Source organism: Archangium sp., assembly GCF_036277355.1.
Classification (GTDB): domain Bacteria; phylum Myxococcota; class Myxococcia; order Myxococcales; family Myxococcaceae; genus Archangium.
Genome location: NZ_DASUNC010000081.1, coordinates 1 through 57671, shown reverse-complemented (window position 1 = coordinate 57671; position 57671 = coordinate 1). Strand labels below are relative to the sequence as shown.

The following is a 57671-nucleotide window of genomic DNA, read 5'->3' as shown; positions in this document are numbered from 1 at the left end:
CAGCGCCGCTTCCACCTCGCCCAGCTCGATCCGGTGGCCTCGCAGCTTCACCTGGAAGTCCACCCGCCCGAGGAACTCCACCGTTCCGTTCGACAGCCAGCGCGCTCGATCTCCCGTCCGGTACAGCCTCGCGCCGGGCTCCTCGCTGAAAGCATCTGGCACGAAGCGCTCGGCCGTCGCGTCCGGCCGCCCGAGGTACCCGCGCGCCAGTCCCGCTCCGCCGATGTACAGCTCGCCCGGGACTCCCACGCCCACCGGTTGTCCGTCGCGATCCAGCACGTACAGCCGCACGTTCTCGATGGGCCGGCCGAGCACGGGGCGTCCGTACTCCGCCGTCACGGGGCACACCGTCGCGTCCACCGTGCACTCGGTGGGGCCGTACACGTTGAACGTCCGCACCGTGCGCGAGGCCGCCAACCGCCGCCACAGCGTCTCGGGGATGGCCTCGCCACCCACCAGCAGCGTGATGGGACGCGGGGTCTCCTCCAACCAGCCCGTCTCCAGCAACACCTGGAGCTGCGAGGGCGTGCAGTCGAAAACGTCCACCTCCTGCCGCTCCAGCCAGGCGCGCAGCGCCTCACCGTCGAAGCGCACGGACTCCGGTGTCACGACCAGCGTGTGCCCGCGCAGCACCTGGAAGAGCTGCTTCACCGAGGTGTCGAAGGACACCGAGCCGTTGACACTCACCCGCCGCCCCGGCTCCAGCCCCGCGTACACCGCACCGTGCAGTGCCTCGACGAGGTTCGCCACCGCCCCCTGCCGCACCATCACCGCCTTCGGCCGGCCCGTGCTGCCCGAGGTGTAGATGGCGTACGCCAGATGCTCCGGCCCCGCGCCTCCCGGCACCGGGGTCTCCGGCTCCCCGTGCAGGGACTCCGCCTCGGCGTCCAGCCGCAGCAGCCGCTGCCCGGGTCCCGTCAGCCCATCCACCGCCGCTCCCGCCGTCACCACCACGCCCGCTCCCGAGTCCTCCAGCATGTAGCGCAGCCGCTCGGCCGGGTACCCCGGATCCAACGGCACGTACGCACCACCGGCCTTCAGGATGCCCCACAGCCCCACCACCAGCTCCACCGAGCGCTCCACGCACAGCCCCACCCGCACGTCCGGGCCCACGCCCATCCGCCGCAGCCGGTGCGCCACCTGGTTGGCCCGCGCGTCCAGCTCGCGGAAGGTGAGCCCCACTGGCCCCATCACCACCGCCGGTGCCTCCGGCGTGCGCGCAACCTGCGCCTCCAGCAGCGCCGCCAGCCCGGTCGTGCCCTCGCGCGCCACCGCCGTGGCGTTCCACTCGCGGAGCACCCGCTGGCGCTCCTCCTCGCCCAGCGGCGACAGTTCCTCCACCGGGCGCTCCGCCGACTCCACCAGCTGGCCCAGCAGACGCTGGAAATGCTCCAACAACCGCTGCGCGTCCGCCCCGTCGATGCGGCTCTCGTCGTGGTAGAGGTGCAGCTCCAGCCCCTGGTGGGGATTCGCGATCAGCACCAGCGGGAAGCTGTCGAGCTCGAAGCTGCGCACCTCACGGACCTCCAGCCCCGTCCCCTTCCCGAACCCGCCCTCCAGCGCCTCGTCCACCCGCAGGTTCTCCACCACCACCAGCGACTCGAAGAGCGGCGTCCCGGACGGCACCTCGCTCCAGCGCCGCACCTCCACCAGCGGGCTGTAGTCGTGCTGACGCATCTCCAGCAGCCAGCCCTGCAGCTCCCGCAGCCACTCGCCCACGGGCTTGCCTCGGACAACACGCGCGCGCACCGGCAGCGTGTTGATGAACATCCCGATCGTCTCCTCCACACCCGGCAGCGTCGCCGGACGGCCCGAGACCGTGTTGCCGAACACCACGTCGTCCTCGCCCGCGTGGTGGCGCAGCAGCAGCGCCCAGGCCCCCATGAGGCACGTGCTCAGGGTCACCTTCTGGCGGCGCGAGAGTTCCTGGAGCGCGGCGACCTGCTCGGACGTCAGGCGGACCCTCCGCTCCCGGCGCACGGGGACTCCGCCCGGCACGGGGCCGCGATCCACTCCCACCTGCGTGGGCGATGTGAAGCCCGCGAGTGACTCACGCCAGAACTCCCGGGCGGCATCCAGCTCCTGACGCTGCAACCAGGCGATGAAGTCGCGATACGCGGGCGCCTCGGGCCAGCTCCGCGTGCCGCCGAGCGCCAGCGCCCCGTAGCGGGTGAAGACCTCGCCCAGCAGCAGCGGCATGGACCAGCCATCCAGCACCAGATGCGAGTAGCTGAAGACGATCCTCCAGGCCCGCTCGCCAACTCGCAGCAGCGCGAGCCTCAGCAGCGGGGCCCGCTCCAGCTCGAAGCCCTGACGCCGATCCTCGGCGATCCACGCCGTGAACCGCGCCTCGAACTCCGAGGGCGGCACCTCACACCAGTCCTCCGTGCGGAGGGGCAGTTGCGCATGCCGCATCACCACCTGTAGCGGCTCCTCCAGGCCCTCCCAGAGGAAACCCGTGCGCAGGCTGGCATGGCGGTCCACCGTCTCCTGCCATGCGCGAGCCACCGCTTTGACATCCAGCGGGCCCTCCAGCTCCCAGGAGAGCTGGTTGAGGTACATGTCCGCGCTGGACGCGTGCAGCACGTGGAAGAGCAACCCCTTCTGCAGCGGAGAGAGGGGGTACAGATCCTCGATGTTCCGGCGGCGCGACGCATCGCCCCGCGACACCCGCTCCACCAGCGCATCCAGCTCCTGCTCGCCGAGCTTCACGAGCGGGAAGTCGGACGGAGTGAAATGGTCCCTGCCCTCCGGGGCACGCGCTCGCGCCACCGGCTCCGGGGACTGGCTGGACGCCGGGCCCGACAGTGCGGCGAGTCGGGCGATCGTCGGGTGGGAGAAGAGCTGCTTCGCGGTGATGTGGACTCCCGCCTGCGCCGCCCGGGAGATGATCCGGATGGCGAGGACGGAGTCGCCCCCCAGCTCGAAGAAGTCATCGTGGATGCCCACCCGCTCGTGCCCGAGCACCTGCGCCCAGGCCTCCGCCAACACGCGCTCCTCCGGCGTGCGCGGCGGTTCGTGGGTGGTGGGATTCTCTCGCGCCTCCGGCGCGGGGAGTGCCTTGCGGTCCACCTTGCCGCTCGTGGTGCGCGGCAGTGCATGGAGTGGCACGAAGACCGCGGGCACCATGTACTCGGGCAGGCGTTGACGGAGTTGGGCTCGCAGATGGGAGGGATCCAACCCGGGATCCGTGGCACCCTCACCCCGTCCCTCTCCCGGAGGGCGAGGGGTATTTGGCACGACGTAGGCCACGAGCCACGGATCTCCCCCGGCTCGCTTGCGGAGGACCACCACTGCCTCGCTCACCGAGGGCTCCTCGCCCAGAGCGGCTTCGATTTCTCCCAGTTCGATGCGGAACCCTCGCAGCTTCACCTGCTCGTCGGCACGCCCGAGGAACTCGAGCTGCCCGTCCGGCAGCCACCGGACGACGTCTCCCGTCCGGTACATGCGCGCACCGGGAGCGCCATGGAACGGGTCCGGAATGAAGCGCTCGGCCGTCAGCTCCGGGCGCCCGAGGTAACCCCGCGTCACGCCCTCCCCGCCCACGTACAGCTCTCCCCGCACGCCCACCGCCACCGGGTGCAGCTCCGCGTCGAGCACGTAGGCACTCGCCCCCGCGAGCGGCCCTCCAATCGGCACCACCGCCGCGTCCGGCGAGCACTTCGCCAGCGTCGCGTAGATGGAGACCTCCGTGGGGCCGTACGCGTTGACGAAGAGCCGCCCCGCGCCCCAGCGCCTCGGCAACCTCGGGCCACAGGCCTCGCCCGCCACCATCACCGACTCCAGGGCGGGCAGCGCCTCGACGGGCGTGGCCTCCAGCACCGAGGGCGTGAGCACGGCCGTGGTCACCCGCTCCTCGCGCAACACGCGCAACAGCTCCGCGCCCGGCATCAACGCCTCGCGCGAAGCCATGACCAGCGCCGCGCCATCGCTCAGCGCGCCGAAGATCTCGAACACGGACACGTCGAAGCTCGCCGAGGCGAACTGCAATACCCGCTTGCCCGGCCCGATGGCCCACGCCTCTCGCGAGGCCCTCACGGTGTTGCTCGCGCCCCGATGCTCCACCAGCACGCCCTTCGGCCTGCCCGTCGAGCCCGACGTATAGATGACATAGGCGAGCTGCTCCGGACGCACCTCCACCCCGGGAGACGTCCTCGGCGCGCGTGCGAGCGTCTCACGCTCCGCCTCCGCGTCCAGCAGCACCCGCCACGCGCCCTGCCCCTCCAGCCACGAGGCCGTGCGCTCCTGGGCAATCACCCCGGATGCGCCACTGTCCTCCAGCAGGGAGCGGAGCCGCGCCGCCGGCCACGCCGGATCCACCGGCACGTACGCCCCGCCCGCCTTGAGCACGCCCAGCATGGCGATGATCAGCTCCGGAGAGCGCTCCAGGCACAGCACCACCCGGAACTCCGCCCTCACGCCGAGCCCACGCAGGTGGTGCGCGAGTTGGTTGGCCCGCGCGTCCAGCTCTCCGTAGGTGAGCCGCTCCTTCCCGAAGACGATCGCCTCCGCCTCCGGGGCCGCCGCCGCCCGCTCCTCGAAGCGCCGGTGCAGCAGGCCGGTCTCCGCCGCGGGCACGCCCACCCCACTCCACTCCCGCAGCAGCCGGTGCCGCTCGGACGCGTCCACTGGAGACAACTCGCCCAGCCGCTGACCGGGCCGGGCCACCATGGACTCCAACAGGTGGCGCAGCTGCTCCAGGATCCGTCCGGCATGCGCCGCGTCGAATCGCGCCGCGTCGTAGGCCAGGTGAAGCGGCATCTCCCGCGCGGGCGATGCGATGAGCGTCAACGGGTGGTGATCCGACTCCAGCGAGCGGACATCGCGCACCTCCAGCGAGGGCAGCGACGCCGTGAGCGCCGCGTCCACCGGATAGTTCTCGAAGATCACCAGGCTCTCGAAGAGCGGCGTCCCCGCGGGCACCTCGCTCCAGCGCTGCACCTTCACCAGCGGCGAGTGCTCGTGCTGCCGCATCTCCAGCAGCCACGCCTGGAGCCGCTGGAGCCAAGGGATGAGCGGCTCGTCCCGCGTCAGGCGCACGCGCACCGGCAGCGTGTTGATGAAGAGGCCCACCATGCCCTCCACTCCGGGCAGCTCCGGCGGGCGGCCGGACACGGTGGTGCCGAAGACGACGTCCTTCGTCCCCGCATGGTGGCCGAGCAGCAGCGCCCACGCGCCCTGCACCACGGTGTTGAGCGTGAGGCCCTGCTGGCGCGCGAATGCGTTCAGCGCCTCGGTGGTGGCGGCGGACAGGTGGAGCTGCCGCGTGGCCCGGACGGCTCCGGGCACTTCCTGGCTCGCGGTGCCCCGGCCTGGCTCGGTGGGCTCGGAGAAGCCCGCGAGCGAGCGGCGCCAGAAGCGCTCGGACTCCTCCAGGTTCCGCGACTGGATCCAGGCGATGTAATCGCCGTAGGGCCGCGTCTGCTCCAGCCTCGGCGCCTGCCCCCGGGAGAGCTGCTCGTAGAGGCCGAAGACCTGCTTGATCAGCAGGGGAACGGACCACCCATCCAGCAACAGGTGGTGGTGACTGAAGACGAAACGGTACACCGCGTCCCCGGTGCGCAGCAGGGCCAGGCGGCTCAAGGGCGGCGAGGACAGCTCGAAGCTCCGGCGGCGATCCGCCTCCAGCCACGTGGCGAAGCGTGACTCCTGCTCGGAGACCGGCACCTCACGCCAGTCCTCCTGGACGAGCGGCAGTTCCGCCTCGCGGAGCACCACCTGCAGGGGCTCGTCGACTCCCTCCCAGACGATGGCCGTCCGGAGGATGGAGTGCGCCTCCCCCACCTGCCGCCAGGCTCGCGTGAAGGCGGAGAGGTCCAACACGCCGCGCAGCTCGCAGACGAGCTGGTTGAAGTACAGGCCACCACCCTGCTCGCGCAGGACGTGGAAGAGCATGCCCTGCTGCAACGGGGAGAGCGGGTACAGGTCCTCGAGATTCCGGCCACGCGCGCCGCCCCGGGCCACACGCTCCACCAGCCCATCCAGCTGCGTCTGCCCGAGCCGCGCCAGCGGGAAGTCGGCCGGCGTGAGGAGGCTCGCCTCGTCCCCGGTGGTGCAGCGCGCGAGGAGGGTGCGCAGGGCGTCCAGGAAACCACGCGCCAGGGACTCCAGTGTCTCCTTCCGGTAGAGGTGCTCGCCGTAGGCCCAGGACACCTGGAGGCGGCCTCCGGACACGAGGGCATTCACGCCGATCCGGTGCGAGCGGCGGTCCCTCGGGTCCTGCGTGGGTCCCACGGACTCGGAGGTCAGCGCGAGCGGCGACTCCGGCGGCAGCACGTGGTCGAGCTGCCCCAGGTAGTTGAAGGACACCTCCGCGGCCGGGAGCGCACGCAGGCGGGCGGCCAGCGCCTCGTCCTTCGACAGGTAGCGCAGCACGCCGAAGCCCAGGCCCCGGCGCGGAATGCGGCGGAGGGTCTCCTTGACGGCTCGCAGCCCCGACTCGAGCGTCTGGCCCTCCCCCGCCTCGAGCAGCACCGGGTACAGGCTGGTGAACCAGCCCACCGTGCGTGACAGGTCCACGCCCTCGAGCACGTCCTCGCGCCCGTGTCCCTCCAGGTCCACCTGCAGGCACGGCACGCCCGTCCAGCGCCGGAAGGACTCCACCAGCGCCGCCAGCAGCACCTCCTCCACGCGCGCACGCGACGCCCGCGGCACTTCCTGGAGGAGCAACCGCGTCTCCTCCGCCTCCAGCTCCACCCGCACCATGCGCGCGGAGCCCTCGGTGTCCTCACCGCCGGGCAGCGCTCCGGGAAACTCCATCGGCAGGCGCGAGACACGCTCCCAGGGCAGGCCCAACCAGTACTCCGCCTCCTCGCGCATGGCCGGCGTCTGGGCATACGCCTCCAGCCGCTCCGCCCATTGCTGGAAGGACGTGGTCTTCGGCGGCAGCCGCACCGGCCCGCCCGCCTGGAGCTGGGCACCCGCCGTGACGAGGTCCGTCAGCAGCACCCGCCACGAGACGCCGTCCACCACGAGGTGGTGGATGACGAGCAACAACCGCCTCGGCTCCCCCGCGCCGAGGTCGTACAGCACCGCGCGCGCGAGCGTCCCCTCCTGGAGATTCAGAGCGGCCTGCGTCCTCGCGGCATGGGCCTCCAGGGCTTCCCGGCGTCCGCCTGGCGCCACGCCGGAGAGGTCCACGCGCTCCAGCGGGAAGCGCCCTACGGAGCCCACGTGCTCCTGGCTCCACCCCTCGCCATTCCGGGAGAAGCGCAGGCGCAGCACGTCGTGGTGCTGGCTCAGGTGCTGGAGCGCCTGCTCGAGCAGCGCCACGTCCCACGGCTCGCGCAACGCGAAGAGCAGTGCCTGGTTGTAGTGGTGCGGATTCACCCGCTCCTGCTCGAAGAACCAGCGCTGGATGGGCGTGGACACCACCGGCCCCGTCACCAGCGACTGCTCGGCGGTGACTCCGGGCGCCGAGCCGGCCACCGCCGCGAGCCGGGCGATCGTCTTGTGCGAGAAGAGCTGCTTCGCGGTGATGTGGACTCCCGCCTGCGCGGCCCGGGAGATGATCTGGATGGCGAGGATGGAGTCACCGCCCAGCTCGAAGAAGTCATCGTGGATGCCCACCCGCTCGTGCCCGAGCACCTGCGCCCAGAGCTCCGCCAGCTTCCGCTCCACCTCGCCGCGAGGGGCGACGAAGGCCCGGGCCTGCTCCGCGGGCGTGGCGTCCGGGGCCGGCAGCGCCTTGCGATCCACCTTGCCGTTGGGCGAGAGCGGCAGGGCCTCCAGCGCCACGAAGGCCGCGGGGACCATGTGCGCGGGCAGCTCCCGCTCGAGGAAGGCACGCAGCGCGTCCGCGCCTGGCGCTCGAGGCTCGCCCGTCACGTACGCCACCAGCCGCCGGACGCCGGGGTTGTCCTCGCGGACCACCACCACCGCCTCGCGCACCGCCGGGTGCTTCGCCAGCGCCGCTTCCACCTCGCCCAGCTCCACACGGAAGCCGCGCACCTTCACCTGCGCGTCCCGCCGCCCCAGGAACTCCACGCTCCCGTCCGGCAGGTAGCGGGCCAGGTCCCCCGTCCGGTACAGCCGCGCGCCGGGCGAGCCACTGAAGGGATGGGGAATGAAGCGCTCCGCCGTCAGCTCCGGCCGGCGCAGATAGCCGCGCGCCAGCCCCTCGCCGCCGAGGAACAGCTCGCCCGGCACGCCCACCGGCACCGGCTGGAGCGATGCGTCCAGCAGGTACAGCTGCGTGTTGGCGATGGGGCGGCCGATAGGGACCGTCGGCCCCGAGCCGGGGGACGGGCAACGCGCGAAGGTGGCGTCGATGGTGGCCTCGGTGGGGCCGTACAGGTTGACCAGGGTGGCCGAGGGCAGTTGCGCGCGCAGCCGGTGCTCCAGCTCGACGGGCAGCGCCTCGCCGCCGCAGAAGAGCCAGCGCAGGCTCGTGGCCCGCGACAGCCCCTCCGCCTCCAGCAGCACCCGCAGCAGCGACGGAACGAGCTGGAGCACCGTCACCTGCCCGCGCGTCACCGCCTCCAGGAGCGCGACGCCGTCCCGGTGTGCGTCGGGAGCGGCGATGACCAGCCGTCCGCCGGACATGAGCGGGGCCCAGCACTCCCAGACGGAGGCATCGAAGCTGAGCGGCGTCTTCTGCAGCACCCGATCCGCCGGCCCGAGACCGAACGCGGAGAGGATCCACGCCATGTGGTTGCCCAGCGCGCGGTGCGTGATGACGGCACCCTTGGGCTGGCCGGTGGAGCCGGAGGTGTAGATGACGTAGGCCGCGTTGCCGGGGTGCACGCCCGCGTCCGGCGCGTCCGCGCTCAGGCGCGAGAGCTGCGGCCCCTCCGAGTCCAGACAGAGCACCGGCGTGCCCTTCGGCTCGAGCCGCTCCACCAGGTACCGCTGGGTGAGCAGCACCGCGGGCGCGGAGTCCTCCAGCATGAAGGCCAGCCGCGCGGGGGGATAGCCGGGATCCAACGGCACGTAGGCACCGCCGGCCTTGAGGATGCCGAGCAGCCCCACCGCCATCTCCAGCGAGCGCTCCACGCACAGGCCCACCCGCGTCTCGGGGCCCACGCCGCGCTCGCGCAGCGCATGGGCGAGCTGGTTGGCGCGCCGGTCCAGCTCCCGGTACGTGAGCCGCTGTCCCTCGAACTCCACCGCCACCGCGTCCGGCGTCCGCTCGACCTGGGCCTCGACGAGTTGGTGGATGCAGCGCCCGCGAGGGTAGTCGGCCCGCGTGTCGTTCCACTCCACCAGGAGCTGGTGCCGCTCCCGCTCGGAGAGCAGCGGGAGCCCGGCCAGGGGCCGCTCGGGCCAGGTGGCCATGGACTCGAGCAGGTGACGGAGCTGCCCCAGCATCCGCTCGATGTGGGCCGCGTCGAAGCGCGCGCACTCGTGAGCGAGCTCCAGCCGCAGCTCACGCCCCGGCACGGCGGTGAGCGTCAGCGGATGGTGGTCCGCCTCGACGGCGCGCACGTCCCGCACCTCCAGCGAGGGCAACGACGCGGTGAGCGCCGCGTCCACCGGGTAGTTCTCGAAGACGAGCAGGCTCTCGAAGAGCGGTGTGCCCGGTGGGACGTCACTCCAGCGCTGCACCTTCACCAGCGGCGAGTGCTCGTGCTGCCGCATCTCCAGCAGCCACGCCTGGAGATTCTTCAACCAGGTGACGACCGGCTCGTCCGCGGGCAGGCGCACGCGCACCGGAAGCGTGTTGATGAAGAGGCCCACCATGCCCTCCACGCCGGACAGCTCCGGCGGGCGGCCCGAGACGGTGGTGCCGAAGACGACGTCCTTGGTCCCCGCATGGTGGCCGAGCAGCAACGCCCACGCGCCCTGCACCACGGTGTTGAGCGTGAGCCCCTGCTGGCGCGCCAGCGCATTCAGCGCCTCGGTGGTGGCGGCGGAGAGGTGGATCCTCCGGGAGGCGCGGCCGGACACCGGCGAGCCGTCCAGGCCCGGGAAGCCCCGCCCCAGTGCGGTGGGCTCGGAGAAGCCCGCGAGCGAGCGGCGCCAGAAGCGCTCGGACTCCTCCAGCCCGCGCTCCTGAATCCACTCGATGTAATCGCCGTAGGGCCGCGACTGCTCCACGCGCGGCGTGAAGCCCCGGACGAGGCTCTCGTAGAGGACGAAGACCTGCTTGATGAGGAGCGGAACGGACCACCCGTCCAGCAGGATGTGGTGGTGGCTGAAGACGAAGCGGTACGCCGCGTCCCCGGTGCGCAGCAGCGACAGGCGCAGCAGCGGCGGCGTGCCGAGGTCCACGCCCCGGCGGCGATCCGCCTCCAGCCACGCGGTGAAGCGCGCCTCCTGCGCCGCCGCCGGAGTCCCTCGCCAGTCCTCCTGCTCGAGCGGCAGCTCCACCTCGTTGAGCACCACCTGGAGGGGCTCGTCGACGTCCTCCCAGACGATGGCCGTGCGGAGGATGGAGAACGCCGCCACCGCCCGCCGCCAGGCCTCGGTGAAGGCCGGGAGATTCAGCGCGCCACGCAGCTCGCAGGAGAGCTGGTTGAAGTACAGGCCCGAGCCCTGCTCCTGCAGGACGTGGAAGAGCATCCCCTGCTGCAACGGGGAGAGCGGGTACAGGTTCTCGATGTTGTCGCTCATGGGGTCTTCTTGCCGAACCGTGCGGAAAGCTTGTCGAGCTGGGACTGCTTCACCTTGGCCATCGGGAAGTCGGAGGGCGTGTGGCCTCCGGCCTCGGGGGACTGGCAGTGCGCGATCAGCTCGCGCAGCCGCTCCAGGAAGTCCGCCGCGAGCTTCTCGACGGTCTCCCGGCGGTGAATCGACTCCCCATACGTCCACGTCATCTGGAGGCGGCCGCCCACCACGGCGCCCACCACGTCGAGCAGGTACGGCCTGCGGGTGCGAGGCCCTCGCTGCGGGCCCATGCCCTCGGGCGCGAGCGCGAGCATCCCGTTGCCGTTCAGCGCCCCATCCACCTGTCCGAGGTAGTTGAAGCTCAGTTCGGCGGACGGGAGCCCCGCCAGCCCGGCGTCCTCGTTCAGGTGGCGCAGCAGCCCGTAGCCCATGCCCTTGGAAGGCACGGCGCGCAGCGACTCCTTCACGTCCCGCAGCACTTCACCGGGGCCCGCGGCCTCCCGGGCCTCCAGCAGCGCCGGGAAGAACGTGGTGAACCAGCCCACCGTGCGCGAGACATCCAGGCCCGCGAGCAGCTCCTCGCGCCCGTGGCCCTCCACGTCCACCAGCACCAGCGGGTTGCCGGACCAGCGGCCCACCGTCCTCGCCAGCGCCGTGAGGAGCGCGTCGTTGATCTGCGTGTGGTACGCCTTCGGCACGTCCTGCAGCAGCGCGCGGGTCTCCTCGGCGGTGAGGGACAGGTTCACGCTCCGGGCCGAGCCCTCCAGGTTCTCCCCTCCTGGCGAGTCCACCGGCAGCCGCGTCACGCGAGTCCAGGGACGCGCCAGCCACCAGGATCGCTCGGCGTCCAGCTTGCCCGAGCGCGCGTGCTCGGAGAGGCCGTTGGCCCACGCCTGGAAGGAAGTGGTCTTCGGAGGCAGGGCCACCGGAGCGCCCGCCGCGAGCCGCTGGTACGTGCCCAGCAGGTCCTCCAGGAGGATGCGCCAGGAGACACCATCCACCACCAGGTGGTGCAGCACGAGCAACAGCCGCCCGGGCTGTCCCGCTCCGAGGTCGAACAGCACGGCCCGGAGCAGCGGCCCCTCCTCCAACCGGAGCGAGCCCTGCGCCTCCGTGGCCCGCCGCTCCAGCTCCGCGGTCCGCGCCTCGGGAGCCACGCCGGACAGGTCCACGCGCTCCACTCGCACGGGCTCGCCCGGGGGCGCGCACACCTGCCGCCAGCCCGTCTCCGTGCGAGCGAAGCGCAGCCGCAGCGCATCGTGGTGCTCGGCCACGATTCCCAGCGTGCGCTCCAGCAACGCCGCGTCCAGGGCCGTGCGCACCTCCAGGAAGAGCGACATGTTCCAGTGGTGGGGCTCCGCCGGAGACTGCGCGAAGAACCAGCGCTGGATGGGGCTCAGCGCCACCGGTCCGGTGACGGGTCCCTGCTCGGCCTGCACGGCGAGCCGCGTGTTCGCCACCGCCGCGAGCCGGGCCACCGTGGGGTTCTGGAACACCTGGCGCGGCGACAGCTCGATGCCGGCCCGGCCCGCCCGGGTGACGATCTGGATGCTGAGGATGGAGTCCCCGCCCAGCTCGAAGAAGTTGTCGTCCACGCCCACCCGCTCCACGCCGAGCACCTCGCACCAGATGCGCGCGAGCTGCGTCTCCAGCTCGTTGCGCGGTGCCACGTACGCGGCGCTCCGCACGGCCGTCTGGAGCTCCGGAGCTGGCAGGGCACCGATGTCCACCTTGCCATTGCGCGTGCGCGGCAGGGCCTCGCGCTCCACGAAGGCGGAGGGCACCATGTACTCGGGGAGCCGCTCGCGCAGGAAGGCGCGCAGGGCGTCCGGTGTCGGGCCTGGGCGCTGGTGCGGCACGACGTAGCCCACGAGCCGCCGGCCCCCCCGCCCGTCCTCGCGAGCGGCCACCGCTACCTCGCGCAGTCCGGCGTGGGCGGCGAGCGCCGCTTCCACCTCGCCCGTCTCGATGCGGAAGCCCCGCACCTTCACCTGTCCATCCTGTCGGCCGAGGAACTCGAGCACCCCGTCCTTCCGCCAGCGCACGCGATCGCCCGTGCGGTACAGCCGCGCGCCGGGGGTGGTGTCGAACGGATCCGCGACGAAACGCTCGGAGGTGAGCTCGGGCCGGTGGAGATAGCCACGCGCCACGCCCGCGCCGCCCACGTACAGCTCGCCCGGCACGCCCACGGGGACGGGCTGGAGGCGCTCGTCGAGCACGTACGCCCGGGCACCTGGGATGGCCCGGCCGATGGGCACGGGTCCCAGGTCCGCGGGCACCACCTTGTGCACGGTGCTCCAGATGGTGGCCTCGGTGGGGCCGTACTCGTTGAAGAGGGCCGTATCGGGCAGCGCCTCATGATGAGCGCGGACCAGCTCACGCGGGCACGCCTCGCCGCCAACGGTCACGGCCCGCAGGCTGGAGAGCCCACCGGCCGGAGCCGCCGCGAGGATCTGCGCGTACAGCACCGGCACGCCGATGAGGTGCGTGACACCGTGCCGCGCGAGCGAGGCGGCCAGCTCGCGCGGATCATCCATCACGCCGGAGTCCGGGAAGCGCAGCGTGCCGCCGTGGAGCAGCGTCCAGAACAGGCCGGCGAGCGAGGCATCGAAGGTGAACGGCGACAGCGGGACGCAGACGCCCGGAGTCCCATACACCTCGAAGCGGGCCCGGGTGGCATGCGCGAGCTGGCGGTGCTCCACCACCACGCCCTTGGGCTTGCCCGTGGAGCCGGAGGTGAAGAGCACGTAGGCCGCGTGATGGGGCTCGGGGCGCGACGTGGGAGGCACGGAAGGCTCGGACGCCGCGGACTCCACGGCGAGCACGGTCCTTCCCTCTCCCGCGAATCGGCCGCTCATGGCCTCCCGGGTGAGCACCACGCGCGCCCCGGCGTCCTCGAGCACGAGCCGCAACCGCTCCGGCGGGCTCGACAGGTCCAACGGGAGCCAGGCGCCTCCGGCCGCGAGCGTGCCCAGGATGGAGGACACGACGTCCGTGGGGCGCTCCAGGCCGAGGGCCACCACGCGCTCGGGGCCCACGCCCTGCCGCCGCAGCAGTGAGGCGATGCGCCAGGCCCGCGCGGCCAGCTCGCGGTACGAGAGCACCTCTCCGGCATCGGCCACGGCGGGCGCGTCCGGAGTCCGAGCCACCTGGGCCTCGAAGAGCTCGAGCACGGTGGCGGAAGACGCGGGCACGTGAGGCGGATTCCACTCCACCAGGAGCTGACGGCGCTCCGCTTCGGACAGGAGCGTCAGCGCGGAGAGCCGCTGCTCCGGAGCCGCGGCGATGCCCTCGAGCAGGCGCACGAAGTGGCCGCCCAGGCGGGCGATGGTCTCCGCGTCGAAGAGATCGGTGTTGTACTCGAGGCCGCCCCACAGGCCGTCCGGCGTCTCGCGCAGCTCCAGCGCGAGATCCAACTTGGCGGCGCCCACGTGGAGGTCCATGCCGCTCAGGGTGAGGCCCGCGAGCCGCACGGTGGGCATGGGGACGTTGTGGAGCACCAGCAGCGTCTGGAAGATGGGCGAGTGGCCCAGGTCACGCGAGACGTGCAGCGCGTCGACCAGCTTCTCGAAGGGGACCTCCTGGTGGGCGAAGCCATCCAGGGCGGTGCGGCGGACGCGGCCGAGCAGCTCCACGAAGGACGGATCCCCGGAGAGATCGGCGCGCAGGGGCAGCGAGTTGATGAAGCAGCCCACGAGCGGCTCGAGCTCGGGGCGGCTGCGGCCCGCCACGGCGGTGCCCACCGCGAAGTCGTCCTGGCCGCTGTAGCGGGACAGGAGCAACTGGTAGGCGGCCATGAGCACCATGAAGGGCGTGGCGCCCTCGCGCTTCGCGATCGTCCCCAGCGCATCGGCCACGCTCCGGGGCACGGTGAAGCGGTGCTGCGCGCCCCGGTAGGACTGCACCGCCGGCCGGGGCTTGTCGGTGGAGAGCCGCAGCACCGGCACGTCGGCCAGGGTCTGCTTCCACCAGGACAGCTCCTTCTGCAGCGTGGGGCCGCGCAGCCACGCATGCTGCCACGCGGCGTAATCCACGTACTGCACGGGCAGCTCCGGCAGCGGCGAGGCGGCCCCCGAGACGAAGGCAGCGTACAGGACCGCCAGCTCCTTCAACATCACGCCCGCGGACCAGCCATCGGAGACGATGTGGTGCGGGGTGACGAGCAGCACGTGCTCCGTGTCCTCGACGCGCAGCAGCGCCGCGCGAATCAGCGGACCGGCCGCGAGATCAAAAGGCCGCCGGGCCTCTTCACGGGCCCACTCGAGGATCGCCGCGTCACGGTCTCCCTGGGCCCCCAGCCGCGCCACCGGCAGGGGCACGGACAGGGACCCAGCGATGCGCTGCACGGGGCCGGAGTCCTCCAGGGCGAAGGTGGTCCGGAGCGCCTCGTGACGGCGAACCACCTCGTTGAGGGCGCGCTCCAGTGCGGCGGCGTTCAAGGGCCCACTGAGGCGCAGCGCGGACGGGTTGTTGTAGGCCACGTTCCCCGGCTCGAGCTGATCCAGGTACCACAGCCGCTGCTGGGAGAAGCTGAGGGGCAGCGGCCGATCGCGCGGCACGCGGGCGATGGCGGGCGGGCCCTCGGGACGAGCCACCTTCGGGCGCGGAGCCTGGACGGGCGAAGGCGCCGGACGGCGGACCGCCGGAGCACTCCCCGCGAGCAGTTCCACGGAGCCATCGGCCCTGCGCCGGGCGCGGTGGCCCGTGGGGAGCAGCCGTGCTCCCGGCTCCAGCGGAGGCTCCTTCCAGAAGCCGCGCGGGACGCCCTCGCCCGCGATGGCGAGCACGCCGGGGACGCCCACGGGAACGGGCATGCCCCGGGAGTCCAGCACCTGAACGTGCAGATGAGCGGGAGGCAGGAAGACAGGGGTCCCCTTCTCCTCCGCGCGCACGGGCACCCACGCCGCGGGCCCGAAGGACTCCTCGCGGCGCAGCACCTCCACGCCGGCCGCGCGAGCGAGCGAGGCGGCCAGCTCCGGAGCCGCGCCCTCGACGAACAGCCGCCGCACGGAGCGGAGCTCCTCGGAGACTCGCGGGAGCGCGGCGAGCGCGCGGGCCAGCGAGGGCGTGCAGTGCAGGTGCGTGGCGCCCGTCTCGCGCACCAGCGCGAGCACCGACTCCACCTCCGAGCTGCTCTCCTCCAACACGGACGGCACGGCCCCGGTCCCTTCCGGCTGCGAGCGCCGCCGCAGGGTGTCCAGGTGCTGGAGGCTGGTCATCGTCTCCTCCAGGCTGGTGCCGAAGTCCACCAGACAGGCCACCTCGTCCACGTCCAGCCGCCGCACGCGCTCGACCATGGCCTCACAGGACTCGGGCGTCCCGAAGAGCCCGCCGTCCTCCAGGTGGCGCTCGAAGCCGTGCTCCAGCATCGCCTCCATGTCGCGGGGCGAGAGGCTCCGCGGGTCCACGTTGAGGCCCTGGCTGGCGATGAAGCCACTGGAGATGTCCACCGAGCCGCGGAAGTAGCGCATCAACGGCTCGCGCACGGTGCGGCGCACCGCGGAGACATCCGTGCCGAGGAAGGCGTGCATCATCAGGCTCACGTGGCCCCGGCCCGGATGGCCATGCCGCCGCCACGTCTCGCGGTAGAGCGCCACCTTCTCGGCCAGCGAGTCGAGCTGCTGGCCCATCAGGTTGGTGAGCACGTGGGCGCCCAGCTCGCCCGCGAGCCGGAAGGTCTCCGGGCTGCCGGCGGCCGTGAGCCAGAAGGGCAGCTCGGCCTGCACCGGCTTCGGGCGGATGGCGATCTCCACCTCCTTGCCATCCCCGTTGCGGCGGCGCACCGTCCCGCCCCGCCACAGGTGCCGCACCGTCTCGATGCCACGGTGCATGATCTCCTTGCGGCGCGCGTAGTGGTCCGGGGCGAAGACGAAGTCATTCGCGTGCCACCCCGAGGCGAACGACACCCCCACCCGGCCACCGGAGAGGTTGTCGATCATCGACCACTCCTCGGCCACCTGGAGGGGATCGTGCAGGGGGAGCACCACGCTGCCGGCGCGGATGCCCACGTGCTCGGTGAGGGTGGCGATGCCCGCGCCGGTGATGGCGGGGCTCGGGTAGAGGCCACCGAACGAGTGGAAGTGGCGCTCGGGCGTCCAGATGGCGGAGAAGCCGTGCGAGTCGGCGAAGCGCGCGCCCTCCAGCAGGAGCTGGTACTTGCGCCGGCCGAGCGCGTCCTCGTCATTGGCGAAGTACGAGAGGCTGAAGGCCAGCGGGCGGCGGGGCGAGGAGTCGCGGCCCACCACGAACCGGGCGCTCGCGGGCTCACGCGGCAGGACGACGCGCAGGCCCCGGCACAGGGCCCACAGCACTTCCAGTCCGCTCCCCTGCCCCGCGGCTTCCTCGGCCCACAGCCATGCGCCTCCGGAAGTTCCTCCGATGCCCTGGTCGAGCGCGTGGAACAGGTGCGCCACCGTCCGGGGCGTGTGGATGGCCCGCCGCGGCGTGGCCTCGGAGGCTCCCAGCGCCTCGAGACAGACCATGGCCTCCGCACCGGCCGGAGTGGCGCGGTGCTCCAGCGCGGGCACCTCCTCCAGGGGCGCGTCCACGTGCAACACCCGCGAAGCATCCAACGGGACGCTGGTGCGCAGCCGTGAGTCCGTGAGCAGCAGCGGCACCGGTGAACCCTCGAGAGCGAGCGAGGCCAGTTCCCGCAGCCGCGACGGCGGCACGAGCACCCAGGCTCCACCGGCCTCCAGCACGGCCCACTGCGCCACGAGGCGCTCGGGAGACGGCTCCAGGCACACGGCCACGAGCTGCTCCGGCCCCACGCCCCTGTGCACCAGCACCGAGGCCAGACGCCGCGCCCGCTCGCGCAGCTCACCCCAGGAGAGGCTCCGCGCTCCGGCGACCACGGCCGGTGCATCCGGAGCCCGCGAGGCCTGGGCCTCCAGCAGCGGCGCAATCGAGACGATCTCCCTACGCGGAGCCGGGGCCGCGAGGGCCTCGCGCTGACTCCGCTCCTCGCGGGTCTCCAGGGGCAGCTCGGAGAGGCGCAGGCCGGGGTCCGCCACGGCCGACTCGAGGAGCGCCTCGAAGTGGCCGATCATCCGCTCGATGGTGGCCGCGTCGAAGAGCTCGGTGGCGTACTCCATGTCACCGGAGAAACCGTGCGCCGTCTCTCCCAGGGCGATGCTGTGGCTGGAGAGCAGCGAGCCGAACTGCGTGGGCGCCTCCACCGGCACGTGCTCCATCCGGAGGCCGGGCAGCTCCAGGTGAGAGCCGAAACCCGCGTGGTGCACCACGAGGAGCGCGTCGAACAGCCGCGCGGTGCCCGGATCCTTCTTGGGCTCGAGCTCGCGCATGAGGTGCTCATAGGGGACGTCCGGGTTCGCGTTGGCGCCGAGCGTCGTGTCGCGCACGCGGCCGAGCAGCTCGCGGAAGGTGGGATCGCCCGAGAGGTCGGTGCGCAGCGGGACGGCGTGGGCCACGTAGCCGATCAGCGGCTCCAGCTCGCCACGGGAGCGGTTGCCGATGGGCGTGCCCACGACGATGTCCTCCTGGCCGGCGTAGCGGGCCAGCAGCGCCTTGTAACCGGCGAGGAGGATCATGAAGGAGGTGACGCCCTCGCGCTGGCCGAGCGCCAGGATGGCATCGGAGAGCCGGCGGGACAGGCTGAAGAAGCAGCGGGCGCTGCGGAGCGAGCGCGAGGCCCCACGCGGACGATCCGTGGGAAGCACCAGCGGGCCGGGAGGAGCGGCCATGCGCTCGCGCCAATAGGCCACCTGGGACGAGAAGGCGCCGGACTCCAGCGCGCGCCGCTGCCAGGCCGCGAAGTCCATGTACTGCACGGAGAGCGCGGGGAGCGGAGAGGGGCGGCCCTGGAGGAAGGCCTCGTAGTTCACCGCCAGCTCGCGGGCGATCGCCACCATGGACAGCGTGTCCGAGATGACGTGGTGCACGGTGACGAACAGCAGGTGCGAGTCCTCGGCGATACGAGCCAGGGAGGCGCGGAGGACGGGACCCTGCTCCAGGGAGAAGGGCCGCTCGATGTCCGCCTGGGCGAGCCTCAAGGCCTCTGCCTCACGCTCCTCGCGGGAGCCCTCCAGGACGAGCACCTGGAGCGGCGTCTTCATCTCGGAGTGCACACGGGGAACGAACCGGCCGTCCACGGAAGCGTAGGTGACGCGGAGGACCTCGTGGCGGCGGACGATCTCCGCGACGCTCCGCTCCAGCACGCCCACGTCCAGCGAGCCCGTCAACCGGAGGGCCACGGACATGTGGAGCGCCGGGTTGCCGGGCGTGAAGCGCTCGAGCGCGCACACGCGCTCCTGCACGAAGGACAGTGGCAGCTCGCCATCGCGCGCCACGGGCACGAGCCTGGGCAGCGGAACACCGGTCCCCGAGCCCTCCACCTCCTTCAGGCGGGCCTCGATGCGCCCGGCGACGCCCGCCACGGTGGGGGCCTCGAAGAGGTCGCTCAGGGGAATCTGCACGGGGAAGGACTCGCGCAGGCGCGTGAGCATCTGCGCCGCCATCAGCGAGTTGCCGCCCAGCTCCAGGAAGTTGTCGTGGATGCCGAAGTCCTCGACACCGAGCCGCTCGCGCCAGATGGCCATCACCTGCCGCTCGACGTCGCTGCGGGGGCCTTCCTTGCCAGTCGGAGCCGCCACGGGAGCCGCAACCACCACGGGCGCCCTGGCTGCGACAGGAGCCGGAGCCGGAGCCGCGTCCATTTCCATCCAGCGGGGCTCGAGCCGGAAGGGCTGGCGCTCGAAGGGATACGAGGGCAGGGACAAACGCTGGCGCTGCTCATGGGCATAGAAGCGCTCCCAGCTCACCTCCAGCCCGGCCCGCCACAGCGCGCCCACCGCCTCCAGCAGTGCGGCGTGATCGGACGCGGAGACGCCCGCGCGAGGCAGCGAAGGCACCACGCGCACCGGCTCCGAGCCGCGCAGGTGCATGCGGGCCAGCGTGGTGAGCGCCTGATCGGGCCCCACCTCCAGGAAGACGGCGCACCCGTCCCGCTGGAGGGTGTCCAGGCCCGCGGCGAAGCGCACGGGCTGACGCATCTGCCGGGCCCAGTAGGACGGATCCGTGGCCTCCTCGGGGCGGATCCACGTACCGGTGAGGCTGGAGACATAGGGCCGCTGGGGCGCGGACAGCCGCAGTCCCGCGACGGTGCGCTGGAGCTCCTCGCGCAGGGGCTCCACGTCCGCCGAGTGGAAGGCCTGCCGCGCGGGCAGCCGCAGCGAGCCCACGCCACGGCGCGCGAGCTCCTGCTCGAGCCGCTCCACCTCGTCCACGGGGCCGGAGACGACACAGCGGCTGGCGCCGTTGATCGACGCGAGCGACAGCGCCCCGGTGAGCAGGGGTTGGAGCTCGGCCTCGGAGCAGCCCGCGGCGGTCATGGCTCCAGCAGGCATGCGCGCCATCAACTGGCCCCGCACCACCGCGAGCGCCAGCGCGTCCTCCAGCGTCAGCACGCCCGCGAGGCACGCGGCCACGTACTCGCCGTAGCTGTGGCCGAACAGGGCATGCGGCTCCACGCCCCAGTCCATCCACAGCCGGGCGAGCGCGTACTCCACGGTGAAGAGGAGGGGCAGCGCGTAGCGGGGATCCGCGAGCGCCTCACGGGCCTCGGCCTCCTGCGCGGGGGCCGGGTACAGCAGCGGGCGCGGGGGCCGGCCCAGGCGCGGGGTGAGCAGCGCGAGGCAGGCGTCCACGTGCTCGCGGAAACCGGGCTCGGCGTCGTACAGCTCGCGGGCCATGCCCACGGACTGCGCGCCCTGGCCTGGGAAGAGGAAGGCCACGCGCTGCTCACGGGCCGCCTCCAGGCTGGCGATCGCCTGGGCCGCGGGAGGCGTCTTCAACCGGGCGAGCAGCGAAGGGACATCCGCCGCGACGAGCGTGCGCCGGTGCTCGAAGGCCTTGCGTCCCACGTTCCGGGTGAAGGCGAGGTCGGCCAGGTCCACGCCCGGGCGGGCCTCCAACCAGGAGGCGAGCTCCTGCGTCATGGCCTCCAGTGCGGTCGGGGTGCGCGCGGAGAGCGTGACGAGCTGGCGGGGCCGGGCACTGGGACGGCTCGCGGTGATGGGGGCCTCGCCGAGGATGGCGTGCGCGTTGGTGCCGCCGATGCCGAAGGAGCTGACACCCGCGAGCCGGGGCGTCTCGCCGCGAGCCCAGGGCCGGCGCTCGGAGGCGACGAAGAAGGGGCTGCCGGCGAAGTCGATGGCCGGGTTGGGGCGCTCGAAGTGGAGGCTGGGGGGAATCTCCTCGTGGTGCAGCGCCAGGGTGGCCTTGAGCAGGCCGGCGATGCCCGCGGCGGTGTCCAGGTGGCCGATGTTGGTCTTCACCGAGCCGAGCGCGCAGAAGCCGCGTTCGTCCGTGTCGCGGCGGAAGGCGCGCGTGAGCGCGGACACCTCGATCGGATCCCCGAGGGGCGTGCCGGTACCGTGGGCCTCCACGTAGCCGATGTCGTTCGCCCCGACGCCCGCGTAGGCGAGGGCCTCGGAGATGGCCTCCGCCTGACCCTCGACGCTGGGCGCGGTGTAGCCCACCTTCTGGTGGCCGTCGTTGTTGATGGCCGAGCCCTTGATGACGGCATAGACGTGATCGCCGTCCCGCAGCGCGTCGGCGAGCGGCTTGAGGACGACCACTCCCACGCCATTGCCACTCACGGTGCCCCGGGCGCGCGCGTCGAAGGCGCGGCAGTGCCCGTCGGGCGAGAAGATCATCCCGTCCTGGTAGAGGTAGCCGGTGCGCTGCGGGAGCGAGATGCGGACCGCGCCGGCCAGGGCGATGTCGGACTGGCGCAGCAGGAGGCTCTGGCAGGCCATGTGGACGGCGACGAGGCCCGTGGAGCACGCGGTGTAGAGCGCCAGACTCTCGCCGCGCAGCCGGAGCTTGAAGGACGCCTTGGTGGCAACGTTCTCCGCGTTGGTGGTGCCGAGCGCCTCGAAGAGCGAGGCCGGCTCCTTCTTCACGTGGCCCAGCAGGGAGAGCACGTGGCCGGACTGGCCGGCGCCCGCGTAGAGGGAGATCTTCCCGGGGAAGCGCTCCGGATCATACGCCGCGTCCTCGAGCGCGGCCCAGGCGCACTCCAGGAACACGCGCTGCTGGGGATCCATCCACAGCGCCTCGCGGGGGGCGATGTCGAAGAAGCCGTGATCGAACAGGTCCGCGCCCTCGAGCACGCCACCGGCGCGCACGAAGTCCGGGTGCGCGCGCAGCGCCTCGGGGACGAGCGGAGAGGACTCCAGCTCCTCCGCCTGGAAGCGGGAGATGGACTCGACGCCCTCGCGCAGGTTCCGCCAGAAGGCGTGGATGTCGGCGGCGCCGGGGAAGCGCCCCGCCATGCCGATGATCGCGATGTCGTTCTCAGCCATTGCCACGATTTCCTCGGGGGTTGCGGCGCTGGAGGACCTGCCGGCGCGCCTCCGCGCGATCCTGATGATTGGTGTTGCGAGTCTCGGTGCTCACGGCCTGCTCCAGCCGTCTGGCGAGCCCGTGGACCGTGGGGTGCTCGAAGAGGTGGACGATGGGCACATCGCGCCGCAGCTCCTCGCGCAGCAGGGCGCAGGCCCTGACGACGGTGAGCGAGCTGCCGCCGAGCTCATCGAAGAAATGATCATGCAGGCCCACGGCCTCGCGCCCGAGCGCCTGGGCCCAGCAGCGCGCGATGGACACCTCGAGCGGGCCGCGGGGAGGAACGAAGGAGGCGGAGCGCGCGGGGGGCTCGGGAGGAGGAAGGGCCCGGCCGTCCACCTTGCCGCTGGGGGACAGGGGCAGGGCCTCCAGGAAGACGAAGGCCGAGGGCACCAGGGACTCGGGCAGACGCTGGCGCAGCAGCGCGCGCAGCTCACGGGTCTCGCGGAGGGTGGACTCCCCGGGCACCACGTAGCCCACCAGCCGGGCCTCGCCCGAGGGACTCTTCCACGCCTTCACGTGGGCCTGCTTCGCGCCTCCCAGCTCGCGCAGCGCGGCCTCCACCTCGCCCGGCTCCACGCGGACGCCGTTCACCTTCACCTGCGCATCCACGCGGCCCACGTAGTCGAGCCGCCCATCCACCCTCCACCGGACCACGTCTCCCGTGCGGAACAGCCGCTCACCGCCCTCGCGGCCGAAGGGGTGGGGCACGAAGCGCTCGGCGGTCAGGTCCGGCCGCCCCACGTAGCCTCGCGCCACGCCGGGGCCGCCCAGGTACAGCTCTCCCGCCACGCCGGGAGGAACGGGCCGCAGCGCTCCATCCAGCACGTACGCCTCCACGTTGCCCAGCGGCGCGCCGATGGAAGGCCGGCCCTCTCCGGGCACGCACTCCGCCCACGAGACGGCCACCGACACCTCCGTGGGCCCGTACCCGTTGAGGAAGCGCCGTCCCCTCCCCCACTTCTCCACCAACGCGGGCGGGCAGGCCTCGCCCACGGACATCACCACCCGCAGGTGCTCCAGGCCCTCGTCCGGCAGCAGCGCCAGCACGGACGGAGGCAGCGTCACCATCGTCGCCGCGCCCTCCACCAGCACCCGCCGCAGCTCCTCGCCCAGGGGCACCCGTCCTCCCTCGGGCACGTACAGCGTCCCGCCCACCGACAGCGTCAGCAGGTACTCCCAGACGGAGGAATCGAAGCCCAGCGACGCGAGCTGCAACACCCGGGTGTCCGTCCCGAGCCCCAACGACAGCGCCCGCGCGTACGCCAGGTCACACAGCCCCGCGTGCGTCACCTCGACGCCCTTGGGCCGCCCCGTGCTGCCCGAGGTGTAGAGGATGTACGCCACGTTGCCGGCCCGCACGCCGCTCTCCAGCGGAAGCAACGCCTCCTCGCCCGTCTCCTCCAGCCGCACCACCCGCGCGCCCTCGGGCGGAGCGCACCGCTCCTCCAGCTCGCGCCGCGTCACCACCACGCGCACGCCCGCGTCCCGCGCCATCCACTCCAGCCGCTCCCGGGGTTGCACCGCCTCCAGCGGCACGTACACGCCTCCCGCCTTCTGCACGCCCCAGAAGGCCACCACCGCCTCCACGCTCTTCTCCAGCAGCACGCCCACGCGCACCTCCGGCCCCACGCCCTCGCGCCGCAGCCGGGCGCCGAGCCGCCTCGCCCGCGCCTCCAGCTCCCGGTAGCTCAGCCGCTGCCCGTCTCCCTCCACCGCCACCGCCTCGGGCGCGCGCGCCGCCTGTGTCTCCAGCAGCTGCGCCAGCCCCTCCACGGGCACGTCCACGCGCGGCCCCCGGCTCCACGCCTCCATCACCCGGGCCCGCTCCTCCCCATTCAGCAGTTCCACCTCCTCCACCCGGCGCCCGGGCGCTTCCACCAGTTCCGCCAGCAGCGACACGAAGTGCCGCGCCATGCGCCCGGCCGTGGCGGCCTCGAAGAGGTCCGTGCAGTACTCCAGCGAGCCACCCAACCCGCTCTCCGTCTCGGCCATCATCAGGGTGAGATCGAACGCCGATCCCCGGCGAGTGAGCGGCAGGGACTCGATCTCCAGGGCCCCCAGGCTCATGCGCGCGCCCGGATCGCCCAGCGCGAAGGAGGTCAGCGAGGTGCCCTCTCCAGGCAGGTGGCCGCGTTGCAGGACGAACATGGCCTGGAAGACGGGCGAGTGCCCCGGCTCGCGCGAGAGATGGAGCTCCTCCACCAGGCGGGGGAAGGGCATGTCCTGGTGCTCCAGCGCCTCGAGCACCGTGCTCCGGGTCTGGGCGAGCAGCTCGCGGAAGGTGGTGCCCGGGGGAATGCTGGCGCGCAGGGCCACGGGGTTGACGAGGTAGCCCACGAGCCGGCTCAGCTCCGGCCGGGTGCGGCCCGCGGTGGGCGAGCCCACGACGAGGTCCTCCTGGCCGGTGTAGCGGCGCAGGAAGGTGAAGAAGGCGGCGAGCAGCACCATGTACGGCGTGGCCCCGCTCTCGCGCGCGAGCGCATTCACGCGCCGGGTGAGCTCGGGCCCCACGTGGAACGGGAGCGTGTCACCGCGGAAGGACTGGAGCCGGGGCCGGGAACGATCCGTGGGCAGCGCGAGCAGGGGCAGCTCCCCGCCGAGCCGCTGCTTCCAGAAGGAGCGAAGCACCTCGCCCCGAGGGCCCGCGATCCGGGCCGAGAGCGCGCGGGTGGCTTCCACGGGGCTCGGAGACAGGGCCGGCAGCACGCCCGCGAGGCCCCCCGTCTCCGCCGTGTAGAGCGCGCCCAGCTCCTCCACCATGACGCCCAGGGACCAGAAGTCGGTGATGAGGTGGTGGAGCGAGAGCAGCAGCACGTGCTCGTCCGGGCCCCGGGTGAAGAGCAGGACGCGCATGAGGGGACCGTGCTCCAGCTCGAAGGGCCGGTGGGCCTCGGCGTCGAGCCGCGTTCGCAACCGGGCCTCGCTCCAGCCGGTGGCGTCCTCCACGTGGAGGATGGGGCCCGAGGGCTCCAGGAAGCGCGGAACGGGGGCACCATTCTCCTCGGGGAACACGGCGCGCAGCGACGGATGGCGCGCCACGAGACACAGGAAGGCCCGCTCCAACGCGGCCACATCGAGGCGCGAGCGGATCCGCGCCGCGCGGACCACGTGGTACGCGGTGCTCTCCGGAGACATGCGCTGCAGGAACCACAGCGCGCGCTGACCGTCGGAGAGGGGCGGAGCCGCGTCGAGGGCCTGGGGCGCGAGCGGTGCCTCGGCCTCGGGCGTGGGACGGGCCATGAGGCTCTCGGCCAGCTCCCGCACGCTGGGCCCGCGCAGCAGGCTGGTGACGGGCAGGGACACGCCGAACGTCAGCTCGAGCGAGCCGCGCACCTCCATGGCGCGCAGCGAGTCGAGCCCATAGCGCGTGAGGGGCTCATCCAGCCGCAGCTCGCCGGCCGGAATCCGCAGCTCCCGCGACAGGCGGGCGGAGAGCCAGGGCAGCAGCGCCTCCACGCCCGCGGACAAGGGGGGCGCGGACTCCTCCGCCCCATCCACGAGCGCCGCCGCCACGTGAGCCCCAGCGGAGCCCTCGCGCCAGGAGCCCACGGCCTCCAGGGAGCCCCGGAGGAACGCGGTGCGGCAGGCATGCCGCTGGATCTTCCCGCTCGACGTCTTGGGGATGCTCCCGGGCACGAGCAGCACCACGGCATGCACGCCGAGCTCATGCTCCTCGGCCACGGCCTGGCGGATGCGGGCGATGACGTCGCGGGTGCGGATCTCCAGGTCGCCGCCGGAGCGGTCGGCGAACTCCTGGACGATGACCAGCCGCTCCTCGCCCCCGGAGTCCACGGAGAAGGCGGCCCCACAACCTGGACGCAGCCCCGGGTCGCACCGCTCCACGGTGAGCTCGAGGTCCTGCGGGTAGTGGTTGCGCCCGCGGATGATGAGGAGATCCTTGCGCCGGCCGGTGACGAACAGCTCATCACCCTCAAGCACGCCGAGGTCCCCGGTGCGCAGGTACGGCCCCTCACCGGAGCCCGCGAGACGCGCCTGGAAGACGCGGGCGGTGTCATCGGAGCGCTCCCAGTAGCCACGGGCCACGCTGGCACCGCGGACCCAGATCTCCCCCACGTGGCCGGGGGCGCACGGCTCGCACGTCTCGGGATCCACGATGCGCACCGTCTGATCTCCCAGGGAGGCGCCACAGCCGACCATGGACGCGCCCTGGCGTCCGGAGTGCTCCAGACGGCGCACCACGGGCGGCGTGGCCTTGCGCCCACCGCTGACGATGAGCGTGCCCTCGGCGAGCCCGTAGCAGGGATGGAAGGCCTCGCGCCGGAAGCCGGCGGGAGCGAACGCCTCGGCGAACCGGTCCAGCGTCTCCGGGCGGATGGGCTCGGCGCCGCAGAAGGCCACTTCCCAACCGCGCAGATCCAACGCGGCGCGCTGCTCGGGGGTCGTCTTCCGGACGCACAGCTCGTAGGCGAAGTTGGGGCCGCCGCTGACGGTGCCGCCGTGCCGGGAGATGGCCTCCAGCCAGTTCAGGGGGCGCTGGAGGAAGAAGAGCGGCGACATCAGCACGGTGGGGATATCGCGGTAGAGGGGCTGGAGGATGCCGCCGATGAGCCCCATGTCGTGGTACGGCGGCAGCCAGATGACGCCCACGGGCTGGGGCGAGGCGTCGAAGCCGAGCGCGATCAACCCCGAGTTGTGCAGCAGGTTGCGGTGGCTGAGCATCACGCCCTTGGGCGTGCCGGTGGAGCCGGAGGTGTACTGGAGGAAGGCCAGGTCATCGGAGGACAGCGCGGGAGCGGACCACGCGTGGGAGGCGCCGGGCGCGAGCGCATCGGTGGCGAGCCAGCGCAGCGCGCGGAGTCCGGGAGCGTCCTCGGTGACGACGCCGGCCATGTCGAGCAGCCCGGAGGTGGTGAGCGCGGCGGTGGCCTGGCAGTCGGCCACGAGGGACTGGAGCCTGGGCAGGGTGCGGGCGAGACGGGAGGGATCGGGCGGATACGCGGGGACGGCGATCACCCCGGCGTAGAGGCACCCGAGGAAGCCCAGCACGTACTCACGGCCCGGCGGGTAGAGCAGGAGCGCCCGATCACCGGGAGCGAGGTGCTGGTGCAGGGTGGCGGCGACGGCGCGGGCGCCCTCGTCCAGCTCGCGGTAGGTGACGGAGGACTCCCCCGCCTCGTCGAGGAAGGTGAAGACCCGGGCGTCGGGCTGGAGGAGGGCCCGCTCGCGGAGCACATCCACGAAGGTGGTGCCATCGGGCAGGGACACGGCGCGCGCGGGATTCTCTCGCGACAACAGCGGCATGGGACCTCACGAGCGGGGCTCGGAGGGCATGAGGAACCCGGCGCGGAGACAACACGGCCGTCAGGGGCCGAGCGGTTCCGACGAGCTCTTCCTGCCCCCTGTTTCTCGGCCGCCACCTTAAGCGTTCGACCCTCGGGGCTCCAAGACTCCTGGTGTGGGCCGCCAGCCCGCTGGGACTGCGGGCACGCGCTTATTGACTGGGAGAGGAGCTAGAGTGCGGCGCCCATGCGCCATTGGATGATGATGCTTGCCACCGCGCTCCTTCCGGGAATGGCCTCGGCCGCCGGACATGAGCTGTCGCTCGGGGGGAACCTGTTCTCCTCGAGTGGGATGTCCCTCGCCCTGCCCTACCGCCCGGGTCTCGAGGCCGCCTATGCCTACGAGACGGACAACTGGCGGCTGGGAGGCGGCGTACGCTGGAGCTTCAGTGCGAACGGGAGCAATCCGCCGCTCGAGGTCTACGCTCGCGCCCAGTTCACCGCGAACATGGGGGTGTGGCGGCCGGCGGTGGGCCCGGAGCTGGGCCTGAGCTGGATGCGCGTCGTGGCCCCGGCCAACACGGGTTTCCCCCCGGACTACCCCGACACCCGGACCGGGCTCTTCGGGCCCGCCTACGCGGCCATCCACGCCGCGCCGCTGCGCTTCGCCTTCGGCCGCTTCACCGCCAGCGCCCTGGAGCTCCAGTGGGGCACCCTGCTCTCACGCCAGCCCGGCTCCATGCTGCGCCTGCAACTCGGTCTGCTCCAGGTGGGGGTGATGCTATGAGAGCCTTGCGCGCCGTCCTGCTGCTGCTCGCCGTGAATGCCTGTGCCTCGCGCGCCCCCGTCGAGGAGCCCGCCCTCCTCCGGGCGGGAGACTTCGGCGCGGGTGCGGAACAGGCCCGGCTGAAATCGGACGTGGAGGCCCTGGCGGCCGCCCACCTCGAGGACACGCCACTCGACTGCGGTGCCTTCGACCTGGAGCAGATCAACCTGGAGCACCAGCCGGTGTGCCACCTCACCCGCGAGAAGGCCCGCCAGTTCGTGCGCGCTCGCTTCGAGTCCCTCGGCTACACGGTCATCGAGCAGGAGATGGAAGGCCCGGCCTGGCCGACGTCCAACGTCATCGCCGAGCTGAAGGGCAGCACGCACCCCGACGAGGTGGTGGTGGTGGGGGCCCACTACGACTCGTTCCACGCGGGCGCGGACGACAACAGCTCGGGCGTGGCGGCCATGCTGGAGATGGCGCGGCTGGCGGCGGGCAAGCGCTTCGCGCGCACCATCCGCTTCGTGGGCTTCGACCTGGAGGAGCTCGGCCTGGTGGGCAGCACGCGCTTCGTGCGCGAGCTGCCGGGAGAGGAGATCGTCGCCTCCATCGTCTTCGACTGCATCGGCTACAAGGACGCGCGCCCGGGAGCGCAGCAGGCACTGCCCGGCTTCCCCATTCCCAACACGGGGGACTTCATCGCCGCCATCTCCAACGAGCAGTCGCGTCCCCGGCTGGAGGAGCTGTACGCGCTGGGGAGCCGGCTGGACTTCGTGCCGCTCCGGGGCGCGACGTCGCCGATCGACGGCTCGGGTCCCTTCTCGGGCAACCTCATGCGCAGCGATCACGCCCCCTTCTGGCTCGCGGGGCACAGCGCGCTCTTCCTCACGGACACCGCCAACTTCCGCAACAACAACTACCACCGCGACACGGACGTGCCCTCGACGCTGGACTACGAGTTCCTCGCGGGAGTCACCCGGCTGTCCGCGGCGGGAATCGCCTACTGGGCGGAAGGTCCGCTGCCATGAGCCGCGCCGGTATGGCAGGGTGAGGGCATGAAATACGCCAACCTGGGTCATACCGGTCTGAAGGTGTCGCGCATCTGTCTGGGGTGCATGAGCTATGGCACTCCCAGCTGGCGCCCGTGGGTGCTGGACGAAGCGGCCTCGCAGCCCTTCTTCCAGCGCGCGGTGGAAGCCGGCATCAACTTCTTCGACACGGCGAACATGTACTCGCTCGGGGTGAGCGAGGAGGTCACCGGCCGCGCGCTGCGCAAGTACGCGCGGATGGAGGAGGTGGTGCTCGCCACCAAGGTGTACTTCCCCATGACGGACGGGCCCAACATGGGAGGCCTGTCGCGCAAGAACGTGGTGCAGTCCTGCGAGGCGAGCCTGAAGCGGCTCGGGGTGGAGACGATCGATCTGTACCAGATCCACCGGATGGATCCGGAGACACCGCTGGAGGAGACGCTGGCGGCGTTGGATCAGCTGGTGAGGCAGGGAAAGGTCCGGTACATCGGCGCGAGCTCGTCGGCGGCGTGGAGGTTCGCGAAGGCGCTGAGCCTGTCGGAGCGCAACGGCTGGGCGCGCTTCGTGTCGATGCAGAACCACTACAACCTCGTCTACCGCGAGGAGGAGCGGGAGATGATGCCCCTGTGCGAGGCGGAGGGCATCGGGGTGATTCCGTGGTCGCCGCTGGCGCGGGGGCTGCTGGCGGGCACGCGCAAGTCACTGGATGACAAGCAGTCCACGACGCGAGCGGGCTCGGACGCGTTCGCGTCGGCGCTGTATGACAATCCGCACGACTGGGACGTGGTGGAGGCGGTGAAGAAGGTGGCGGCGGCCCGGGGCAACACGCCCGCCGAGGTGTCCCTGGCGTGGCTGCACTCCAAGCCGGCGGTGGTGGCGCCCATCATCGGCGCCACGAAGATGGAGCACCTGGAGGCGGCCATCCGCTCGGTGGACGTGACGCTCGGCGCGGACGAGGTGAAGGCGCTCGAGGCGCCCTACCAGCCGCACGCCGTGCGCGGGATGTAGCGCTCAGGGCTTCTCCTTCGCGAGCGCGTCCACGTCCTCCTGCAGCTTCTGCGTGCCCTCGAAGAAGGAGTCCACCGGCTTGGAGGGCACCAGTTGGAAGGCGGGTGGCAGCAGCGTGCGATCGAAGTCGACCGAGGAGGTGAAATCCTCCTCGCCCAGCAGCGAATCCGCCTGGGTGAGCGCACCGAAGCACACGAGGATGACGCCCAGCACCTGGATGAGCCGCCGGGGCTCCGTGCGCGTCACGTAGCGCAGGTGCCAGAAGAGGATGAAGCCCACCCAGGCCAGGTACCCGGCCAGGGACACCCACCGGACCCACGCGCCCAGCCCCAGGCTGTAGGTGATGACGCCCATCAGCAGCGGAATCACCAGCAGCCCGAGCAGCCCGAAGCTCCCGATGGTGCCGTGAGCGCCGAAGTGGAACACGCGCCGCGCCACCTTGCTGGCGACGGACCAGAGGCCCGACCAGACGAAGCACACGAACACGGGCGCGACGACGGCCAGGGCCAGCGAGCCCCAGTCCGTCTTCTGGTAGTTCGTCAGGTACTCGCGCAGGAGGAAGGTGAGCACCGTCACCGCCAGCATCGCGGGGAAGGCGAAGGGCCGCTCGAAGGGACGGACCTGGGGCGCCACGGGGATGGCGGTGACGCGCGTGTCCTCCACCACGTGGGCCCGGCCGCGGAAGCGCAGCACGGTGTCGCCCACGGCCACGCGCGCGTCGTCCGCGAGCTCCAGCTCCGCCAGCCGCGCCCAGGGCTCCACGCGGAACGTGCCATTGGTGCTGCCCGTGTCGCGCAGCACCAGCCGTCCGTCCTCGGTGCGTTCGATCCGCAGGTGCGAGGCGGACACCTTGGGATCATCGAGGATGACGTCGTTGGAGTAGCCGCGCCCCACGGTGACGGGGAAGCGGTCCAGCCGGTGCCGGGCGTGGACCTCGTCCGCCTCGAGCACCTCCAGGAAGATCACTTCGTCCACGCGAGCGCCTCCAGGTAGCGGCGAGCGAGGGCGCGCGCGTTGTCGGCGGAGAACCCCGCCAGGGTGAGGCTCGTCTGCACACCCGAGGTGCTCGCGTTGGTCGTCGCGGCCCGGAGCGCCAGGTCATACAGGCCGGGGAACTTCTTGTAGGCGCGCAGACACAGGGCGGTGCGCGTGGGGACGCCGCCGACCTTCACGAACTCCACGCGGCAGCGGAAGTTCGTCACGTCGTCCTTGGTGGCGTCCACGCCGCCCGGGTCATTGCTGAAGGTGGCCTCGTAGAGCGCGGAGAAGCGCAGGGCCCCGAGCTTGTCGCTCGACACATAGGCATGGTCATAGGCCACCACACCGGTGCGGTGCTCGCCGCTCAGGTAGATGTCCTCCTCGGAGGAGCACTGGTAGTTGGTGACGGTGTACGGGTTCTCCGGCTCGTGGGGGGTGTCGCCCCAGCACTTGAGGAAGGGCAGCCAGCGGCCGGGCACGTGGTACTCGCCGAGCTGCTGGGTCGGGAGGGGCGCGGCCAGGAGGCGCTCGGTGATGCGCTGCTGGTTGTCCAGGAGCTGCGAGCCGACCACGGCCAGGAGCGCCGAGGGGCTGCTCTCCTTCACCTCGCGGGCGCGCTCCACGAGGGCACGGGCATGGGCCACGGGCACGAGGAAGCCGAGCTGGTTGCCCATGGTGGACACGTTGACGCCCACGACACGGCCATCGCCAGTGACGGTGGGCCCGCCGCTCATGCCGGGATTGATGGCGCCGCTGAAGTGCACCTTGTCGTAGAGCGCGTCCTGCACGAGGCCGTTGTAGGTGCCCTCGACGATGGTGGTGCCCAGGTCATGCGGGTTGCCCATGGCGTACAGGCGGGTGCCCTGGGGAGGCTCCTTGGGGGCCAGCTCGAACCATTCCTTCACCGGCGCGTCCTGCCGGATGACGGCGAGGTCGTGCACGACGTCCACGTCCACCACACGGACGGGAATGGCCTCGGAGTCCTTGCCCTCGCGCACGAGCTCGGCGGTGTAGTCCTCCGGGTGGTGAACGATGTCGGAGATGACGTGGTAGTTGGTGAGGGCGTGTCCCTCGGTGCTCACGAAGAACGCCGAGCCGATGGATGACCGGGTGCCACTGCGCCGCTCGATGATGCGCACCTGGGCGACGCGGCCCTTGAGGCGCTCGAAGAGCTCATGGGTGGCGGGGGGCAGCGAGGCCACGGGCAGCGGAGGAACGACGGCCGGGGTGTCCGCGTCCGGCTCGTCTCCGGGGAGGTCATCCGCGGCCGGGACCGGAGCCTGGGCCAGCGCGGCGAGGAGGAGGATCGTCAACATGCGGGGCACACACTATACGTATACGTAGGGCCCCGGGAGCACCCGGTGTTATATTCGCGGCGATGATCTACTGGAGCACGCGCCAACGAGGCTTGGTCGAAGCTGTCCTCCAGCGCCATCCAGCCGAGTCCTCCGAGTGCGCCAAAGCTGCGCAGAGCATTCTTCCAACGGCTCGGGAGATCGATCACACCGCGCACGCACGCATCATCGTGGCGGAGAACGCCCTCTACATCCAACCGAAGGGACCCTCCCGCCGCTGGATGTACCACGTGACGGTGGCCGTGACGGAAAACCACGTGGACGTGTTGACGGGTCCGGACGGGTTTCCCCAGGAGACCTATCTGGAGACGTACTTCCACCACTCCGAGGCCCATACGGTCCGGCCGGTCGAACCCGACGAGTGGGCAACGCTATGACCTCGCAAGAACGCATCCTCCGCCGGCTCGACGAGAAGCTCGACTCCATCCTCGACAATCCGGAGGGATGGGGCGGAATCGACGCACTGGAGCCGCTGGTGCTCCTGCTGTTGCTCCTCCGGGCGGAGCTGGCGACGCCTCGGGTGACCCACGCCGAAGTCTTGAAGCAGTACAGGGTCTTTCTCGCCACGCGCCTCAGGCCGGGAGTCGGGGACATTCGCGAGCGCTTGGGAGACGCGCTGTCGCTGGAGAACATGGTCGCGCTCCTCCGCGAGCACGTCTCCAGCGTCCGCACGAATCAGCGTCCCTCGACTTCAACGGTGGGATTCCCGAGATACATGGCCGTCGAGTCCGAGGCACGCCACTGATGGGCGAAATCATCTCGTTCTACTCGTACAAGGGAGGCGTGGGGCGTTCGATGGCGCTCGCCAACGTGGCCACGCTCCTCGCGCATCGAGGCCGACGCGTCCTGGTCGTCGACTTCGACCTCGAAGCACCTGGGCTTCATCGCTACTTCCTGTCCTCGTTTCCCCGAACCCGCCGGCTGCGTCAGCAGCCTGGCGCGGGGCAACTCGGGACCATCGACTTCTTCTGCGAGCTCTCGGACCTCTTCTCGACTCGGAAGGACTCCCTCCAGAAAGCCATTGCCTCCCTCCTGGACTCCGGCAGGTTCGGATACTCCATCCCTGTCAGGTCACCCACCCGTTCCCGAGCCGCCAGTCTGGACTTCTGGAGCGCAGGTCTCTTCGACAAGGACTACGCCAGCCGCGTACACGACTATCCCTGGGACCGGCTCTATGAGGAATCCCAGGAGGTCTTCACGCAACTCGCGGAGGAGTGGAGGGCTCGCTACGACTACGTCCTCCTCGATTCGCGCACGGGCATCTCGGACCTGGGGAGCGTCTCCACCGTCATCCTGGCGGACAAGCTGGTCCTGGCCTTCACGCTCAACGAGCAGTCCCTGCACGGAGTGACAGAGCTCGGGCGACAGGCGGTACAGTTGAAGAGAAGCATCGGTGCGTCCAGGCCCCTGGCCCTGTTTCCGCTCCTCAGCCGGGTCGACGAGGGTGAAGAGCGATTGAATCGCAAGTGGAGCGGGGAGGCCGCCCGACGCTTCGCCTCGCTGTTCGAAGCCGCTTACGGGCCGGGCACGCTCGACTTCTCGGCCTACTTCGATGCGGTCCGAATCCCATATCGGGGGTACTACGCCTACGGCGAGAAGATTGCCGTCGAGGAGGAAAGGCCGGCGACACTGGGCTCCCTCGCAGAGGGATATGAGCGGTTTCTCGACTGCGTCCTCGGAGAGCGGCTGGAAGGGTGGCAGGAGCGCATCCGGAGCACGGTGAAGCCCATCCGGATGGATGGCGGTCTGTTGGTGAACTTCGAGAACCCGTCCGCGCTCTCCATCGTGCTGGACTTGGAGCACGTGGTGAAGGTTCCCGAGCAGCTCCCGGCGCGCGGGCCCACCGAGCTGCGAGACATCCCCATCAACAGGATGGCCTGGGAATGGGCCCTGCGCGAGATGGAGCAGGGGGTCGAGCGTGCGACGCAGACCATCCAGGGGACGCTGCACGTCTTCGCGACGATGCCCTATCCCGCAGCCGTGTTCCTCGGAAGATGCCTGGACGACCTCGCCCGGACCCGTCCCATCCAGCTTCACCAACTCGACCCGCGCATCCACGCCTGGGTTCCGTTCTCGGGAGTGGGAATGTCCGCCCCAGAGGCCACCGGGCCCTACTTCCATCCGCTGGAGCGAGTGCAGGCGTACTCGGGACAGGCTGTGCTGCTGGCCATCGAGGGCATGACGCCAATTTCAAAAGCGTCACTCTCCCAGCTCGGCCTCCGCGTCAATGCGAGCATCTACCACCTCCAGCCAATACAGCGACGCCCCCTGCCACCTGGCGCCGGAGCAGCGGTCGTCGAGGAGCTCAGGGCCGCGCTCCTGCACCTGCGGGAACAGCACCCCTCCGCGCCGCTCCACGTCGTGACGAGCGCACCGGTGGCGCTCCTCATCGAGCTGGGCCGCCTGTTGCCTCCCTCGGTGTACAAGAGCGTCACCGTCCACCAGTTCGAGCCCGGGTCCGGCAGCTACGTTCCCGTGCTCGATGTCATCAAGCGTGAGGTGGTGGCCACCCAGGAGCCGGCTTGACACTCCCGAAGCCCGGCCCCTAACTTGGGAACGCGGTCCGAAGGCCAGCTTGTTCTTTTCCAGGCCCGTTGCTGCGTGAGCAGCAAACGAGAATCGGGTGAATTGCCGGAACCCCCGGAGACGGGCAACCGGCAGCCAAGGCCGACATGGCGGGGCAATGGTGTCCGTGTCCCAAGGGGTCGGCAAGGTTCAGAGACTAGGGTCCGAGCGAAAGCGGTAATGACCCCACGAGCGCCCGACGTCTTCCCGGCAGTGAGGAAGACGATGAGATAGTCCGGTCTACCGAGATGATCGGCGGTCCCAAACGGTAGAAGCCGGGGATAAAGAGCCCCGGCGATAACAGCGCTTCGGCTACGAGGGCCTTCGGACCGCGCCCCTCCCCGGAGTTCCCGCCCTTGGAGCGAGCGAGCAACCGGAGTTTGGACTCAGGGTGAACACCCATCCTACATTCAGAGCAGGCCCCAGAGTCCTCGGGTGACTTCCGCGCTCCGTACGGTAACCTTGCACCTCAGATGAAGCCTGAAGCCCGCGCCGAAATGGTCGCACATGCCGAACGCGCCCTGCGCCGCGGAGAGCTGAACGAGGCCGTGGGCCTCTACGAGACGCTCTGTCGGGCCTTCCCCGAGGACGAGGCGCTCGGGCTCAAGCTGGCCAACCTGCGCGAGATGCTCCAACCCGAGGAGCTGCAGGCGCTCCAGGCCCTGCGGGCCAGTGCCCGCCCCGACGCCGTCCCCCAGGGCCCCTCCACCCCCGCCTCCGAGGGCGAGCGGCTCTTCTTCCTCGGGGACTATGTAGGTGCCGCGGCCGCCTACCGCCGCGCCCTCCAGGCGCACCCGGAGAACGAGCTGTTCCGCGAGCGGCTGGTGGAGCTGTACCGGCTCGCCCGCTCCCTCCCGGTGAGCTCGCCCACGGACCGCCAGCTGCCCCGCCAGGCCGAGCCGCTCCTGCACGCCCTGTTGGACCGGCTCGCCGCGCGCCGCCGCCTCAAGCGCGATTGACGCTTTGCACCCCAGCGGGGCGGCTCCTAGAATCCAACCCCGACGTCGCTGTCATACCCACGCCCGCCCCCCTGACACTCGCGTCCGAATGGGCATCGGCTTGGAAGACTGAGACTCGGCACCCATGACGCACATCGGCCGCAACATCGGGCGGTACCGCATCCTCGAGGAGCTCGGCTCCGGGGGCATGAGCGTCGTGTACAAGGGGTTGGACACGGCGTTGGATCGCGAGGTGGCGGTGAAGGTGCTGCACCCGCACCTGGCCAACAAGTCCGAGTCGCGCAGGCGTCTGGCGCGCGAGGCCAAGGCGGTGGCGCGGCTGCACCACCCCAACATCCTCGAGGTGTTCGACTTCTCGGCCGAGGGCGCGCAGGACGCCTTCCTCGTCACCGAGTACGTGCGCGGCCGCACCCTCAAGGAGTGCGTGGACGAGCTGGGCCGGCTGGAGCTGCCCGAGCTGGCGGCGATGATCATCCACGAGATCGCCGCCGCGCTGGCGCACGCGCACGAGGCTGGCGTCATCCACCGGGACTTGAAGCCCGAGAACGTGATGGTCCGCGAGGACGGCGTCCTGAAGCTGATGGACTTCGGGATCGCCAGGCTGCTCGACATCGAGGATCGGATGACGGTCACGGGCGCGCTGGTGGGCTCGCCGGCCCACATGGCACCGGAGATCATCGAGGGCCAGGAGGCCGGTGCCGAGGCGGACATCTTCTCGATGGGCACCATCCTCTACTCGCTCATCGTGGGCCGGCTGCCCTTCACGGCCGCCAACGCCACGGCCACGCTCAAGCGGATTCTGGACGGGGCCTATGAGGATCCGCGCCAGCGGGTGCCCACGCTCTCGGACGAGCTGGCGGAGATCTGCGCCACGTGCCTCGCGAGGGATCCAGCGCGGCGCTATCCGAACGCGGGCAAGCTGCGCGACGCGCTCGGGGACTACCTGGCGGGGCTCGGCTTCGCGCGCGTGGGCGAGGAGCTGGCGTCCTTCTTCGCGGATCCGCCCTCGTACCAGAAGCTGATGCGGCCGAGGCTCATCGCCACGCTGCTGGAGCGGGGCGAGCGGCTGCTCGCGGACAAGCGCACGCCCCGGGCGCTGGCGTGCCTCAACCAGGTGCTCGCGCTGGACGCCACCAACGCGCGGGCGCTCGGGCTGCTGCAGGGGTTGGAGCGGGAGCGCCGCGTGAAGCAGTGGAGGGCCCGGGGGCTGAAGCTGGGCGCGGGCCTGCTGGCGGCCTCGGTGCTCGGCGTGGGCGTCCACTTCTTCTTCCAGCGGCGCGCTCCGGAGGCCGCGCCCGCGGTCACGTCCTCCGCACGGGTGACGCCTCCCCCGGCGCCGGCCCCCGCCCCCGTGAAGAAGCCGGCCCCGCCCGCGCCGCCCCAGCGGCAGGCCTCGGTCACGCCGGAGTCCCCGCGGCCCCTCCCCGAGAAGGCGCCCGTCCCGCGCGCCGAGCCCACGCCCCGCGAGCCCGTCCGGGCCGTGCCGGAATCCGTGTCCATCCTCGTGCGGCCCTACGGCTACATCCAGGTGGACGAGGGAGCGCGCAGCGGCCAACCGCTCGCGCGGCACATGGTGGAGCTGACGCCCGGCCAGCACACGGTCACCATCACCTGCGACTACTGCGAGGACGCGCGGGAGACGATCGAGGTACGGCCGGGAGTGGAGAACGTCTTCCGCCTGCGGGCCCTGCTGAAGAGCTCGCGGCTGTCCTTCGTCTATGAGCCAGCGGACGCGGTGGTGCGCGTGGGCGGCGAGGTGCGCACCGTGCGCGAGTCCCAGGAGCGCCCCTTCGAGATCCAATCGCCGAGGGGCCCGGCGAGCTTCCAGCACCGGGTGGAGTACGAGGTGAGCCACAACGGGTACCTCACCGAGAAGCGCGTGGCGAACCTGGAGCCCGGCAAGTCCACCACCTTGCGCGGGGCGCTCGTCGCCGAATGAGCCGCTGCCTCCGACTCCTGCTGCTGGTGGGACTGCTGGCCCCCGCCGCCGTGTTCGCCGAGGAGCCGGTGGACGCGGAGGTGGTGACACTGCGCGCCACCTACGAGTACGGCCGTTACGCCGAGGTGCTGGAGCGTGCGGGCATGCGCATCGACCGGGGCCGGCTGGCGGACAAGGATCTGGCGGAGCTGCACAAGCTGGCCGCGCTGAGCGCCTTCAACCTCAACCGGACGGAGGACTCGGCGCGCCACTTCCGCGCGCTGTTGCGGTTGGAGCCGGACTTCAACCTGGATCCCTTCTCGGTGCCGCCGCCGGCGGTGGAGCACCTGGACGGCATCCGCGAGCAGATGTCGGCGGAGCTGGAGCTGGTGCGGCAGGAGCGGCGGCTGCGTGTGGAGCGGGAGCGCACGGAGGCCGAGCGCCGGGAGCGGGAGCGCGTGGCGGCCGAGGAGCGGCGGCGGCGCCTGGAGGTGCTGTCGAGGCAGGTGACGGTGCGGCAGGTGGAGTCACGCAGCTTCCTGGTGAACTTCGTGCCCTTTGGAGCGGGGCAGTTCCAGCAGGGGCGCAACGGCCTGGGGACGCTCTTCGCGGCCTCGCAGGGAGTGCTCGCCATCACCAGCATCATCTCCTTCTTCGCGTACGACTCGCTCATCGAGACGGAGGACTTCACGGTGGACGACGTGCGAGGGCCCATCAAGGTCACCGTGAGCTTCATTCCCACCGCGCGCCGGAAGGAGGCCGAGACCTGGACGTGGCTCAAGTGGGGCTCGGCCGGGGGCTTCTACGCCGTCTACGCGGCGGGGGTGCTGGACGCGCTCCTGCACCACCAGGATCAGGTGGTGCGCACGAGCATCGAGACCCTGCCGTCCACGCCCGCGCCCACCGAGCCCGACCCGGCGGCACCCCGGGCGAGCCTGCACCTCTCCCCCACCACCGGCGGCGCGATGGCCGGATTCACCCTCACCTTCTAGGACCAGGAACGCTTCGACATGGCCAGCCTCACCGTCCGCAGCCCCGAGGGGAAGGTCCGCACGGTCCCCCTCCACAAGCGCATCACCAGCATCGGCCGCTCGGCCGACAATGACGTGCAGCTGGAGGATCCGTCGGTGCCGGACAGTGCGTTGCACGTGCTCTTCGATGGAACGCGCTACCAGCTGGGGAGCCTGGGGGCGTCGTTCCAGGTGAACGGCAAGAAGCGGGACAACCACGTGCTGGCCACGGACGACGTCATCCGCGTGGGCGCCACGGAGCTCGTCTTCGCGCGCGAGGACGCCGTGACGAAGCCGCCTCCGGCCCCGGCGCTCGCGGTGACGCACGAGCCGACGTCGGATCCGGACTCGCACACCCGGGACATGCCGGGGGTGGTGGGCCGCGAGCTGGTGCTGCTGCGCCGGCTCACGGCGTTCAGCGATCGGCTGCTGGGCAGCTCCAGCCGGGACGAGCTGCTGGAGAGCGTGCTGGACGAGGCCATCGAGGTGACGCGGGCGGACAAGGGCTTCCTCATCCTGCGGGAGAACGGCGAGCTGGCCGTGAAGGTGGCGCGCAACCTGTCGCGGGAGAACATCGAGGACGCGACGGCGCGGGTGTCGGATTCGATCATCGAGAAGGTGGTGCGTACGCGCAAGGCGCTCATCTTGAGCGACGCGCTGGATGATCCCGAGTTCAAGAGCAGCAAGTCGGTGGTGAACCTGAAGCTGCTGTCGGTGATGTGCGTGCCGCTGGTGCGCAACGACGAGCTGTTCGGGGTGCTGTACGTGGGCAACGACCGGTTGGTGAACCGGTTCGAGCCCAAGAGCCTGGACATGCTCACCATCTTCGCGGCGCAGGCGCTGTTGCTCATCCAGAACGCGCTGCTGGTGAATGACCTGAAGCTGGACAACACCGAGCTGCGCAAGCGGCTGGACGACACGCACTACGGGGAGATCGTGGGTGCGTGCCAGGGGATGCTGGACGTGTACCGGCGCATCGACAAGATCGCGCCCACGGACATCTCGGTGCTGATCACGGGCGAGACGGGCACGGGCAAGGAGCTGATCGCCCGGGAGATCCACCGGCACTCGCCGCGGAGCAAGGGACCGTTCATCACCATCAACTGCGGGGCGATTCCGGAGAACCTGCTGGAGAGCGAGCTGTTCGGCCACGTGCGAGGCGCCTTCACGGGGGCGGTGAACACGAGGGTGGGCAAGTTCCAGGCGGCCATCGGCGGCACGCTCTTCCTGGACGAGATTGGCGAGATGCCGTTGCAGCTGCAGGTGAAGCTGCTGCGGGCGTTGCAGGAGAAGGTGGTCTACAAGGTGGGAGATCACCGGGGCGAGCCGGTGGACATCCGGGTGGTGGCGGCGACGAACCGGGTGCTCGAGGAGGAGGTGCGCAAGGGCACCTTCCGCGAGGACCTGTACTACCGGCTGAACGTGGTGACGCTGAAGCTGCCGCCGCTGCGCGAGCGGGGCGAGGACCTGTTCGTGCTGGGGAAGTACTTCCTGCAGAAGTACGCGAAGGAGTTCAACTCGAAGGCGAAGGGTTTCTCGCCGTCGGCGACGGTGGCGATGAAGAAGTACGGCTGGCCGGGCAACATCCGCGAGTTGGAGAACCGCATCAAGAAGGCGGTGGTGCTGGCGGACAAGCCGTTGCTGGGGCCGGATGACCTGGATTTGAGGCCGGAGAGCCTGGAGCCGGTGCTGCCGCTGTCGGAGGCGCGGGAGCGCTGGCAGAAGCAGTACATCCAGGAGGTCTACGAGCGGAACAACCGCAACAAGACGAAGACGGCGAAGGATCTGGGAGTGGATCCGCGAACGATCTTCCGCCACTTCGAGAAGCTGGAGGCGGAGAAGAACGGCGGGCCGCTGCCTCCCGGCGAGGACGGCGACGAGCTGCTGTAGTCACGGGGCGCCGGCGCGGTTCTATTGCCAAGGAACCTCGGGACTTCTAGCCTCCTCCTGCATCCGGCATCTGGCCGGTCATCGCCAGAGGAGAACCCTTGCGTTTCCTTTTCGTGTGTCTCTGCGCGACAGGGCTTGCCTGCTCGCGCGGCGATCAACCTCTGGCCCGGACCGCCCCCGTAGCGGAAGCGACGGCACAACCCGTCCAGCCCCCCGAGATCTCGTCAGGGACGATACGCGAGGGCACCGGCGGGTCTGGGACCACGGGCTCCGTGCGCATAGCTCAGCGGCGTGAGACCTACACCACGGGCAATGGGCAGTGCGCCGTCGACGTGGCGTATCCCGAAATCGCCGGGCTCTCGTCGTCCGAGCTCCTTGCCAAGGTCAACCGACTCATCGATGAGACCGTGCTTGCCACCGTTCCCGAGAGCTGTCGAGCACCGCGCGACTCCTCGCCGGTACGCCAGGGAGAGGGCTGCTCCGACCTGCCCGACCCCGGGAAGACCGATGTCTCCGTCACGTATTCAGTAGGGCTGGCGAAGGATGGGCTCCTCAGCGTCCGGTTGCAACGTACCGCCTGCACCAATCCGAGCCTCCAGCCCGATGACATGGTCGATGGACTCACCGTCAATCTCATGACGGGCACGGTGTATCAGGTGGCGGATCTGTTTCGCCCTGACACCCCCTGGAAGGAAACACTCACTCAGGCCGTGCGCAACAAGCTCTCAGCGACCACGAAGCTGGGGGCCAACGTGCCAATCTCGGTGCGCCGCTTCTTCTTGAAAGAGGGAGCGCTCGTGGTGCTTCGACCCGTTTCCGCGCGAGCATTCCATGCGCTCGATGTCGAGGTACCGCTGAAGCAGCTTCAACCCATGCTGCGGGCCGACCTTCCAGGCAATAGCGCCGGGAAGTGATGAGACCTGGCACCAAGCACAAACGATTGCTGTTCAAGACGACGAAGCAGGAGGGGGGAACATGGCATTCATCCTCAAACGAGGAAGCAGAGGACGCGAGGTCAAGACTCTTCAGCATTGGTTCAGCCATCTGCAGCAACCGCCCCCTGCCTTGGATGCGTTGGGGACGTTCGGTCCCCAGACCGAGGCCACCGTCAAACAATTCCAGGCCGCCCATCGAATCTCTCCCGCGAATGGAGTCGTCGGTGCCAGTACCTGGGCCGCGCTTGGCAACGTGATCGGCACATACATCTGGCTCAAGGAATCGGGTGCCGCCGAGTCACTCGCGCGATTGGGCACGGACCTCGCACAGGGAAGCCTGACGTTCCGTCACGACCGGTTCATGTCGGACTACATGGGAACCTACGGCATCCTCGATGACTCCGCGGCGCACGGCCTGTCGATGCTGCTACGGTTCATCGATCGCGATCCCCAGATCAGTGATGTCCGTTGGGCCGCGTACATGCTGGCGACGGTCAAGCACGAGTGCGCGGACACCTGGCAGCCCATCGAGGAGTACGGCCAGGGCGCGGGGTATGCGTACGGCAATCCCGTGAACGTGGTGGGATCCGACGGGCAGAACTACTCGAATGTGTACTACGGGCGCGGGTACGTGCAGCTCACCTGGAAGAAGAACTACAAGACGATGAGCGACATCTTGTACGGCGATGATCGGCTCGTGATCCATCCCGAACTCGTTCTCGAGCCGGACGTCGCATACAAGATCATGTCCTACGGCATGCGGAACGGATCGTTCACGTCGAGGTCGCTCGGCGATTACATCAAGGACAACAACTGCAACTACGTCAACGCTCGACGGATCATCAACGGAACGGATGAGGCGACGAGAATCGCGACCTACGCCCGGGAGTTGGAGCGGATGCTGAAGGCAAGCAGCTATGGCCCTTCGAAGTAGGTACGGGACGCCCTCCGTTGGTTCAATCGCCGGACTTGCCCCGATGATGTCCCCGGCCATGGCCCTGGGTGCTCTTGCTCTTGAGTCGTGACCGGGCACGCTTGACTGGTGGTTCAACCGGATCTGCGGGATCCAGGGCCCAGGTGCCCTCTTCCCAGCGTTTCAGACACTCGGAAGCCTCGAAAGGAATCAGCCCTTTTCCCTTCGCGGCTTCTTCCAGAACCGCCTTGGCCTCCGCAGTCCGATGGCGCAACAGGAAAGCCGCCGCGGCCGTCCGTACGTCCATCCTGGGATGCGTGAAAAGCACAGCGAGTGCATCCCGTCCAGCGTCACCATGAGCACACAGCTTATCGAATGCGGCAATGGCTTTCTTCGCGTGCTTGTTTCCGGTCTTCGCGTCTCCGTTGAAGATCTGCCAGGTTTGGGCCTCGACATGGTAGGCGAACGCCTCAACGAGCTTGTCGAACTCCGCTACCATATTCCATTCCTCACATTGTCGATGGCCAACAAACCAAACGCTCGCTGTGCCTCATAGGACTGTGTACTGAGCCACTTGCGCACCGTCATGGCCCTGGAGCCGGTGATATGCGTTCGGATCGACGAATATAGACGACTGATGTCAGTGTGGAGCGCCTTGTCCATTGCAATGACGTTCTCCGTATTGTGCAAGGCCTCCCCCCCGAACCGATCCACGTTGCCCGGGGTCTGCTCCACGATGTGGTGCCATTCCTTGCCATTGCCCGCTGGGCCCATCGCCGACTTGAAGCCACTCGGCGAGCCCCACGCCCTGTGCCCGTTGGGCAGGAGCGTCCCCCGCCCTGGTGAGGGACTCGCCCCCGCGGCGCTCCGCGTGGCCATGGCCACCACGTGCGGCGCCAACACGACCCGGATCGTCCCCTCGGGCACCGAGACGATGACGCGCTCAGTTCCGGCCGCCACACTCAACAGACCCACGCCGCTGCTTGCCTCGACCGTGCGCGAGGCCTGCTCGAACCCCGGCAGCTTCGGAGCCTTGGACGCGAGCGCCACCGTCTCCCCTATCGCCGCCGTCCCCACGATGAGGAGAATCCGCGCGCTGTTCGGACCGATGACCCGGCCGAACCGCTCGCCAATCTCGCGCAGCTCCGCGAAGGTGGAGGCTCTTGGCGCCTCGTCGTAGAGCCGCGCGTAGGCCCGCAGCAGGTCGAAGAACTCCCACCCGAGATAGCCCCACAAGAGCACGGTGAACGCGGCGGCGACGCCCTTGGTCACCGGCTCGGGCACCGGCGCGACCAGGAGCGCCATGTAGGCCGTAATCGAGAAGCTGAGCGTCGCCAGCAACCGCGTCGGGTCGAGCACGGCCCGCGCTTCCGCGTCCAGCCCCTCCAGGGCCGGTCCCACCGCCAGGGCCAGCGCGAGACTCCGCTTGTCCTCGTCCCGCAGCCGCGGCCCGTCCTCGAGCAGCGTCAGGCAATCCCCCGGCGTGCCGCGCCGCTCGCAATAGCGCCCATAGGAGCGCTCCAGGTCCGCGGCTCCCGCTCCGCCGCTCGAAGAAGAGCAGACAAGCGCCAGCTCGCGGCCGGCATACAGCGGGAAATGGGAGGTGGCCACCCGCGGCGGCATGTGGAGCCAGAACGTCGTCAGGGCCGCCTGGAGATCCGACGCCCCCACTCGCACCGGCGTGAATTCCGTGGGCAGCGTGGCGAAGACCGCATCCCCTGCCTCTGCGCCATCCACAGGCGGGGGGTGCCGGTACTCCGTCGTTCCGCTGCCCGGGGAAGTCCCCGTGGCGCACGCCGTCACCAGCATCAACGCCGTCAGGGCCAGCGCCCCCAGGCGCGAGTGCCACCGTTCACCCAAGGGGTGCGAATCGACAGGAGGGTTGGACATGGGCACCAGTAGTACCCCAGCCGGACCCTCCCTCCACTCGGCTGCCTGCTGGGCGAGGGGCGCTCGCCCCACCGCCGATCGTCGTGGACTCATCGTGACAGGCCTGTCGCGGTTCCCTGCTCCTCCCGGGTGTGGCACCCTCGCCAAACCCCTGTTCCGACGATGAAATCCACTGCCTACCGACTGGCCAGCGAATTGCTTGGGCTCCCCGCCATGAAGTGGTTGGGACTCGGAGCCGCCGCGTGGATCCTGGGGGGATGCGTCATTCCCCAGGACACGAGCTACCTCAGCGACATCCCCCAGCAGCGCAACCGCCCCCCGCGGATCGTGGAGAGCCAGGTGAACCCCCCCGAGCGCATCATCCGAGGCTACGGCGCCGACAAGCTGTGCAAGCTGACGTTCGAGGCCATCGTCGAGGATCCCGACGTCGACGACCAACTCGTCGCCTACTGGTACGTGGACTACGACGCCTCCCGGACCCAGGGCGAGGACGCCCAGAACATCATCCTCGCCAAGAACGCCAAGGTCATCCGCGATGATCGCGCCACCTTCCAGGTGAGCTTCGACTCGGCGGACTTCAACCGGCTCAACGTCCCAGGCGACCACATCGTCGAGGTCGTCGTCACCGACACCGGCCTGGTGGGCCGCCGCGAGCCCCTGAACAGCAGCGTCCTCGAGCTCGCGGACGGAGGCATCGTCTCGGATCCTGGCTACACCGCCACCTATGTGTGGTTCGTCAGGACCGAGGCCGCAGGAGATTGTCTATGAAGAGGCTCACCCCCCTCGTGCTGCTGACCACGGCCCTCGCGGCCGGCTGCGGCTACTCCGCTCCGGACCCCGTCCTCGGCTGCCGCAGTGACAGCGAGTGCGACAACGACGAGGTGTGCTTCGTCGATGGCTGTGGAGACCCGGGCAAGAACATCGTCGTCGAGGTGGTCCCCAACCCCCGCGTCGGCCTGCACGCCCAGGACTTCCGGGTGACGGAGCTGCGCAGCCAGCAGAACATCGAGCTGTACGGCCCCGCCCTCCTCAAGGGCCAGGTGCGCGTGGAGGGGCTCTCCTCCACCAGCGCGTACTCCGCCCCCATCACCCTGCGCATGACGGGCGAGAGCCTGCTCATCCCCGGGCTGGTGCGCCGCCACGAGAGCACGCTCGTGCCCACCAATGGCCTCTACTCGCTGCCGGTGGGCGCGGGGCGCTACGACGTCACCCTGTCCACCAACGACGCCGCGCTGCCGCCCCTGTCCAGCACCCGCGACGTCCAACCGGGCGACGCGGTGACGCTGGACTTCACCCTGCCCGTCTCCTCCGAGCTCGTCCGGCTGTCCGGCAAGGTGGTGCGCCCGGATGGAAAGCCGGTGGATGTGGATCTGGAGGTCCAGGCCCAGGACGAGCAGCTGCGCCCGCTCTCGCAGCGGGTGATGGTGACGCGCGAGTCGGGAGCGTTCACGCTCTCGCTCCCGCCCACGGCCGCCGAGCGGCCCACGGTGGTCCTCCAGGTGGTGCCCACCTCCCCGCAGGCCCTGGTGCCGCAGAAGCAGTTCACCGTGAACCCGCGCCAGGGCGCGCTGGAGCTGTCCATGGGGGACTATGGCGAGCCCGTGCGGCTGCGCGCCAGGGTGCTGGACCGGAACGGGCAGCCGGTGGCGCAGGCCACGGTGTCCCTGCAGGGCAAGGTGAGCGGTGGCGGGCAGTTCCGCAGCCAGAAGGTGCTCACGGACGAGACCGGCGCCTTCGAGCTCCTCACCCTTCCCAATGAGACCGGGAGCTCGATGACGCTCTCCGTCGTGCCCCCGCCGGGCTCCAGCGCGAGCTTCACCCTGAGGTACGTGCAGGTGCCGCGCGTCAGTGTCCTGGCGTCGGCGGACGTGGTGTGTGGGGAGCGGGTCCTGGTCCGCGGCGAGCTGATGAAGCCCAGTGGCTCGCAGCCGGCGGCGGGCGTGGCGATCATGGCCGAGCCGCTCGAGGAGGTGCCCGGATGGTCCCGGTCCACGGCCAGCTTCCAGGCTCCGCGCACCACGGATGAGGCGGGCAGATTCGAGCTGCCGATGGATCCGGGCCGCTACCGCCTCGACTTCATCCCCACCGAGGACCTCCCGCGCGTCAGCCGCATCGTGACGGTGCCTCCCCCGGTCAGCGCCTCCGTCCCGCCGAGCCTGGAGCTCTCCACCTTCACCCTCTCCAAGGGCCGCAGCGTCAACGGGCAGGTCACCTTCACCGGCTCGAATGCGACGCCGTCCACCGCCCCCTACGCCTCCATCCGCTTCTTCCGCGTAGTGGACGTGGAGGGCAAGTCGTCCGCCCTGCTGCTCTCGCAGACGCTGACGGACCAGACCGGCGCCTACTCCACCACCGTGCCCGCGCGCTGAGCCGTCTCCCGCGAGGCGGGAAGCACCAGGCAGGAGGACGAGGCCCCTTCCGGCTGCCCGTCCTCCTGGCCCCAGGCGGAGCCGATGCCGGACCGTGCCTACCTTGAGCACGGAATGAATGCTCGGGACCCGATACGCCGCTCGCAGATCTCCGCCCGCACGGTCTGGACGGTGGGGCTCAACGCGGGCGCCCTGGTGCTGCTGGCGTACATGCTCATCCAGCTGCGCGCCGTCTTCGTGCTGCTGGCGGTGGCGCTGTTCATCTCCCTGGCGATCGATCCGCTGGTGCGCTGGTTCCAGCGGCGGGGAGTGAGCCGGGGCTGGGGCGTGCTGGTGACGTTCCTGGGGCTGCTCGGGCTCGCGGGGCTGCTGGGCGCCACGCTGGTGCCGCTGGTGGTGCAACAGGTGCGCAGCCTGGTGCGGTCCGCGCCCGGACTGGTGAGCGAAGTCCGCACCTGGGAGTGGACGCGGTGGCTCGAGCAGCGCTTCGACCTGGAGCGCAAGGTGCAGGACGCGCTGGCGCACCTGCCGGACGAGGTCGCCCAGTCCCTGCCGGGCGTCGTCTCCACGACGGTGAACGGCGTGCTGGTGTTCATCACCGTGGTGACGCTCAGCCTCTTCGCCCTGATCTTCGGGAAGGATCTCTACGAGCAGGCGCTGGGGTGGGTGCGTCCCGTGCGCAGGCCCGCGGTGCGCGAGCTGGTGAAGAACATGCACCGGGCGGTGAGCGGCTACCTGGCGGGCACGGCCCTCACGGTGACGCTGGGCGGCCTGATCACGGCGCTGGGCACCTTCCTGCTGGGCGTGCCCTACTTCCTGGCGCTGGGGAGCCTGTACCTGGTGCTCGGCCTCATCCCGTACATCGGCAGCTTCCTCATGGCGCTGCTGGTGTCCTTCACCACGCTGACGACGGTGGGCCTCAACCGGGCGCTGATCGCCCTGGGGCTCTTCCTCGTCTACCAGCAGGTGGAAGGAAACCTGATTCAACCGCTCGTCCAGCGCCACTCCATCCGGATGAATCCGCTGCTCATCTCGGTGGTGCTGCTGATGGGCGCGGCGCTGATGGGGCTGATCGGCGCGATGATCGCCCTGCCGCTGGCGGCGGCGCTCCAGGAGTTCCTCCGGGAGGTACAGGAGGAGCAGCGCGAGCGGTGGGGCGACGAGCGCGAGGCAGCCGATACCCGCCCCGAGGTCCACGACCACGGCCCGGACGAGCCAGCAGGCCCCGCGCCGCACTGATCGGTGTGCCCCCGGAAAAATGGGGCTGACCCGCGCCCATTTCCCCTCGCCCTCCGGGAGAGGGGAAATGGCCTCCCGCGGGAATATGCATTTGCCGCTTGCTTGTATGCACGGTAGCGAATATTCATGCACCTCCATGCATAAGACGGCGATCGGCATCATCGGGGCGTCGGGGTACTCCGGCGTCGAGGCGACCCACATCCTGGCGGCCCACCAGAAGGTGGAGCTGCGGCTGGTGACCAGCGACAGGTGGCAGGGGGAGGCCGTGGGCCGCCGTCTGGGCATCATGGGCCCGGTGGGGCAGCTCAAGTACGCGCCGCAGGACAAGAGCGCCGAGCTCGCGAAGGAGTGCGAGGTGGTGCTGCTCGCCACGCCGGCCGAGACCTCCCTGCACCTGGTGCCCGGGCTGATCGCCGCGGGCGTGCGCGTCATCGATCTGTCGGGCTCCTTCCGCCTGAGGAACCTCGCCAGCTATCCGGCCTTCTACAACTTCACGCACTCGGCGCCCGAGCTGCTGGAGCAGGCCGCCTATGGCCTGCCGGAGCTGTTCCGCGAGCGCATTCCGAGCGCGAAGCTCGTGGCCAACCCGGGCTGCTACGCCACCGCGTGCGCGCTGTCCGTGGCGCCGCTGCTGAAGGCCGGGCTGCTCGAGGAAGGCTCGCTCATCTTCGACGCCGCCTCGGGCACGACGGGGGCGGGCCGCAAGGGCTCGGAGGACCTGAGCTTCAGCGAGGTGGACGAGGACTTCCGCGCCTACCGCGTGCTGCGCCACCAGCACACGCCGGAGATCGCCCAGACGCTCGCGGGCGTGGCGGGCCGCACCGTGCCCCTCACCTTCACCGCGCACCTGCTGCCGCTCAAGCGGGGCATCCTCGTCACCGCCTACGGCCGCCTGCGCTCGGGCGCCACCGCCGCCGAGGCCCGCGCCGCCCTGGAGCAGGCCTATGCGTCCTGCCCCTTCCTGACGGTGGAGGCCTCGCCGGACGCGGTGAGCCTCAAGGGCGTGGTGGGCACCAACCGCTGCACGGTGGCCGTGGCCGCCGACACCACCGGCTATGACCCGGGCCGCGTGGTGGTGACGGCCGCGATCGACAACCTGGTGAAGGGGGCGGCCGGTCAGGCCGTCCAGAACCTCAACCTCATGATGGGGTGGGAGGAGACGCTCGGCCTCTCCACCCTGCGGGGTTTCAATCCGTGAAGGTACCGCTCGGCTTCTCCTTCTCCGGCGTCCATGCCGGCCTCAAGCCCCAGCGCAAGGACGTGGCGCTCGTCTACAGCGACACGCCCTGCTCCGCCGCGGGCTGCTTCACGGCCAACAAGGCCCGGGCCGCCCCGGTGCAGGATGCCGAGCCCCGTCTGCCCGCCTCGGGCATCCAGGCCGTGCTCGTCAACTCGGGCAACGCCAACGCCCTCACCGGCCCCGCCGGACAGCAGGCCGTGCGCACCCTGCGCGACGAGCTGGGCCGCGTCCTCTCCGTGCCGGCGTCCGCCGTGCTCACCGCCTCCACGGGCGTCATCGGCCATCCCCTGCCGGTGAACAAGGTGGTGACGGTGCTCGGCCCGCTCAAGGACGCCCTGCGCGCCGAGCCCGACACCGCCGCCGAGGCCATCATGACCACCGACACGCGCGCCAAGCAGGCGTGGCGCACGGTGAGCATCGGCGGCCGCAACGTGACGGTCTCCGCCATCTTCAAGGGCTCGGGGATGATGCACCCCTCGCTGGCCACGGTGATCGCCGTCATCACCACCGACTGCGCCATCCAGCCCGGCGTGCTGGCGGCCGCCCTGCGCGAGGCGGTGTCCACCACCTTCAACAGCCTCACGGTGGACGGGGACATGAGCCCCAACGACACCGTGTACGCGCTGGCCAACGGCCGGGCCGGCAACCCGGCCATCTCCGACCCCGGGCCGGAGCTGAAGGTCTTCACCGCCACGCTCTCGGACCTGTGCCTGGAGATGGCGCGGGAGATCGCCTCGGATGGCGAGGGCGCCACCAAGCTGCTGCAGGTGGAGGTGTCGGGCGCCCCGGACACCGCCATCGCCCAGGACCTGGCGCGGGCCGTGGCCGGCTCCACGCTGGTGAAGGCCGCCGTCTTCGGAGCGGATCCCAACTGGGGCCGCGTGCTCGCCACGGTGGGCGCGCGCGCCGGCACCCAGGGCTACGCGGTGGACCCCTACTCGGCCCACGTCCGCATCCAGGGCATCTCCGTCTACGAGGGCGAGCCGAAGCCGTATGACCCGGCCCACCTCAAGGCGCGCATGCGCGAGCCCGAGGTCCGCGTCGAGGTGTGTCTCACCGGCGGCGAGGGCTCCTCCGTGGCCTGGGGGTGCGATCTCTCGTACGACTACGTGAAGATCAACGCGGACTACACCTCGCTCATCGTCCCGAGGCCCGACGGCGGCGTGGGCCGGGATGATCGGCTGGCCAACTACAGCCCCGCGTTCAAGACGACGCTGCTCGTCGAGGCGCTCTCGTACATCTCGCGCTTCCGGGGCAAGCGCTGCGTCATCCGCTACGGCGGCGCGGCCATGGTGAAGGAGTCCCTCAAGCAGGCCTTCTGCCGGGACATCGAGCTGCTGCGCTCGGCGGGCCTGCAGCCCATCATCGTGCACGGTGGCGGGCCGGAGCTCACGCGCACGCTGGACAAGCTCGGCCTGCGCCAGGACGGCGGGCTCATCACCGACGCCTCGGGCCTCAAGGTGGTGGAGATGGTGCTGTCCGGCTCCGTCAACTCGGAGCTCGTCACCATCCTCAACAACCTGGGGGATCGGGCGGTGGGCCTGTCCGGCAAGGACGGCGCGCTGCTGCGGGCCCGGCGGATTCCCGTGGAGGACGGCCGCTCCAAGGAGCACGTGGGCGAGGTGACGCGCGTCAACCACGAGTTCCTGGAGATGCTGCTGGGCCAGGGCTACGTGCCCATCATCTCGCCGGTGGGGCTGGGCGAGGACGGGCAGACGTACGACCTGGGCTCGGACGCGGTGGCGGCCGAGGTGGCCAGCGCCCTCAAGGCCCACAAGCTCATCTACCTGCACGACGCGCCGGGCATCCTCCGGGGCGAGGAGCTCTTCAACGAGCTGACGACCGCGCAGTTGGAGACGCTCCTGGCGGCGGGCGCGTTCGCCGGCAGCATGCAGACGCGGGCGAAGATGACGCTGAAGGCGCTGAGCGGCGGGGCCGTGGAGCGCGTGCACGTCATCGACGGGCGCGTCCCACACAGCCTCATCGCCGAGCTCTTCACCGACAAGGGCGTCGGAACGCTCGTCACCCGTTGAGGCACGGCCATGAGGAACCCGACTGTGAGCCCGCTTCGGAGCAACGGAGACAAGGCGTCGCGGCAGGAAGCCATCCGCCGCATCATCCGCACGCACGCCGTGGCCACCCAGGACGAGCTGGGACAACTGCTGGCCCGCGAGGGCTACGACGTCACCCAGGCCACGCTGTCGAGGGACCTGGCCCAGCTCGGCGCCATGCGCGTGTCGCTGCCCCAGGGCGGCACGGTGTATGGGCTGGAGGAGGCCCCACCGCCCTCGGGCGAGGACCGGCTGCGCGAGCTGTCGGAGATGGTCCTCTCGGTGGAGGACAACGAGATGTTGGTGGTGGTCCGCACCCGCCCGGGCTCCGCCCCCCTGGTGGCGTCGGCCATCGACCAGGCCCGGCTGCCCGAGAACCTGGGGACCATCGCCGGAGATGACACCATCTTCGTCGCCCCGGCCCGCGGCAAGTCCACCCGCACCCTGAACCGGAAGTTGAAGTCCCTCTTTGGAAAGGAAGACACCCCGTGACGATTGCCAAGACGGCCGCCTCCGGCGGGCCCGGCCTCCACCCGGAGGTGCTGGCATTCACCAGCTCGCTGGCGCTCGACAAGGCGCTGCTCACCGAGGACCTGGTGGGCAGCATGGCCCACCTCACCATGCTGTCGCGCACCCGGCTCATCCCCGCGGAGGACGCGCGCGCCATCCGTGAGCAGCTCGTGGCCATCTGGAAGGCCGCGCGGGCCGGCACGCTCGTCCTCGCGGACGAGGAGGACGTGCACATGGCCGTGGAGGCGGAGCTCACCCGCGTCCTCGGGGAGCGCGCGGGCCTCTTGCACACGGCGCGCTCGCGCAATGATCAGGTGGCGTTGGACCTGCGCCTGCACGTGCGCGAGAAGGTGGCCGAGGCGCTCGGCGCGCTGGCGAAGCTGCTGGACGGACTGGCCGCGCGGGCCGAGGCGGAGCGGGACACGCTCATTCCCTCGTACACGCACCGGCAGCGGGCGCAGCCCATCTCGCTGGCGTACCTGCTGTGCGGGTACGGGGCCATGTTCACCCGGGACGTGGACGCGCTCGGCTTCGTGCTGGAGCAGGTGGCCTCGCTGCCGCTGGGCGTGGGCGCCATTGGCGGCACGTCGCTGCCCATCGACCGCGAGGTGACGCGCGAGCTGCTGCGCTTCCCCCGCGTGACGATGAACGGCCTGGACACGGTGGGAGACCGGGACTTCGCGATGGACTTCGCGTACGCGGCCATGCGCTCGCTGCTGCACGCGAGCCGGGTGGCCACGGACTTCTACGACTTCGCCTCGCCCGAGTTCGGCTTCGTGAAGCTGGACGGGGAGATCGCCTGCGGCTCGAGCATGATGCCGCAGAAGCGCAACCCGGACGTCTTCGAGCTGATCCGCGGCAAGTCGGGGCGGGCGGTGGGCAACCTGAACACGCTGGCGGTGCTGGTGAAGGGGCTGCCGGGCGGGTACAGCCGGGACTTGCAGGAGGACCGGCAGGTGCTGCTGGAGACGGGGCCGCTGCTGACGAGCGTGCTGTCCATGCTGCACCTGGCGCTGGGCAAGGTGTCCTTCGACAAGGAGCGGTGCTTCGCGGCGGTGGAGTCGGACTACATGCAAGCGACGGACGTGGCCGAGGCGCTGGCGATGAAGGGGATTCCCTTCCGCACGGCGTACAAGGCGACGGGAGCGCTGGTGCGGGCGTGCCAGGAGCGCGGATTGCCGCTGGCCAAGGTGACGCTGGAGCTGGCACAGTCGGTGGACCCGCGCTTCGACGCCGAGGTGCTGAAGAGCGCGGATCCGCGGCGCGCGGTGGAGCGCAAGGCCAACGCCGGAGGGACCGGACCGGCGTCGGTGGAGAAGCAGATTGCCGGACTGAAGTCCCATGCGGCACGGGCGCGGGAGATGGCGGATGCCATTCCCCGGCTCGCGGCCATTTTCGACTCCTTGCAGGAGGCAGCACTGTGAAGCGCGATTTCCTGACCCTGGCCGACCGCACCGAGGCCGAATACCAGGCCCTCTTCAAGCGGACGCACGCGCTCAAGGCGAGCCGCAAGCGCAAGGAAGTGGTGACGACGCTGGCGGGGCGGCACCTGGTGCTGGTGTTCGAGAAGTCCTCGACGCGCACGCACCTGTCCTTCGAGGCGGCGATGTACCAGCTGGGCGGAACGGTCTCGACGATCACCGCGGGCAGCAGCCAGATCGCCCGGGGCGAGACGATCGAGGACACGGCGCGAGTCATCTCCGGCTACGCGGACTGCATCATGTTCCGCACCTTCGGGGACGATCGGCTGACGGCGTTCGCGAAGGCGTCGCAGGTGCCGGTGATCAACGGTCTGTCGGAGGGCGGGCACCCGGTGCAGCTGCTGGCGGACCTGTTCACGGTGGAGGAGCGGCTGGGGACGGTGAAGGGCAAGACGATCGCCTTCGTGGGTGACTGCGCGAGCAACATGGGCCGCTCGTTCGTGGAGGCGACGCGCTTCTTCGGGTTCAACCTGCGGCTGGGGTGCCCGGAGGGCTACCGTCCGGCGGCGGAGCTGCTGGCGCAGGCGGGAGCACGGGTGCACGTGACGGCGGACGCGGCCGAGGCGGTGAAGGGCGCGGACGTGGTGGTGACGGACGTGTGGACGAGCATGGGCCAGGAGGCGGAGTCGGCCAGGCGCATGAAGGACCTGCACGACTACCAGCTGAACGAGGCGCTGCTGGCGAAGGCGAATCCAGGGGCGATCGTGCTGCACTGCCTGCCGGCGCACCGGGGCGAGGAGATCACCGGCGGCGTCATCGACGGGCCTCGGTCGGCGGTCTGGGACGAGGCGGAGAACCGGATGCACGTGCAGAAGGCGCTGCTGGAGCAACTGATCCTGGGCTGAAGCTCTACCGAGCAGAACCCGACCGAGCAGAACCCGAGGGAAGAGGGCCAGGCTCACCCTCTCCCCTCGGGAGAGGGTCGGGGTAGATGCTGAATCCAAGTCCCACACCGGCGTAACTGCCTGTAAGTCCTGGGGATTGGAGCCCCCAGCTACGGGCATGCCGCTGGCCCCATGTCGTTTTCCCCTCGACGCTCGCCGCGACGTGGGCGAGCCCAGGCCAACGCAGAAGCGAACAGGGAGAGCACGTCCTCCGGCTGACACAACAGCGGGGGGCTCCTTTCACGAATGCTCCAGTTGACATGACGATCTTGGCCATGTGTCCAAGCACTTGGGGGTCGTCATGAAACAAGCCCGTGTCGTCAGTCGCGGCCAACTGTGGAAGCCGCGCCGATCCCCGAGCTTCCAACCCAGGAGGAGAGGGAGCGGTGGCGGACGGACATCTGCGAGCCACATTACGCGAAGTGCGTCCGTGCTGGCGGTGACAGCATCCCGGGCCGGAAGAAAGGGGAGACCCAATGCCAAGCCTGTTATGACGCTTGTATGCGTCACGGGTACTGGCCGTGGCAGGCAAACGACAAGCCCTGCCCTGGAGCATGACCATGCGGCGCACGCAACGAGAGCGCGGACTGGAACTTGGACGGGAGAAGGATCAGGTCTTCCTGAAGCTGATAGAGGCCAAGGCCCCGTACGAGGAGAGGCGACGGGCCCTGCTGGAACTGGAGAAGCAATGGTTGCGTGAGGCAGTAACGGAGGCCGAACGCGAGCAACTCCGACGTGGAATCGCGGAAGATCTCGTCACCCTCGCATACTCGTTCAACCAGCCCTGGGCTGAATTCGGCAAGTGGCTTCGCCGTGTTCAACGGCTCGGCTTCTCCAACCTCGCGCTGCGCGTCCACATCACCTGCCTCTACGTACAGTCCCTTCACCTCTTCCCCCGGCAGGCTCGCGAGGCATGGGAGATGCTGGCGGACGCGGAGAAGAGAGCGCTTCGGCTTCGGCGAGATCGCCCCCTGCGGCAGGAACACCTGGAGGCCATCGCGCACGCGAAGAGGGTTGCCCGCGTGTCGCGCCCCCCTGCTCGCTGACATGATCGACGTCAGGGCCGAGCCGGACCAGGACGGTGCGTCTCGGGAGCTACTTGCCCGGGTTGCCCCGGCCTCCTGACCTACCCAGTAAGGTGGCTTCCATTTCTCCGCCCTTCCATGGTACGTTTCGGAGCACCTTGGACGTAACCTATGGGAACCTGCGTTCCTCTCAAGCGTTCCGCAGCGCACAGGAGACCACATGGCCGGATTCGACACCCCATCCACGGACACAGGGCCCTTTACCTTCGAGTCAGAAGGATTCCGCTACGAGGTCTTCCGCTCCCTGCTCGAACACGTGGATTACGACACCCTGTTTCTCTCGTGGTGCAGGCCCGTGAAGGAGAAGGCGCGCCGGAGGCTCGTTGCCCTGAAGCAAGTAGAAGTCCCGGAGGGGCGCGAGGGCCGGACCCGAGCAATCGAGGAAGTTCAGCTCGCCGAGCACCTTCATCATCCAAAGATCGCTCGCGTCTTCAGACTCGCGGAACATCAGGGCGCCCCGTTCGTGGTGATGGAGCACACGCCAGGAGCCTTCCTGGCCACTGTCATCGGCTCCGCGCTGTTGCTGGGCCGCAAGCTCTCGCCTGCCCTCGCCTCCTTCATCGCCGCTGAAGTCGCCAACGCCCTCGACTACGCCCACTACTGCGAGGATGACCGAGGCCGCCCGCTTCACATCATTCACCGTGCCGTAGGTCCCATGACCATCCGCCTTGGGCGCAACGGTCGCGTGAAGCTCACGAACTTCGGTGCCGCGTTCTCCGAGCTGTTGGGCCGCGTGCCCACGCCACCGAAGGTGCTCCGAGGGAACTTCGCCTACGCGGCTCCGGAAATCATTCGCTCCATCTCCGAAAAGGGCCGAGCCGGTCTTCTCTCTCCCAAGGGCATCGACAGCAGGGCGGACATCTTCTCGCTCGGGCTCGTGCTGCTGGAGATCATCGCGGGGAATCATCCGCTCGACCCTCTGGACACGCTTCCATCCGAGGTGTCCAAGCGCGCGCTTCGACTCGTCTCGGGAGTGAGGGCAGAACACTCCGCATGGGCCTCCATCGAGGTACTCGCGGATCGTCTGCTGCGCTTCGGTCCCGAGGACGTGGAACGCATCGCTTACAAAGCCCCGGCCCCTCTGAAACAGGTAGCTCACCGGGCTCTTCGGAGTGACCCTGCCGAGCGTTACCAATCGGCCGCTGAGATGCGTGACGATCTGCGCGCGTATCTGCGCAGTCTCCGCCAGCCCTTCGGCGCCACCGAGGCAGCGGCGGAGCTGGCCGACATCCTCAAGAAAGCATCCGCCCTCAAGCGGAAGGCAGCGCACCCTGTCGAGATTGGAGTCCTCCCGTGGCCGAAGGCGCTGAGCGTCCAGTAACCCCTGGACCGGGCAGAACGAGCAGGCAGAACGACAAGAAGAAGTTGATGACCCATCTGGCAGCGGTCGTGCGTGAAGCTCGCAAGAAGACTGAGCTGACCCAGGCGGATGTCGCGGACCGCGTTGGGATCGTCACCGAAGTATTCGGTCGGATTGAGCGAGGATACCTGCTCCCGAGCGTTGCGACCTTTCGCAGGTTGTGCCGTGTGCTTCGCCTCGATGCGAACGTCGTCTTGGGACTCGATGTGGAGAAGGCTCCTTCGTGGCTGAAGGAGCCTGAACCCGAGGCAGATGATCCGCCCGATCTGCGCCGGCTGGTGAGAACGATTCGCCGCATGGATGCTGCACAGGTATCCGTCATGCTCAGCACCGCCAATGCGCTGGTGAGACACACAGCGCAACAGCCAGATGAGCAAGCCGAGTAGGCGGATGAATCTACCTGGTTCAATCCTCGAAGGACGAAGCAAGGACGGTCAGAACCTTGCTGAGCACCTTCAAGCGCTTCGGCGACCACGTCCGGAGCTGGTGGAGGATGCGCCGCAGCTCCGGCGAGAGGTTCCCCTCTGGGGGAGCTTCATCGACTGTGGCCGCAACCTGAGAAGGGCTCACTCCCAGCAGCGCGTCGGACGAGATACCCAGGACGGTGCTGATTCTCCGGAGGCTCGGAACGGACGGCATCATGTCGCCACGTTCGATTCTCCCGTAGACGCCAGGAACGAGACCGACCTTCTGGGCAACCTGGGCCTGCGTCAGACCGAGGCGTTCCCGTGCTGCGCGAGCTACTTCTCCGAGGGAGCGCTGAAGTTCTTCGTCCATGGTGGTCGTCTACCACGGTGGATGGGGGGCCGGGGCTTGCGTCGTGCAGCTCGTTCTCCACGAGGCTGGTAGGCTCGGCATTCTCGGAGGTGCGTCGTGGGATTGGCCTACAGGCTGCCGGAACTCAAAGAGATGGTCGGGGGTTACCGCATCGTCGAGACGCTCGGCAGCGGGAGCTACGGCTACGTCTACAAGGCCGAGCAGGCCGGATGCTTCTACGCCGTCAAGATCCTCCGGGGCCGCTTGTTGAATGACCGGGCCAGGCGCGAGATCGGCATCCTGAACCACATGGATCATCCCGA

30 protein-coding genes and 1 pseudogene (1 of these 31 running past the window's edge) are annotated in these 57671 nt (G+C 70.2%); 23 read left to right on the top strand and 8 right to left on the bottom strand.

Annotated elements, in window-relative coordinates:
• The 3 genes in view from VFZ09_RS21880 to VFZ09_RS21870 are tightly spaced (each overlapping or abutting the next) and all read right to left on the bottom strand, a layout consistent with a single transcriptional unit that may run on beyond the window.
• Window positions 1-10554, bottom strand: the 5' portion of a protein-coding gene (locus VFZ09_RS21880) for a non-ribosomal peptide synthase/polyketide synthase (protein ID WP_329729583.1). Its footprint begins 7797 nt before the window's first position; only the first 10554 of its 18351 coding nucleotides appear in the window; the start codon lies at window positions 10552-10554; its stop codon lies off the left edge, out of view.
• Window positions 10551-21875: a non-ribosomal peptide synthetase/type I polyketide synthase gene (locus tag VFZ09_RS21875; RefSeq protein WP_329729582.1), complete on the bottom strand. Its 11325-nt coding sequence runs from the start codon at window positions 21873-21875 to the stop codon at window positions 10551-10553. Before VFZ09_RS21875 ends, VFZ09_RS21880 begins: the two co-directional genes overlap by 4 nt.
• Window positions 21868-27180: a non-ribosomal peptide synthetase gene (locus VFZ09_RS21870; protein WP_329729581.1), complete on the bottom strand. Its 5313-nt coding sequence runs from the start codon at window positions 27178-27180 to the stop codon at window positions 21868-21870. The genes VFZ09_RS21875 and VFZ09_RS21870 overlap by 8 nt, the downstream gene beginning before the upstream one ends.
• A 225-nt stretch (window positions 27181-27405) precedes the next feature.
• On the opposite strand from VFZ09_RS21870, the gene VFZ09_RS21865 reads away from it, so the two are divergent.
• Genes VFZ09_RS21865 through VFZ09_RS21855 form a run of 3 tightly spaced genes read left to right on the top strand, consistent with a single transcriptional unit; the run spans window position 27406 to window position 29960 of the window.
• The gene (locus VFZ09_RS21865) at window positions 27406-27945 is read left to right on the top strand and encodes a hypothetical protein (RefSeq protein ID WP_329729580.1); all 540 of its coding nucleotides are present in this window, start codon (window positions 27406-27408) and stop codon (window positions 27943-27945) included.
• On the top strand, window positions 27942-28952 hold the full coding sequence (locus VFZ09_RS21860; RefSeq protein ID WP_329729579.1) for a M28 family peptidase: 1011 nt from the start codon (window positions 27942-27944) through the stop codon (window positions 28950-28952). The genes VFZ09_RS21865 and VFZ09_RS21860 overlap by 4 nt, the downstream gene beginning before the upstream one ends.
• Window positions 28953-28979: 27 nt before the next feature.
• Window positions 28980-29960: an aldo/keto reductase gene (locus VFZ09_RS21855; RefSeq protein ID WP_329729578.1), complete on the top strand. Its 981-nt coding sequence runs from the start codon at window positions 28980-28982 to the stop codon at window positions 29958-29960.
• A gap of 3 nt (window positions 29961-29963) precedes the next feature.
• On the opposite strand, the gene VFZ09_RS21850 is transcribed toward VFZ09_RS21855, so the two are convergent.
• Both VFZ09_RS21850 and VFZ09_RS21845 read right to left on the bottom strand, forming a co-directional pair.
• A complete protein-coding gene (locus tag VFZ09_RS21850) occupies window positions 29964-30935 on the bottom strand; it encodes an FHA domain-containing protein (RefSeq protein ID WP_329729577.1) in 972 nt (323 codons plus the stop codon).
• The gene (locus VFZ09_RS21845; RefSeq protein ID WP_329729576.1) at window positions 30923-32254 is read right to left on the bottom strand and encodes a serine protease; all 1332 of its coding nucleotides are present in this window, start codon (window positions 32252-32254) and stop codon (window positions 30923-30925) included. Before VFZ09_RS21845 ends, VFZ09_RS21850 begins: the two co-directional genes overlap by 13 nt.
• A 92-nt stretch (window positions 32255-32346) precedes the next feature.
• Here VFZ09_RS21845 and VFZ09_RS21840 point away from each other — a divergent pair, with 92 nt between their 5' ends.
• The 9 genes from VFZ09_RS21840 (at window position 32347) to VFZ09_RS21800 (ending at window position 42504) form a co-directional block, all read left to right on the top strand.
• Window positions 32347-32670 carry a hypothetical protein gene (locus tag VFZ09_RS21840; RefSeq protein ID WP_329729575.1) on the top strand — a complete coding sequence of 108 codons (324 nt, stop codon included), beginning with the start codon at window positions 32347-32349 and terminating at the stop codon, window positions 32668-32670.
• The gene (locus tag VFZ09_RS21835) at window positions 32667-33038 is read left to right on the top strand and encodes a hypothetical protein (RefSeq protein WP_329729574.1); all 372 of its coding nucleotides are present in this window, start codon (window positions 32667-32669) and stop codon (window positions 33036-33038) included. The genes VFZ09_RS21840 and VFZ09_RS21835 overlap by 4 nt, the downstream gene beginning before the upstream one ends.
• Window positions 33038-34819, top strand: a complete 1782-nt coding sequence (locus VFZ09_RS21830; RefSeq protein ID WP_329729573.1) for a KGGVGR-motif variant AAA ATPase — start codon at window positions 33038-33040, stop codon at window positions 34817-34819. The genes VFZ09_RS21835 and VFZ09_RS21830 overlap by 1 nt, the downstream gene beginning before the upstream one ends.
• A gap of 512 nt (window positions 34820-35331) precedes the next feature.
• A complete protein-coding gene (locus tag VFZ09_RS21825; protein WP_329729572.1) occupies window positions 35332-35817 on the top strand; it encodes a hypothetical protein in 486 nt (161 codons plus the stop codon).
• Window positions 35818-35941: 124 nt separating this feature from the next.
• A complete protein-coding gene (locus tag VFZ09_RS21820; RefSeq protein WP_329729571.1) occupies window positions 35942-37756 on the top strand; it encodes a serine/threonine-protein kinase in 1815 nt (604 codons plus the stop codon).
• Window positions 37753-38727 (top strand): hypothetical protein, encoded by a 975-nt coding sequence (locus tag VFZ09_RS21815; protein WP_329729570.1) that lies wholly within the window; start codon window positions 37753-37755, stop codon window positions 38725-38727. The genes VFZ09_RS21820 and VFZ09_RS21815 overlap by 4 nt, the downstream gene beginning before the upstream one ends.
• An 18-nt stretch (window positions 38728-38745) precedes the next feature.
• Entirely contained in the window at window positions 38746-40635 is a 1890-nt protein-coding gene (locus VFZ09_RS21810; protein WP_329729569.1) for a sigma 54-interacting transcriptional regulator, read from the top strand.
• 332 nt (window positions 40636-40967) lie between these two features.
• The gene (locus tag VFZ09_RS21805; RefSeq protein WP_329729568.1) at window positions 40968-41549 is read left to right on the top strand and encodes a hypothetical protein; all 582 of its coding nucleotides are present in this window, start codon (window positions 40968-40970) and stop codon (window positions 41547-41549) included.
• A gap of 61 nt (window positions 41550-41610) precedes the next feature.
• Window positions 41611-42504, top strand: coding sequence for a peptidoglycan-binding protein (locus VFZ09_RS21800; RefSeq protein ID WP_329729567.1), 894 nt, complete (start codon window positions 41611-41613; stop codon window positions 42502-42504).
• Window positions 42505-42631: 127 nt separating this feature from the next.
• On the opposite strand, the pseudogene VFZ09_RS21795 reads toward VFZ09_RS21800, so the two are convergent.
• Window positions 42632-42982: pseudogene (locus VFZ09_RS21795) on the bottom strand (DUF2019 domain-containing protein); the annotation flags it as partial.
• Window positions 42976-44343: a hypothetical protein gene (locus tag VFZ09_RS21790; protein WP_329729566.1), complete on the bottom strand. Its 1368-nt coding sequence runs from the start codon at window positions 44341-44343 to the stop codon at window positions 42976-42978. The gene VFZ09_RS21790 and the pseudogene VFZ09_RS21795, both read right to left, overlap by 7 nt.
• 243 nt (window positions 44344-44586) lie before the next feature.
• Here VFZ09_RS21790 and VFZ09_RS21785 point away from each other — a divergent pair, with 243 nt between their 5' ends.
• The 11 genes from VFZ09_RS21785 (at window position 44587) to VFZ09_RS21735 (ending at window position 56978) form a co-directional block, all read left to right on the top strand.
• Window positions 44587-45141, top strand: coding sequence for a hypothetical protein (locus tag VFZ09_RS21785; protein ID WP_329729565.1), 555 nt, complete (start codon window positions 44587-44589; stop codon window positions 45139-45141).
• Window positions 45138-46742 carry a carboxypeptidase regulatory-like domain-containing protein gene (locus VFZ09_RS21780; RefSeq protein ID WP_329729564.1) on the top strand — a complete coding sequence of 535 codons (1605 nt, stop codon included), beginning with the start codon at window positions 45138-45140 and terminating at the stop codon, window positions 46740-46742. The genes VFZ09_RS21785 and VFZ09_RS21780 overlap by 4 nt, the downstream gene beginning before the upstream one ends.
• A 114-nt stretch (window positions 46743-46856) precedes the next feature.
• A complete protein-coding gene (locus VFZ09_RS21775; RefSeq protein WP_329729563.1) occupies window positions 46857-47981 on the top strand; it encodes an AI-2E family transporter in 1125 nt (374 codons plus the stop codon).
• A gap of 136 nt (window positions 47982-48117) precedes the next feature.
• The gene (gene argC / locus VFZ09_RS21770; RefSeq protein WP_329729562.1) at window positions 48118-49179 is read left to right on the top strand and encodes an N-acetyl-gamma-glutamyl-phosphate reductase; all 1062 of its coding nucleotides are present in this window, start codon (window positions 48118-48120) and stop codon (window positions 49177-49179) included.
• Complete coding sequence (argJ, locus tag VFZ09_RS21765; protein WP_329729561.1) at window positions 49176-51254, top strand: bifunctional glutamate N-acetyltransferase/amino-acid acetyltransferase ArgJ; 2079 nt, start codon at window positions 49176-49178, stop codon at window positions 51252-51254. Before argC ends, argJ begins: the two co-directional genes overlap by 4 nt.
• A gap of 9 nt (window positions 51255-51263) precedes the next feature.
• Window positions 51264-51764 carry an arginine repressor gene (argR, locus tag VFZ09_RS21760; RefSeq protein ID WP_329729560.1) on the top strand — a complete coding sequence of 167 codons (501 nt, stop codon included), beginning with the start codon at window positions 51264-51266 and terminating at the stop codon, window positions 51762-51764.
• Window positions 51761-53206 carry an argininosuccinate lyase gene (gene argH / locus VFZ09_RS21755; RefSeq protein ID WP_329729559.1) on the top strand — a complete coding sequence of 482 codons (1446 nt, stop codon included), beginning with the start codon at window positions 51761-51763 and terminating at the stop codon, window positions 53204-53206. Before argR ends, argH begins: the two co-directional genes overlap by 4 nt.
• On the top strand, window positions 53203-54108 hold the full coding sequence (argF, locus tag VFZ09_RS21750) for an ornithine carbamoyltransferase (protein WP_329729558.1): 906 nt from the start codon (window positions 53203-53205) through the stop codon (window positions 54106-54108). The genes argH and argF overlap by 4 nt, the downstream gene beginning before the upstream one ends.
• A gap of 593 nt (window positions 54109-54701) precedes the next feature.
• Window positions 54702-55193, top strand: coding sequence for a hypothetical protein (locus VFZ09_RS21745; RefSeq protein ID WP_329729557.1), 492 nt, complete (start codon window positions 54702-54704; stop codon window positions 55191-55193).
• 199 nt (window positions 55194-55392) lie between these two features.
• Window positions 55393-56553, top strand: a complete 1161-nt coding sequence (locus VFZ09_RS21740; protein ID WP_329729556.1) for a serine/threonine-protein kinase — start codon at window positions 55393-55395, stop codon at window positions 56551-56553.
• Window positions 56526-56978, top strand: coding sequence for a helix-turn-helix domain-containing protein (locus tag VFZ09_RS21735; RefSeq protein ID WP_329729555.1), 453 nt, complete (start codon window positions 56526-56528; stop codon window positions 56976-56978). Before VFZ09_RS21740 ends, VFZ09_RS21735 begins: the two co-directional genes overlap by 28 nt.
• Before the next feature lie 19 nt (window positions 56979-56997).
• On the opposite strand, the gene VFZ09_RS21730 is transcribed toward VFZ09_RS21735, so the two are convergent.
• A complete protein-coding gene (locus VFZ09_RS21730) occupies window positions 56998-57369 on the bottom strand; it encodes a helix-turn-helix transcriptional regulator (protein WP_329729554.1) in 372 nt (123 codons plus the stop codon).
• Window positions 57370-57671 lie beyond the last annotated feature (302 nt).

Coding starts and splice junctions, on each gene's coding strand:
- VFZ09_RS21875 (WP_329729582.1), bottom strand. CDS start 21,875: ATGGCTGAGAACGACATCGCGATCATCGGCATGGCGGGGCGCTTCCCC.
- VFZ09_RS21870 (WP_329729581.1), bottom strand. CDS start 27,180: ATGCCGCTGTTGTCGCGAGAGAATCCCGCGCGCGCCGTGTCCCTGCCC.
- VFZ09_RS21865 (WP_329729580.1), top strand. CDS start 27,406: ATGCGCCATTGGATGATGATGCTTGCCACCGCGCTCCTTCCGGGAATG.
- VFZ09_RS21860 (WP_329729579.1), top strand. CDS start 27,942: ATGAGAGCCTTGCGCGCCGTCCTGCTGCTGCTCGCCGTGAATGCCTGT.
- VFZ09_RS21855 (WP_329729578.1), top strand. CDS start 28,980: ATGAAATACGCCAACCTGGGTCATACCGGTCTGAAGGTGTCGCGCATC.
- VFZ09_RS21845 (WP_329729576.1), bottom strand. CDS start 32,254: ATGTTGACGATCCTCCTCCTCGCCGCGCTGGCCCAGGCTCCGGTCCCG.
- VFZ09_RS21835 (WP_329729574.1), top strand. CDS start 32,667: ATGACCTCGCAAGAACGCATCCTCCGCCGGCTCGACGAGAAGCTCGAC.
- VFZ09_RS21830 (WP_329729573.1), top strand. CDS start 33,038: ATGGGCGAAATCATCTCGTTCTACTCGTACAAGGGAGGCGTGGGGCGT.
- VFZ09_RS21825 (WP_329729572.1), top strand. CDS start 35,332: ATGAAGCCTGAAGCCCGCGCCGAAATGGTCGCACATGCCGAACGCGCC.
- VFZ09_RS21820 (WP_329729571.1), top strand. CDS start 35,942: ATGACGCACATCGGCCGCAACATCGGGCGGTACCGCATCCTCGAGGAG.
- VFZ09_RS21815 (WP_329729570.1), top strand. CDS start 37,753: ATGAGCCGCTGCCTCCGACTCCTGCTGCTGGTGGGACTGCTGGCCCCC.
- VFZ09_RS21810 (WP_329729569.1), top strand. CDS start 38,746: ATGGCCAGCCTCACCGTCCGCAGCCCCGAGGGGAAGGTCCGCACGGTC.
- VFZ09_RS21800 (WP_329729567.1), top strand. CDS start 41,611: ATGGCATTCATCCTCAAACGAGGAAGCAGAGGACGCGAGGTCAAGACT.
- VFZ09_RS21785 (WP_329729565.1), top strand. CDS start 44,587: ATGAAGTGGTTGGGACTCGGAGCCGCCGCGTGGATCCTGGGGGGATGC.
- VFZ09_RS21780 (WP_329729564.1), top strand. CDS start 45,138: ATGAAGAGGCTCACCCCCCTCGTGCTGCTGACCACGGCCCTCGCGGCC.
- VFZ09_RS21775 (WP_329729563.1), top strand. CDS start 46,857: ATGAATGCTCGGGACCCGATACGCCGCTCGCAGATCTCCGCCCGCACG.
- argC (WP_329729562.1), top strand. CDS start 48,118: ATGCATAAGACGGCGATCGGCATCATCGGGGCGTCGGGGTACTCCGGC.
- argR (WP_329729560.1), top strand. CDS start 51,264: ATGAGGAACCCGACTGTGAGCCCGCTTCGGAGCAACGGAGACAAGGCG.
- VFZ09_RS21745 (WP_329729557.1), top strand. CDS start 54,702: ATGACCATGCGGCGCACGCAACGAGAGCGCGGACTGGAACTTGGACGG.
- VFZ09_RS21740 (WP_329729556.1), top strand. CDS start 55,393: ATGGCCGGATTCGACACCCCATCCACGGACACAGGGCCCTTTACCTTC.
- VFZ09_RS21730 (WP_329729554.1), bottom strand. CDS start 57,369: ATGGACGAAGAACTTCAGCGCTCCCTCGGAGAAGTAGCTCGCGCAGCA.